Consider the following 52,127-nt stretch of genomic DNA (forward strand, 5'->3'; position numbering starts at 1 on the left):
CGCGTCGAGATAGGGCGCGTCGGCCGCGGTGCCGACCTTGGTGCCCACGGCGAAGGCGTCGATCGGCGCACCTTCGCGTACGAGTGCGGCGACGCCGTACTCGTCGAGGCCGCCGCTCACGATGATCCGCACATCCTCCCGTCCTGCCGCGTCAAGTGCCGTACGGGCACGGCGGGCCTCCGCGCCCAGCTCGCCGCTGTCGAGCCGGATCGCGCACTCCGGGCCGAGGCCGAGGTCGTTCAGGACGCGTGCCGCCGTCGCGACTCCTCGGGCCGTGTCGTACGTGTCGACGAGGAAGGTCACCGGGCCGGGATGCGTGCGGGCGAAGGCCCGGAACGCGGCCTCCTCAGAGGCGAAGGCCTCGATGTACGAATGGGCCATCGTGCCCGCCGCCGGGATGCCGTAGCGGCGTGCGGCGGCGACGTTGCTGGTGCCGGCGAAGCCCACCAGGGCGCAGAGTCGCGCCGCCTGCATACCGGCCTCCGGCCCGTGCGTCCTGCGCAGCGAGAAGTCCACCAGAGGCCGCCCCGCGGCGGCCAGCATGCACCGCGCCGCCTTCGAGGCCACCGCGGTCTGGTGGCAGAGCAGCATCAGAAGTCCGGTTTCCACGAGCTGGGCCTGGGGGAGGGGCGCCGTCACCTCCAGGAGCGGCTCGCCCGCGAAGACGATCCGCCCCTCGGGTACGGCGCGCACCTGCCCGTCGAAGGACAGGCCCTGCAGCGGCGCCAGGTCCGCGACGGGCCGGTGCAGCACGGCAGCGAACTCCTCCACGTCCGCCTGCCCGACGCGGTAGCGGGAAAGGTGGTCCAGGGCCGGTTCCAGCCCGGCGGCGACGAGGAAACCGCGGCCCGGTGGAAGGTCGCGCACGAACAGACTGAAGGTGGCCGGGCCGCGCATGTCCTCCCGCAGGTACGAGAGGGCCATCGTCACCTCGTACAGGTCGGTCGTCGTCACTTCGGACACACTTCGAGCATGCACGGCCGGCCGGCCACCCGCACGGGGGACGTCGCTGCGCGGCTACCCCCCCGCTTCGCCGGTGAGCTCGCACCGCACGTCCACCACGCCCTCCACGGCCCGTGCCAGTCGGGTGGCGAGCGGGATCAGTGAGGCGTCCCGGACGTGGCCGGCCAGGACGACGACACCGGCTTCGACCCGTACGTCCACGTCCTGGTGGGACAGGGGGAAGACGTGCTCGACGGCATCGCGGCGTACTTCGGACGCGAGCTCCTCGTCGGGGCGGAGGAACACCTTGAGGAGGTCGGATCGGCTGACGATGCCCTGGACGGCGCCGTGCTCGTCGACGACGGGCAGTCGCTTCACGTGGTGGGTGGCCATGGTTCGGGCGGCCTGTGGCAGGGACGCCTCGGAGCGGATGGTCACCGCGGGGGAGGTCATCAGGTCCCGGGCCAGCCGGGAGCCGGCTTTGGCGGTGGCGTCCAGGCGCTTCAGCTGTTCGATGAGGCCGAGGCGGTGGTCCCGCAGTTCCTCCTTGAGCAGGAGGTCCGCTTCGGAGACGACGCCGACGATCCGGCCCTCGCCCTCGACGACCGGGACGGCGGTCACCTTCCCTCGCTCCATGGCGGCGAGGATCTCCTTGAACTCCGCGCCGGGCCGCACCGCCACGACCCTCTCGGTCATCACGTCGGCGACGGTGTACGGGTTGGTCATGGCCTGCTCCTCACCGGGCGGGCGTGGGGGTTCGCCCGGTCCGTCGCGGCGATGCACGAGTGGTCGGCGGGTCCTCCATCCACCCTCGCAGACGCGGGGCCGGGCGGGATGGGCCCGCCGGGTCCCTCCAGGGGACCGACCGGCTCATGCGGGGCAGTGCGTCACGGGGGAGTCTGGTGGTGAGTTCCGTCATCCGGGACCCGGGGGCATCGCAGGAAGGCGTCGTCATGAAGGCACTCGTGTACCAGGGCGCGGGCCACACCGCCTGGCAGGACGTATCGGATCCCGGCATCATCGACGCCGCCGACGCGATCGTCCGCGTCGACACCGTCACCATCTGCGGCACCGACCTGCACATCATCAAGGGCGACGTCCCCGAGGTGGAGCCCGGTCGTGTCCTCGGCCACGAGGCGGTGGGCACCGTCGTCGAGACAGGCGGCGACGTGCGCACCGTCCGGCCGGGAGACCGCGTCCTGATCTCCTGCATCTCCGCCTGCGGCCGCTGCCGCTTCTGCCGCGAGGGCCGCTACGGTCAGTGCCGCGGCGGGGGAGGCTGGGTCCTGGGACACCTCATCGACGGAACGCAGGCCGAATACGTCCGAGTACCGTTCGCCGACCTGTCCGTGCACCCGCTGCCCAGCGCGGTCGACAGCGTCGACGCCGTCCTGCTGGCGGACATCTTCCCCACGTCGTACGAGGTGGGTGTGCTGAACGGCGGCGTGCGACCGGGCGACACCGTGGTCGTGGTCGGCGCCGGCCCCATCGGCCTGGCCGCCATCACCACGGCACAGCTCTACAGCCCGAGCCGGATCATCGCCGTCGATCCGGTGGAATCACGGCTCGCCGCCGCCCGCAAGCTCGGCGCGGACGCCACCGCGACCGCGGGCGAAGGGCCGGAGCAGCTCGTCACGGACCTGACCGACGGTCTCGGCGCGGACGTCGTCATGGAGGCCGTGGGCCTCCCGGAAGCCTTCGAGATGTGCACCCGCATGGTCCGCCCGGGCGGCCGGGTCGCCAACATCGGCGTCCACGGCAGACCTGCGACTCTGCACCTCGAGGACCTGTGGATCAAGGACGTCACCCTCACCACCGGGCTCGTGGACACCACGTCCACGCCCATGCTGCTGCGCATGATGGCCGCCGGCCGGCTGTCGGCGGGGGAACTGGTCACGCATCGTTTCGAGCTCGGGCAGATGGAGGAGGCGTACGAGGTGTTCGGCCGCGCGGCCGAGACCGGTGCGATCAAGGTCGCGCTCGGCGGGCCGCAGCACACGGCCGTGACGGTCGCCGACCCTCCGGCAGCCGACTGAGCATGCGCCGGTCGTCGGCCCGTCATCGTCGCCCCACCACGTTCGCCTGACCTGAGAGCCCGTCACACCCGCACCCGTCACACCCACATGGGGTGACGGGCGTCGGGGGTTCACCGCACGGGGTGCTGAGGGGATGGCTCAGAGGCGGCGAAGCGGGAGACGTCTTCGTCGACGGACAGCCGGTCCACGACGGCGACGACACCGTCCACCTGCTCCGCGAGCCCCACGACCGCCCGGGCCTGGCTGCGCCGTCGGACCCGGCCGTCGAGCGTCACCACGCCGTTCAGGACATGGACGGCGACCAACTCCTCGGCCATGCCCAGCGTCTCCGCGAGGACCCCCTGCTGTACGCGACGTCGTATCTCGGCGTCCGGGCGGAGGAACACGCAGAGCAGGTCACGTCGAGTCACGATCCCCACCGACCGGTCCTCCTCGTCGACGACGGGAAGGCGCTCCACCCCACGGCGGACCATGAGCCGTGCCGCGTCCGCCACCGGTTCCTCCGCGCGTACGGTGACGGCCGGCGTACTCATCAGTTCCCGCGCGGTCAGTCCTCGATGTGCCAGCAGATCGGTCTCCGAGACGACCCCGACGACGTGATCGTCCTCGTCGAGGACGGGAACCCCGGTGATGTCGTGCTCGGCGAGCAGCTTCGCCACGTCCCTGAACCGTGCCGGAGGAGCGACGGAGACCACGTGGTCCGTCATCAGGTCGGCGACCTTCAGGCGCTCCATGCCGCACCTCTTTCATCGAGCGTCGGAGCGGAGGGCTCCCCCGCCTTCTCACCGTCCGCCGTGGGCCGGTGAACTGCGAGGGCCGAACGGTCCCCAGTGCCGGGACCGATCGGGCCGCACCGGCCGGCACGGGCCCCGGACGAGGCGCACCGCCGTCACCGTGACACACCGGAACGCGTGGCGGCTCCGTCCCACACGGCCCGCGGCACCGTGCCCCCGGCCCGGCGATCGCCGTCCGCCGCCGGAGGGTCCGTCAAGAAGCCCCGTTCTCAGCGGCGAGCTCCATCCGCACGTCCACCACGCCCTCCACCGCCTGTGCGGCGCGCGCCAGAAGCGGCACCAGCGACCGGTCCGTCAGCCTGCCGCTCACGGTGGCCACACCCTCTCTCACGGTGACGTCCAGAGCAGCGAGCGCGGTCCCGACCAACACGGACCGACGGATCTCCGCCTCGATCTCATCGTCCTTCCGCAGGAACACCTTCAGCAGATCACTTCGGCTGACCACGCCTTCCAGCATCCCCAGCTCGTTCACCACCGGCAGCCGCTTCACCCTCCGCCGGGCCATGATCTGCGCCGCCTCGGCGAGAGTGGCGCCTGCATGCACGGTCACCGCCGGACTCGACATGAGCTCCCCGGCCCGCACCGCGCCGGCTCTGGCTGCCTCGTCCGACTCGCCGGGGCGCGGCTCCGCACCTCGAAGCTCCTCCTTCACCAGCAGATCCGCCTCCGAGACCACCCCTACGACTCGCCCTTCCCCCTCCAGCACGGGCAGCGCACTCACCTTCCACTGGTCCATGAGGGCGACGATCTCCTTGTAGGGCGCGTCGCGGCCGACCGCTATGGCGGTGTGGGTCATGACGTCACTCACGGTGGAATGCGAAGGCGGCGTGTAGCACATCGGTGGTCTCCTGCCAGGCGTCCACTTCCGGCTTGACCTGCGCGGGTGTACGGGGGAGGGCCGTCGTTGCGACCGTCGCCCGGCCGGCCCGCGCCGGCGCGCACGGGCGGGTGCCTACCGGCCGCTGCCATGCGGGGCGTACAGGTCAAGGAGCCGTACGCGGGCGGCGACGAGGCGATGGGCGAGCATCTGCCCGACGAAGTGCCCCAGGGCGGAGCCGAAGCTCGGATCGGCGTCCATCAGCCGGCGCACGGTCGCGGCTTCGAACTCGTACGCCCGCACACGTGTCATGGCCTCCGCGCCGAAGTGCCAGAGGTACGGGGGGAACAGCCACGACCAGCCGAGAAGTTCCCCGGCGTCCACGCTGTCGATCACGGCCGGCCGCCTGCCGGGCACCGGAACGTCCAGGGTGACCGTACCGGTGCGGACGATCCAGAAACGGTCGGCGTATCCACTCTCCTCGAACAGCCGCGTGCCTTCGGGGAAGTCCGCCGGGCTGGCGCAGTTCATCAGCCGGTCGCGGTGATCCGCGGACAGTGCCGCCGTGAGTCGCGGGGCAGCGAGAGCACTCATGGGAGGACCTCCTGATCGGGCGGATGCTTCCAGTCTCTGCGCGCGGCGGGGACCGAGGGAGGGCCGGATGGTCCTCATACGCAAGTCTCTCGCGGAATCAGATAGATCGGGCAGATCCGGCAGATCGGGCGGTGAAGTGCGAGGCGTGAGGTGTCCGACGTGCGGCGGGTCGATTCGGACGTCCGCATCTCGGTGATGATCGCGGCCCCGTCCGGTGGGTAGGGGCTCGGTATGAACCACCACGGGGCGCAGCGGCCCGAGACCGAGGATCTGCTGGCAGGACTGAGCGTGGACGACCAGCGGCCGGAGCAGCCGGTACTGCTGGATTCGACCGGAGCTCCCCTCAAGACATGGCAGGAGAACTATCCGTACGACCACAAGATCCGGCGGCGCGAGTACGAGCGGACCAAGCGGATCCTCCAGATCGAGCTGCTGAAGCTCCAGCGCTGGGTGAAGGAGACGGGGGCTCGGCTGGTCGTGATCTGCGAGGGCCGGGACGCGGCCGGCAAGGGCGGCACGATCCAGCGGTTCACGGAGCGGCTCAACCCACGCGGTGCCCGCATCGTCGCGTTGTCCAAGCCGTCCGAGCAGGAGGCCGGGCAGTGGTACTTCCAGCGCTACGTCGCCCACCTCCCGACCGCCGGGGAGATCGTCTTCTTCGACCGTTCCTGGTACAACCGCGCCGGTGTCGAACGGGTCATGGGCTTCTGCTCCCCGGAGGACTACGAACTCTTCCTGAGGCAATGCCCGAAATTCGAGGACATGCTGATCGCCGACGGGATCCTGCTCGTGAAGTTCTGGTTCTCCGTCTCGCGTGCCGAGCAGCGGACCCGTTTCGCGATCCGGCAGGTGGATCCCGTGCGGCAGTGGAAGCTGTCGCCCACCGACCTCGCGTCCCTGGACCTGTGGGACGCCTACACCACCGCCAAGGTCGACATGTTCCGGGCCACCGACACGGAACGTGCGCCCTGGACGGTGGTCAAGAGCAACGACAAGCGCCGCGGGCGTCTGGAGGCGATGCGCAGCCTCCTGCAGCGCGTCGACTACGAGCAGAAGGACGGCACGGCGGTGGGGCGACCCGACCCTCTGATCGTCGGCGCCGCCGACACACTCCTGGAACCCGGCGAAGAACCCACCGATCTCTCGCCCACCCCGCTGTCCGGCTCCCACCGGGGCCCCGGCCTGCATCCCCGCCCGGAGAGCGCCGGCGAGCCCCGCGGCGCCGAACCGAAGACGCCGGACTCGCCTTGGACGTGAGGTGCTGAAACCGCCGCGCAGACGGAAAACGCGCAGACGGAAAAGCGGGAAAAGAGGCGCGGTATTTCTGCCCGGCCACGGCTACGGGACAGCCCTTAGGCCGGGCGGAATGTGGATGTGGTGCAGAAAGCGGCGGACAAGCGAGAAAGCCCACCGGCCTCGGGGCCGGTGGGCTGATTTTCTCGGGCGACTTCTACCAGCGGTACCAGCGGCTCTTGCGGCCGCCGTGCCCGGCGGGGCGTACGACGAATCCCAGTAGCCATACCACCAGGACGACGACGGCGACCCACCACAGGGCCTTGAGTGCGAAACCGGCGCCGAAGAGTATCAGCGCGAGAAGCAGGACGAGAATCAGGGGAACCATTTATATCAACCTCCGATCGCCCTTGTGCCCCGCTCTGCATCTGCTATTCCACTGGAAATCAGGTGTGTTTCTCCGTGACTTCCGGGAAGAAGGCCCGGTTGGATCGGTGCACCGCGTCCGCCGCCGGACGCAGGGCGGGGGCGGCGGCAGGCGGCGCCATCGAGCAGGCACCCCCGTGGGAAAGCGGCACGCGCCGGCGTTCCGCATCAGGGCTGTTCGGGCGCAGTCGACGCCGTACACGCGACCGGCGGCGCGGCGCCGGGTAGGCGTCGGGCATGAACAACACACATGCCCTGGATGCCTTCGCGACGGACGGACCCGGGCCGGTGCTCGACACCGCGTCCTCCTGGTGGCTCACGATGCTGGACCGTCTGGAGCGGACGACCGTGGCGGATCCCGCGATCCGTGCCCTTCAACGCAGGATCCGCGGCCTCCCTCTGGGGAGGGCGCGCGAGGTGCTGCGGGGCAGGCCGCTGGGCCACCCGGTCCATCCCGTGCTGGTGCAGGTGCCGATCGGCTGCTGGTTCTCGGCTGCCGTCCTCGACACGACCGTGCCGGGAGCCCGTGGCGCGGCGACGACGCTGACCGCGGTCGGTCTGGCGGGGGCGGGCCCGGCCGCGATCGCGGGCTGGGTCGACTGGGCGGACCTGCGACCCGAGCAGGCACGGGTGGGCCTCGCCCATGCGCTCGCGAACGTGGCCACGGTCGCGTGCTACGCGGTGTCCTTGACGGCGCGGCTCGGGGGCCGCCCGGCGAAGGGCGTCCTGTGGTCCTTGGGCGGCTTGGCCGGGGTCGCCGTGACCGGTGCGCTGGGCGGGCACGTGGCGTACCGGCGGGCGCTCGCGGCAGACGCCGTGGCGTAGGGCGCTACGGCGCGTCTCTGAAGAGGGCGGCGGCCCCCGTGATGTCGAGGAGACGGGTCACCGGCCGGCCGGCCGCCGCGATGGTCAGGTGGCGATGCTCGCCGAGTGCCCAGAGGCGTGCGCGCAGCAGTGCGTTCAGACCTGTGGCGTCGCAGAAGCTGACATCCGACAGGTCCAGGACGACGCGGTCGCCGTCGCAGGTCACCGTGGCGTGCAGCAGGGTGGCCTTCAGGGGGCCGGCGGTGTCGAAGTCGATCTCTCCGCGGACCCTGACGAGGACGCCGCCCGCGGTCGGCGTCACGGCAACGGCGAGCCGGTCGGTCCCGCCCTGATGCGCCTGATGCGCCTGTTGTGGCCGGTGGGAGTCGAAGAGCGGAGTCATGGTGACCACCTCCGGCAGGTCACGTGCCGCGCTTGCTGTTGGTGCCCTGGCGGAGCTGGTCGGTATGCCGGGTCACGGCGTCGACCCGTGCGGCGAGCTGCGCGTCCTCGGGGCGCAGGTGACGCCTGGTGTCCGTGAGCGGCTGGACGAGAAGGGCGGCGTCGTCGTCGGCGAGGGCCAGGTTCAACTCCCCGACGGCGCCCAGGGCGCCTTCGGGGAGGCCGGTGAGGGCGGTGATCTGTCCGGCGAGCCGGCGTAGGTCGGCCGCGTTGTCGCGGGCCCAGGAGGTGACGCTGCGCTCGGCCGCGCGGGAGTCGCGCGTGGCCTGGACACGCTGCTCGCCGGTGCTTCCGGCGGCGCCGGGGCGCAGCCGGAGGTAGCGACGCTCGGCGGCCTGGCGGCTGGCGACCCCGAGGGGTTCCGCCAGCTCGGCCCAGCTCGCACCCCGGTCGCGGGCGGTCTCGATCAGGACGGATTCCCAGCCGGCGAGCTGCTCACGTACTTCGCGCAGCATCACCAGTGCGGCCAGCGCCGGGTCCGGCCCCGAGTCGGGGGCGGGCGCCGACGGGAGCGCCGGCGCCGGTCCCGCTGTGGGTGGCTGCGCGTCCCTGACGGCTCGGTCGATGGTCTCCAGCGCCGCGGCGGCGGCAAGGAAGGGGACCCGGGCGGCGGGGTGAACTGCCTCGTCCATGACTCTCTCTCCGTGTGCGTCATCCTCCTGATGACACTGCAACTTGTCATCGTTTCGATGACATGTTACAACGGGATCAGTTGAAGCGCATTGGCAGTTACTGCCTGGATCAACTGGAGGTGTTGAACGATGTTGATGCGCACCGACCCGTTCCGCGAGATGGACCGGATCGTCCAGCAGCTTTCCGGCGCGTCGGGTACCTGGTCGAAGCCGTCCGTGATGCCGATGGACGCGTATCGCGACGGCGACGAGTACGTGATCGTGTTCGATCTCCCCGGCGTCAGCCCCGAGGCGATCGACATCGACGTCGAACGGAACATGCTGACGGTCAAGGCGGAACGCCGCCCGGGCGCCAGGGGCGAGGCCGTGCAGATGGAGCTCTCCGAGCGCCCCCTCGGTGTCTTCTCCCGCCAGATCATGCTGGCCGACACCCTCGACACCGAGCACATCGAGGCCGCCTGCGAAGCCGGTGTCCTGACCCTGCGGATTCCGATCGCCGAGCGTGCCAAGCCCCGCAAGATCGCCGTCGGCGGCGCTTCGGGCCGTCAGCAGATCGCCGGCTGAACCGGCCCGAAACGGTCGCGGAGGACGGGGAGGCGATCCCCTTCCGCACCCGTCCTCCGCGATTCACCCCTTCACCCCGCTCCGGAGGTGACGTGATGCCCGTACAGCGAGCGGTGTTCCTGGACCAGATCCAGGAACGCGGCGAGTACCGGACCCGGGCGGAAGCCGAACGGGTGGCCCGCGTCGTTCTGGCTCTGCTGGGCGCCCACCTGGCCGGCAGCGTGCGAGCCGAGCTCGCCGCCCGCCTTCCCGAGGCCTACGCCCTGGTCCTTCTCGCTCCGTTGCAGGCGGCCGAGCCGCTCTCGCCCGAACGCTTCGTCCGAGCGACCGCGGCCTGGATCGAAGGCGCCACCGAGAGAACGGCCCTGTGGGACATCGGCGCGGTCCTCAGCGCCGTGGCCGCCGCGGCCGGAGAGACGCTCACCCGCGAGGTCCTGCTCCAGCTCCCACCCGGCTACGACCTTCTCTTCGGGCGCCTCCCCGCCACCTGACCGTCCCCACCGGCCGGAGACCGAGCCATCGGCCCGACATCGAACCGTCGAAACGAAGGAACCGCACCATCATGTACGACCAGCCGCGACCCCGCACCGTCCCGACCGCGACGACGTTCGACGAGATGCTGGAACGCGTGCGCTACGAGGGTGCCTACCCCACCCGTGAACGTGCCGAGGAAGTCGTCGGCCGCGTCCTCGCGGCCCTCGGTCGCCAGGTGGTCGGAGACGAGCGCGTCGATCTCGCACGCTGCCTGCCCGTCGAGGCGGCACTCACCCTCACCGCCCAGATCCCCGACACCGGACAACTCACCGGCTGGGGCTTCGTCAAGGACCTGGCTGCCCGCACCGGCGGCGCTCCGGCGGCCGCCCGCTGGGACGTCGGTGCCGTCCTGGCGGTCGTCGCCCGCCTTGCCGGGCCCGAGCTCGTCGCGCGCATCCTGCGCCGGCTCCCACCCGGCTACGCCCTTCTCTTCGGCCAGGCGGAACTCCTCCAGGCACAGCCCGCGGCCTGACCGGCCGACCGGCCCGTCCGGCCGCGTCTCGGCGCGGCCGGACGGGCGACTCCGCGAACGGTTCGATCCGCGCTGCCGGCAGTTGCCGCGTCGGGGGCATCGGCCGCATCGATCCGGACCATGCTTCTCCTGAGGAGCCAGGAACGAGCAGGGGAGACCTGAGCGATGAGTGTGACCCACACAGCCGGAGCCCGACCGTGACCCCGGAGGACGAGGCCACCGCCCACCTGCTCGTCGCGGCGGCCTTCCACGACGCCGCCGCCAAGGCCGAGGAGAAGGGCGACCGCTCCGTCGGCGACTTCTCCCGCGCGGTGCTCCGCCGGTTCGAGGAGCAGCAGCACCTGGAAGGGGCGCTGTACGACGTGGTCGTGACGTACGCCCGGGAGCACGCCGCGCCGGAGGACGTGGCCGCGCTGCGCCGCTGGATCGACGAGGTGCGGTCGTGAGCGGGTGACCCGAGGCGCCTTCGCGCGGGGCGTCCCGCCCGAATGCCGGGCCACGAACCGGGTAGTCGCGATTCACGGAGCGGCGCCAGGTCACGTTCCGCTGCGCGACGCGAGACCGCGTCACGAGACACAGCCACCGCACTTGCGGTGGTCCCGTTCGTCCGACGTACCCCGGAGGCACACATGAAGGCATCGAAGATCGCCTACAAACCCGTGGGCCTGGCCCTGGGAGCCGCAGGTGGTGCCCTCGCCGCCACAGCCTTCAAACAGGCGTGGAAGACGCTCGGGCACGACGACGACGCTCCGGACGCAACTGACGAGGATCGGACGTGGCGGGAGATCCTGCTGGCCGCCGCACTGCAGGGGGCCATCTTCGCCGCCGTCAAGGCCGCCGTCGACCGTGCGGGTGCCACTGCGACGAGGCGCCTGACGGGCAAGTGGCCCGGCTGACCGCGGGTTGGCTCCACGCCGGCGGTGGGTGCGGAAGATAGAGGCTGCTGCGAAGTTTGGATGGGCGCGAACGGTGAAGATGCGAAATTGACAGCGGTTTCAAGCCATGATGAGGAGGCACATCATGGGCATCATCGCCTGGATTCTCATCGGGCTGCTCGCCGGACTCATCGCGAAGGCCCTGATGCCGGGCAAGGACCCGGGCGGCATCATCGTCACCACACTGATCGGAATCGCCGGCGGGCTGCTCGGCGGCTGGCTGGGAAAGGTGATCTTCGGCGTCGACTCGATCGACGGCTTCTTCGACCTTTCGACCTGGATCGCCGCGATCATCGGCTCCGTCATCCTCCTGGCCCTCTACCGACTCGTCACCCGCAACCGTCTCTCCCACCGACACGCCTGAGCGCCGCGTCCGGGCGCCCCTGGAACGGCTCTCCCCGCTCGCGGGGGAGAGCCGTTCCCCTGTCTGCGGAGTCGGCAGTCGTCGGACGCGACGGCGATGGTGTGCGTGCGAGGCGTTCGGCCGGGACGCCGGCGAAGAGCCTCAAGTCGTCTCACGGCCACGGGCGTTCGTCCTCGTGCCGACCAGGGACGGATCCGCCGGGCGCCTGGAGACGCTGGTCCGCCGGAACTGACTCACCGCCGCCCGGCCCTGCACTGACGTTCGGTAAGATCCGCAGTTCTTCGTACCGGGGGAGGCATCATGGCCGAGGGCCGCAGCACCGAAGGCATCCACAGCGCCGAGGCCGTCGACGACGTGGCGGACGACCGGACCACCGTCCAGCTGGTGTACCGGCCGCAGTCCGCCGACGCGCTGGCCGCCCTGCGGGTCCGCGAGCGGATCAAGCGGACCGGGCTGGTGCTGCGGGGCGTGTTCCTCGCACTGTGGGTGGGCCAATGGCTCCTCGCGGCCATGGCCCGCGGGACCGTCGACATGATCTCGACGGTCCTGGTGCTGATCGTCGTCCTGGTGGTGTGGGGTTACCCGCGGCTCCAGGCCGCCCACGTGCAGCGGACCGTCGGATGGCAGGGCGAGTACCACGCCACCGTGTCCGCGGCCGGAATCACCTGCCGTACCGACCACAGCACGATGGTCCAGAAGTGGTCGGCCTTCCAGGGCTATCGCGAGACGGCAGGTCACTTCGTTCTGCTCAGCCGGGACCCGAACATCACGTGCCTCGGAGTCCTGCCCAAGCGGGGCGTGCACGAGGCCGCGGGTGTCGACCGGCTGCGGGCCGTCCTGGACCAGCACCTCACTCGCGCGTAGCGGCCGGGTCGTGCTCCCGCGGGGGTGCGGCCCGGCCGGATCGACGGCGTACCACCGGACGGCCGCGGGCACACCGCTTCCCGCCGTCCGCGGAATGGCCGGCCGGACGTGCGGGTGTCAGACGCGAGGTGGCACATCCAGATCGGCCCATACGGTCTTTCCGGTGCCTTCGAGCCGGGAGCCCCAGCGCTGGGCGATGTGATCGACGATGAAGATGCCGTGCCCGCCCACGGTGTCCGGCCGATGCGGGCCGAGGTGCGGGACGGACGGGCTCGGGTCGGCTACGGCGATCCGGAAGCTGTCCCGGTCGTGCCGCAGCGTCAGACGCAGGACGCCGCCTCCGTGTCTCACCGCATTGGTGAGAAGTTCCGCGGCCACGAGCAGCGCGTCGCCGTCATCGACGAAGTGCCAGTCGGCCAGTGCCTGACGGGCCCAGGTGATTCCCGCGTTGCATGCCTCGGGGCCGCTCGCGTCGAAGACGAGATCGCGGCGCTGGGAAGCAGACGGCCGGGGATGATCCATACCGGTCCCTACAGGGCGAGTGGGCTTTCCGTGGCTCCGCGCCTGCCCAGCTCCATGGCCGCTATGCACCGGCCGGCGACCCCATGGCGGTTGCCCGCGGGCCGGGCGGAGACACCCACGGGCCCGGGGTAGCCCCTCGGCCGCGCATGCCGGCCGTGGCGACGGTACCCGCGGCGGTGCCGCCGGCTGGTCAGGCGTTCCGCTTGACCTTGACACCGTGACAAGGCCTTCACTGGGGCCGAGGAGGTGGTCCCCATGACCAGGACGAAAGAGGCCACGTATGCGATGCGTGTGCTCCAGGGGCTGGAGCACGACAGCTCGTCGGTCCGGATGCAGGCGGCGCTGGCGATCGGCACGAACCCGGACCCCGGGTCCATCGGCAAGCTCGTCGAGCGATGCGCGATAGAGCCCGACTTCTCCGTGCGCGAGACACTGACGTGGGCACTCACCCGGCACGCGGCGTCGCTGACGGTCCCGGCGCTCCTCGAGGAGGTCCGCTCGGAGTGTGCGCAGGCACGGAGCCAGGCGTTGCACACCCTGTCCAAGATCGGGGACCGGCGGGCGTGGCCGGCGATCACGCCGGCGCTGCTGTCCGACGCCGACGACGAGGTGGCCCGGAGCGCCTGGCGGGCGGCGGTGGCGCTCGTGCCCGACGATGAGCAGCGGGCGTTGGCCGTACTGTTGGCGAGGCAGCTCGGGCGCGGTGGACGCGAGACGCGGCGGAGCCTCAGCCGGGCGCTGATCGCGCTCGGGGAGGTGATGTTGCCGATCCTGGGCGCAGCGGCCAACGATGTCGACCCCGGCGTGCGCACACACGCGAGGGCCACGGAACGGCTGTGGCGCGATCCGGAAGCCGGATTCGAGTTCGCCGTCGAGGAGTCGAAGCGCGTCGTGGCCCTCGGCGGTTCCGGTCCGGAGGAGCGGTAGGCAGTGTTGATCGGTGAGGTCGCGCGACGGTCCGGTGTCAGCGCCCGCATGCTCAGGCACTACGAATCGCTCGGCCTGGTGCAGCCGTCGGACCGTACCGGTTCCGGCTATCGGGAGTACTCCGGCGAGGACATCCGGCGCATCTTCCACATCGAGAGCCTGCGGTCGCTGGGGTTGTCGCTGCGCGACATCGGGCGCGCGCTCGACGACCCCGGCTTCGCGCCCGCGGAGCTCGTCGACGACCTGACCCGTCGGACGCGGGACCGCATCGCGGCGGAGACGGAGCTGCTCACGCGGCTCCGGCGGATCGGAGCAGCGGAACCCGCCGGCTGGGAGGACGTCCTCCAGGTCGTCGCGCTCCTCCACGCCCTGGGGTCGACGAGCCCGGGGGCAAGGCAGCGCGCGGCCCTGTCCGCGGTCGAGGAAGTCCCCATGCCGGTCGAAGCACTGGTCGAAGCCGTGCTGAGCGAGTCCGACCCGAACGTCGCCGGAGCCCTTCGGTGGGCGCTGGCGCAATCCGGCGAGGACGGGCTGGCGTTGTTGACGGAGGGCCTCGACTCACCCGCGCCCGAGGTGCGGAAGCGTGCCGTCCGATCCATCGCCGAGATTCCGAACGGTGCGTCGACCGTGGTGCTGAAGGCCGCCCTCACGAACGCCGACGTCGTGGTCCGCGGGTACGCGGCGCTCGCGCTCGGTGCTCGTGGGGCGGCCGAGGCGGTCCCGACGCTGATCGACATGATCGTCGAGGACAGGAACGACGCCGACGCAGCCGACGCGCTGGGCACGCTGGCCGCTGATCCCGCGGTGGCGGAGCGGATCGCGGCCGGGCTCGTGGACTGCCTCGCCGGCAGCGGCACTCCTGGATCGTCCGCACGCCGACGGCTGGCGCAGGCGCTCGCGGACATCCCGGGCGTCACGGCAGCGCGTGCCCTCGCGGATCTGGTGCACGACGAGGACCGGGCAGTCGCGCTGACCGCGGCATACGTTCTCGAGCTGCGCGACCGACGGTAGGCACAATCCCTCGTGCGGCCTGTCACCGCCTGCGCGAGACGCGTCGGGCGGCCTGCCGCACCTCGGTCCGGTCACCCTCGGGATCGGTGGTCCGGCCGAACCGGGTGAACACCGGGGATGTCCTGCACTGCCTCCGCCAGGTCCACCCCTCGGCGCGCAGTCGCGCGCGCATGGCGTCCAGGTCGCCGACGTCGAAGCGGACCGTGCTCATGAGCCGGACACGGTCCCCGGCGGGTTCTGGTCGTCCAGCTCGTTGTCGGCCCGCCCGACGGAGAGACTGGCTCGGTCGCCCGACGGAGAGACTGGCTCGGTCGCCCGACGGAGACCGGGCCCGACCGCCGGATCGGCCTGAGCGGCGGGACGACTTCACCGGCGGCACCTCAACGGTCAGAGGTGGTGGGGCCCGACCGGGCGAAGTGGCGGGTCGTGGGCACCAGAGCCGCCGCCGCCGGTACGAGGAGGCAGGCGGCGGCGCAGCCGGCGAGGACGGCGGTGGTTCCGAACGCGTCGATGGCGGGGGCGATCAGGGCGAGGCCGACCGGTGCCAGTCCGTAGGAGACGAGGAAGTCCAGCGAGGAGACGCGGGCGAGTTTGTCGGGCGCGACCTCGCGCTGGGTGGCGGTGAACCAGGGCACGTTGAACAGTTCGATGCCGATTCCGGCGACGGCGTACGCGGCGACGACCACGGCGGGGTGGACGGGCAGGAGGAGGCTCAGCGGGGCGACGCCGTAGGCGGCGAGGCCGGCGAAGGCGGCCCAGCCCTGGGAGCGGGGCCGCCAACGGGAGATGAGCAGGGCTCCGCCGAGGGCGCCCACCGTGTAGGCCGTCATGGCTGCCGCCAGGACCCATGCGGTGCCGTAGCGGTCCCGGCTGATCAGAGGCAGGGCGACGCTGGTCGCGGAGTACCCGAGGGTGATGACGGCGGCGAGGGCGGCGAGCCCGGCGAGGAACCAGGGGTGGCGGCGCGCCTCGCGTATCCCTTCCATGAACTCGGCGCGGCATCCGGCGCGTGGCGCCACCGCGGCGACCGGCTCCGCCGTTGTGGGGGCGGTCCGTCGGGCGGGCGCGAGTGCCGCGATCAGCCAGAGCAGGCCGATGCCGAGGAGGAGGGCCTGGGTGTCGAGGAGGGTGGCGAGCAGTGCGGTCAGGGCGGGACCGGCGAGGGTGGAGCCCCGCACCGCCATCGTCGCCGCGGCGTTGGCCTGTTGGCGGTGTTCGGGTGCCACGGTCTCGGCGGTGAGTGCCTGGAACGCAGGTCGGCAGGCTCCTTGGCCGGCGCCCGCGAGGGCGGCGGCGGCCGTCATGAGCACGAGCGAGCGGCCGAGGCCGGCCGCGAGGAGGGGCGCGGCGGCGGCAGCGGCGAGGGCCGACCAGAGGACCACGGCGCGGCGCGAGTGCCGGTCCGCGAGTACGCCGCCGACGGCGACGGCGGCGAGGAAGCCGGCGGTGCGTGCGGCGAGTACCAGGCCGAGACCGGCGGCACCGAGGTCGCGATGGAGTACGGCGAGCCCGAGTGTGAAGGGCAGGGCCCAGGTCGCGAGCCCGGAGGCGGTGGTGCCCGCCCACAGACGCAGGAACGCGGTGTCCCGCAGGACCGAACGCGGGGGAGGGGGCGTGGATGTGGCCGTTGCGGGCGCGGGTGTGGTCGCCACGGTGTGGTTGCTCCTCGGGAGGTGAGGGCGGTTCAGGGAACCACCCTTCCGACGTTAATGAAAATGAATACCATTACAGTACTCTCTCGGTGCGGCACTCCCGCCCCGTGCACGACCACACCCATGCCTGCCCTCGCAGACCGGAGAACCCATGCGCCACCCCGTCCATCCCGCCCGCCTCGGCATCGCGCTGACCCTCGCTCTCGCCGCCACGGGATGCTCCACAACGGCCGGCGACGGCTCCCGGGCGGACACGAAGCCCACCGCTCGGGCCTCCGCCACGGCGGCCTCGATCACCAGCTGCGGCCGCCGGCTGTCCTTCGCCGAGCCGCCGAAGCGGACCGTCGCTCTCGACCAGACCTCGACGGAGACCCTGCTCGAACTCGGCCTCCAGGACCGGATGGCGGGTACGGCCAACCTCAAGACGAAGATCCCCGCGCGGTACGCGGCCGCGTACGCCGAAGTCCCGGTCATCGCCCCGAAGATCGCGACGGGTGAACAACTGCGCTCCAGCGCAACGGACTTCGCGGTCGCCGGCTCCACGGACCTGTTCACCGCGGACCGGGCCGGCACCCGTGAGGAACTGGCCGCCCTCCAAGTCCCCACCTTCGTCAGCGCCGTGGACTGTCCGCAGCACAGCCCGGCCGGCACGACTCCCTTCGAACTCCTCTTCTCCGACTACGAGAACCTGGGAAAGGTCTTCGGCGCCCGGGAGCGGGCCGGCAAGCTCGCCGCCGACCAGCGGGCCGCCGTCACCAAGGCCGGCGAGAACGCCGCCGAGCTCCCCGAGGGAGCCGACCGGCCCACCGTCGTCTACCTCTACTCCGTCTTCAACGGCATGCCGTACGTGGCGGGCAGGACCGGCCTGCCCAGCGAGATGAGCCGGATCGTCGGTGCCGAGAACGCCTTCGACGACGTCGACGAGGACTGGCCGGAGGTCTCCTGGGAGGAGATCGCCGAGCGCGACCCCGACGTCATCGTGATCGGCGACCTCTCCGAGCGCGGGCGGCCGGGCGACAGCGCCGCCGAGAAGCGCGCCACGATGAACGCACACCCGGTGATCTCCCGGCTGCCCGCGGTCCGCGACGACAGGATCCTCGAAGTGCCGGGCATCGAACTGGACCCCTCGGTCCGCTCCGTGCACGCTCTCGGACTGCTGGCCCAGGGGATGAAGGACCTCGGATATGTCCGCTGACCCGGACACCCGCGGCGGACCGGCGGACCTCCTGCCCACGGACCTCCTGCCCACGGACCTCCTGGCCACGGACCTGCCCCCGCCGGTCGATCTGCCCCCGCCGGTCGACCTGCTTCTGCCGACGGCCCGCGAGCGGGACGGGGCGGCGGAATCCGACACCCCCCGCCCCGCGACGGCTCGTCCGGCCGGGTCGGCGGGGCGGCCCGGCCCGTCCGCCGCGATGCGGGTGGTCCGCATCCTTCTCGCGGCCGGCGCCCTGGCCGGCTCCGTGGCGGCCGCCGTACGCCTCGGCACCGCCGACGTCGGCTGGGGGGATCTCGGACGCGTCCTCGGTGCCCGACTCGGCCTGCCCGTCGCACCGTTGCCCCCGCTGGTGGACTCCCTCGTATGGGACCTGCGACTGCCGCGCGTCCTGATGGCCGCCCTCGTCGGCGCGTCGCTCGCCGTGTGCGGCGCGGTGCTCCAGGCCGTGACCCGCAACGCGCTCGCCGACCCCTACCTCCTCGGCGTCTCCTCGGGCGCCTCCGCGGGCGCCGTCACCGTCGTCGTCCTCGGGGTCGGCGCGAGCACCCTCGGCGTCACCGGCGGGGCCCTCGCCGGCGCGCTCCTCTCCTTCGCGCTGCTCCTCCTGCTGCTGCGCAGCGGGCCGGACTCGGTCCGCATCGTCCTGACCGGCGTGGTCGTCGGCCAGCTCTTCACCGCCCTGACCTCGCTCGTCCTGATGGCCTCCGCCGACGCGGACACCACGCGGGCCGTCACCCACTGGCTCCTCGGCTCGATGGCACCGGCACGCTGGGACACCGTCGTGGTCTGCGCGATCGTCACGCCGCTGGGACTGGGCGCCGCGTGGCTGTGTGCGAACGCCCTCGACGGACTCGCGTTCGGCACCGACACGGCCGCGTCCCTCGGGATCGCCGTAGGCCGCACGCGGATGCTGCTTCTGGTCGTCACGGCCGCGTTGACCGCGGTCGCGGTGGCCACGGTCGGCGCCATCGGCTTCGTCGGTCTGATCGTCCCCCACGGGGTGCGGTTCCTCGTCGGGCCGCGGCACCGGGTACTCCTGCCGTACGCGGCGATCGCGGGCGCGGTGTTCCTGGTGTGGACGGACACCCTCGCACGGATCGCCTTCGCACCCCGCGAGGTTCCCGTCGGCGTGATCACCGCGCTGCTCGGTGTGCCGCTCTTCCTCCTCGTCCTGCGCAAGCGGGGTGAGCTGTGAGGATCACCGCCGAAGACCTGAGCTGGTCGGTGTCGGGCACACCGGTCGTACGAGGCGTCAGCGCGGACATCGCCCCCGGCGAGACGGTCGGGCTGCTGGGCCCCAACGGCTCGGGCAAGTCCTCGCTGCTGCGCTGCCTGGCCGGCCTCCGGGCTCCCGACACCGGCACGGTCCGCTACGACGGCGCCGACGTACGGGACTGGTCCGCGCGCCGGATCGCCCGCCATGTCGCCTTCGTCGAGCAGGACTCGGGCGCGGAAAGCGATCTGCGGGTCGCCGACGTCGTGGGTCTGGGGCGGACCCCGTTCCGGGACCGCTGGCGCGGACCGGGCACCGCCGACCGGGCGGTGGTCGCCGCCGCGCTGGAGCGAGTCGGACTCACCGCGCTCGCCGGCCGCACCTTCAAGGCGCTCTCGGGCGGCGAACGCCAACGCGCCCACCTCGCCCGGGCACTGGCCCAGCAACCGTACGGCCTGCTGCTCGACGAACCCACCAACCACCTCGACGTCCGACACCAACTGGACCTCATGCGGCTGCTGGCCGACAGCGATCAGACGGTCCTGGTCGCGCTGCACGACCTGTCGCTCGCCGCCCGCTACTGCGACCGGCTGCTGCTGCTCCACCACGGCCGCCTGATCGCCTCCGGCCCCCCGGGCGCCGTTCTGACCGCCGAGCGGCTCGCCGAGGTCTTCGAGGTCGACGCCGCCCTCACCACCGATGCCCTGGGACACCCCACGGTCACCTACCGCGGCCCACTCGCCGACCCGCGCCCGGCTCCACCCCCGACCCCGGCAGCCCAACTCGCCCCGTGAACGCGAGACCCGTGAACGCGAACCCCGTGAACTCCAGAACCCCCTGAGCACGAACAGGAATCCCATGAGCAGGAACCCCATGAGCACGAACCCCATGAGCACGAACCCCATGAGCGCGAACCCCATGAACCGGACAACCCCCGCGCCCTCCACCGCCCCGACCGTCGAGACGCTCATCGAGGAGGTCCTGGCCGGAGGCCACGGCCCGCTCCCGTCCGAACGCGTCGCGACCAGCGTGTTCTGGATCCACCACGGCACCCGACTGGCCGGCGGTGACACCACCTACCTCAACCAGTACGTCCTGGTCCGCCTCGGCTCCTCCTTCGGTGGCTGCGCCTTCGAGGCCGGCCAGGTCGAACCCTCGGTCTGCCGCGACGCCTCCGGCACCCGCCTAGACGTGCTGCTGCGCGAGGCGCCACAGCCGCTGCGGATCGCGGCCCTCGACGCCTACCTCTCCGACCGCCGCCCCCACCGCGCGGCAGCCGCGGCGGGCGACGCCGAGCCCGTCATCCTTCCCGGCGGCACTCCAGAGGCACGAGCGAACGCCCGCGACGCGGCCATCGCCGGCCTGCTGGACATCGAGAAGGGCGCCGAAGTCGGCCTCATCGGCGTCGTCAACCCACTCGTCGCGGCGATCCGCGAACGCGGCGGCGAACCACTGCCCTGCGACTTCAACCTCCGGACGACCCGGTGGGGCGACCCCGTCACCGACGACATGCACCAGGTCCTGGACCGCGCCGACGCCGTCGTCGCCACCGGAATGACCCTCGGCAACGGCTCCTTCGACATCATCCTGGACCGCTGCCGCTCCCGCGGCGTCCCGCTGATCGTCTACGCCCAGAGCGGCAGCGCCGTCGCCCGCGCCTTCCTCGGCTCGGGCGTCACCGCCCTGTCCGCGGAACCGTTCCCCTTCTCGCAGTTCAGCGCCGAGGAGACGGTCCTCTACCGCTACCGGACGGTGGGTGGCGCGTGATCCCCGCCGCCCGCACGTCCGCACCCGGTGCGGAACCCCTTCCCCTCGGAACCGGGCACGCCCCGTGCCATCACGGAGAGATCCTCCAGGGCACCTTCCTCGACGACGCCGGGCGCCGGTGTGCGGGGCTGGTCACCCTGCCCATGGCCGGCCCCGGCAGCAGCGCCGAGTTCCATCCCCGGCCCGGCACCCCGCCCGACGTGCTCACCGTCGTCCCCGCCGACCGCACCAAGGCCGCGAAGGCCGCCGCCCTCGCGGTCGCACAGTGCGCCGAGGAGGCCGGCCGGCCCGCGTGCGGCGGGGAGTTGCGGCTCGTCGGCGACCTGCCGGTGGGCCTGGGCATGGGCAGCTCCACCAGCGACGTGATCGCCGCCGTCCGCGCGGTCGCCGACACGTACGGCCGGCGACTGGCTCCCGCCACCGTCGCCCGGCTGGCCGTGCGGGCCGAGCTGGCCAGCGACCCGCTGATGCTCGACGGCCGCCCGGTGCTCTTCGCCCAGCGCGAGGGCCGGGTCCTGGAGGTCCTCGGGCCGGCCCTGCCGCCGCTGGTCGTGGTGAGCTGCACCCTCGGCGGAGGCGCCCCCGTGGACACCCTCTCCCTCCCCGCACGCCCGCCCGCCGAGACCGACGACGCCGACCTGCGAGCCTTCGAACGACTGCGCACCCTGCTGCGCCGGGCGGTGGCCACCGGCGACGCGCAGCTCCTCGGCGAGGTCGCCACCGCCAGCGCCCACCGCGGCCAACGGATCCTCGGGCACCCCGAGTTCGAGACCCTCACCGCGATCTCCCGGCGCGCCGGTGCGGTGGGCGTCCAGATCGCGCACAGCGGCGCCGTCGCCGGCGTGCTCTTCGACCCGGCCGCGCCCGGCCTGCACCGACGTGTACGCGCCTGCCTGCGCGCCCTCGACGCGCACGGCATCCCCACCACCCGGATCTTCACGACCTTCACCACGACCAAGGAGCTCCTGCATGGACCAGCACATCGCGGAGGCGATCGGCCGGCCGGACCTGATACACCTCGACGAACGGCTCGTCTGCCTGCGCTTTGAGACGATGAAGGTGGTCTCCGCCCTCGCGGCCGTCCGCCATCTGCTCGACACCGGAGCCGTGCGCCGCGGCGACACCCTGCTGGACAGCTCCAGCGGCATCTACGCCTACGCCCTCGCCCTGGCCTGCCACCGCTACGGCATGCGGTGCCACATCGTCGGCTCGACCACCGTCGACCGCACACTGCGCACCCAACTCGCCGTGCTCGGGGCGACACTGGAGCAGATGGAACCGTGCAGCGACCTCAAACTCGACCAGAAGCGGCGCGTCGAGCGCATCCACGAGATCCTCCTCCACCACCCGGAGTACCACTGGATGCGGCAGTACCACGACGACATCCACTACCTCGGCTACCGCACGGTCGCCGACCGGATCCTCCGAGCGGTCGGCACACGGAGCCTCACCGTCGTCGGCGGGGTCGGCTCAGGGGCCTCCACCGGAGCCCTCGCCCGTCACCTGCGAACGGCCGGACCCGGCGCCGACGACGTCGAACTCGTCGGCGTCCAGCCCTACGGCAGCGTCACCTTCGGCGCCGAACACGTCACCGACCCCGAGATCATCATCGCCGGGATCGGCAGCTCCATCCCCTTCGGCAACGTCACTCACGAGCTGTACGACACCCTCCACTGGGTCTCCTTCGACGCGGCCCTCGCCGGCAGCGTCGACCTGCTGCGACGCCACGCGGTCTTCGCCGGCCTGTCGACCGGCGCCGCGTACCTCGCAGCCCGTCACGAACGGGCCCGCTCACCCGAGCGAACCGTCCTCTTCGTCGCCGCCGACACCGGTCACCGCTACGCCGACACCGTCCACGCCCGCCACGAGGAGGCCGCGGACATCACCGGCCTCGCCCCGCAGGAGGTGTCCGACCTGAGCGAGCTCGCCCTGCCCTGGTCCCGGATGCACTGGAACCGAGCTCCCGCACCGGCGCCCGCGCCGCGGGCCTGACCGGCCCCACCCACACGCCCTGTGCCCCGGCTTCGCTCCCTCGGCGGACTGCCGGGCGGCCGCAGGACGACCGGGCGCCGGACACCGTGCGAGGGGCACACCCGCGCCTGGGGTGTCAGTCCCCTTCGTGTCCGGTGACGGCCGGCCCCGGGGCTTGCCTCGGCCGCCCGGTCAGGCAGCCGAGGCGGTCGGCGGTCACCGGGGCGCCCTCCGCCACGTTCCGGTCGTAGGTGACCTTGCGGACCGTCACCTGCCGTGATCCGACGGTCACTTCGAAGTGGCCGTGGCCGGGGACGACCTGCCTGCGGGCGCCGGGGAGCGCCGCCGCCAGCGTGGCGGCGTCCGTCTCTCGTCCCGCCGGGTAGCGGATCACCGCCGGACCGTCGGGACGGACCAGTGGTGCGGTGGCCGAGACGTCGGTGACCACGAACCCTCCGGCCTTCAGCGCCGATGCCGCCGCGGCCTCGTCCACCCGCACCCTGATTCCGGCGGGGTTGCTGGACACCGGAGTCCTGGGGACGGGCTGGATACGCCGGTCGCCCGTGATCGGCCGGTCCTGGGCCAGGGCCTTCCACAAGGCCCGCGAGCGGGCCTCGTGCCAGACCAGCGTCGACCCGACTCCCGGCACGCGGTGGTCGAACAGCCGGATCGGGACGGTGGCGAACTCCGTCCGCCCGGGACCGAGGCGCGCGAGTGCCATGCCGATGCGGGCGAGGTCGAAGGCGTCGGTGTGCCCGTCGGTCCGTACCGACTTCAGCAGGGTGGCCGCGGTCCCGGCCGCCGCCACCGGATCGGCCAGCGCCCCCTCGGCGGTCAGCCGCGTCAGCAGGTCGGAGACGGCGCGCTGCTGGCGCCGCACACGGCCGAGATCGCCCGGCCGCTCGACGTGCCGGGCCCGGACGTAACGGAGTGCGCCGTTGCCGTCCGCGTGGTGCATGCCCGGTGCGAGGTCGAGTCCGGAGTTCTCGTCCCTCAGGTGCTTGTCGGTGCACAGGGTCGCGCCGCCCAGCCCGTCGACGGTCTTCTCGAAGCCGGTGAACCCGGTCTCCAGGTAGTGGTCCACGTGCAGCCCGGTGACCTTCTCGACCGTCCTCACGGCCAGTGTCCCGCCACCGCGGGCGTACGCGCCGTTGATCTTGCCGCGGACACCGCTGCCGTCGGCGTACTCGACGTAGGAGTCCCGGGGCAGGGACACCACGCTCATGCGCCGACGGTCTTCCGACAGGTGCACGAGCATCATCACGTCCGTGCAGTTGCACCCCTTGCCCCCGACGTGCAGGCGGTTCTTCTCGGCCCTCGACAGCCCGGTGCGGCTGTCGACGCCGACGACGAGAATGTTCGTCCCGTGTCCCGGAGCGGCTCGGCCGGCCGGCGAACCGGCCCAGGCCGCTCCTGAGACCAGCGCGGTCAGCACGGCGACGGTGGTGGCGGTACGCAGCAACGCGACCTCCCTGAGGCGGGGGACCGGCGCGTGGGCGTGTCGCCGTCGACGGTCGGCGGATCGGAGGCCCGACGCTAGCGACCCCCCGCCGCCCCGCCCCGGCTACACGCCGGGGACTGCTCCTGCCGGAGCACCCTTCGCACCGTAATGGAGCGCCACGGTGTCCACCGCGGGGCGTGCGCGCCCCACCGGGCGGAGGGCGAACTCCCGCAGCACATTTCCTGTCACCGTGCGCGTGAACGCCCCGGCCCGTCCGTCCAGCCCGTGGTTCACCCCACCCCCGCCCGGACCGTACGCCTCCAGGGATTCCACCCAGCGCATCGTCCCCGCGGCGAACAGACCGGCGCCGGACGGCAGGGAGGCGTACACGGTGTCCGCGTACGACGGACGCCCCTTGCACACCACCGGCGAGTGGGCCAGGACCTCCATCGGTCGCGGCGTCGGATAACGGAGGTCCACCCGGTCGTACTCCACCCCCACCAGGTGCGCGAAGGAGTCGCCCGCGGCCACCCCGGTGCCCGCCAGGAGCCAGTGGTCCGGCCGGGCCACCACGTAGGGCGCGTCGACCGGATACCCGTCGTACATCACGCCCAGCAGACCGCTCTCGGGCTCCGGAGCCGGCCGGCGCCGGAAGTCGTTCGTCGGTGGCAGCCCGCGGCGGTACCCCGGATCCCGCGCGTAGTCGTCCTTGTAGCAGACCACGGTCCGGTCGGCACCGGCCGTGGAGGCCTCGAACCGGATGCGCCGGTAACAGCAGTTCGCTCCGAACACCGCGAGGTTCATGCCGGCGTCCCGGGCCTCGGTGACGTGACGCCGCTGTTCCGGGCTCCAGTACTCGTCGTGCCCCGGCGACAGCAACGCCACCGCCCCGGACAGCAGGGACCTCTCGCGCGCCACGTCGATTCCGGTGGCGTACGCGAGGGGGAGGCCCATCCGCTCCGCCAGCGCAAGGAGCGGTGCCTCGTACGTCAGGAACAGACCGGCACCGTGCGCATTGCGGTAAGGCCGGTCGAAGCTCACCGCCAGCGACCGCGAACCCTTCTTGCCCGTCGTCCCCTTGTACAGGTCGGCTCCGCCCCAGCGGTTGTACGCCTGCCAGGTGGCGACCGCGTTGACGAACACCGTGCGCCCCGCGGTCGACGCGGACCGCACGGTCACCGGGACGTACCGCTGCGCCCGCGTGCCGCCGACCGTGTCCAGCCGCAGCAGGTAGCAGCCCTCCGGCCAGCCGGCGGTGTCGATCCGCGCGCTCTCCTGCCACCCGGCCCACGCCATCCGGATGGCGGCGTCGACCCGTGCCGCCGGCTGGAGGAGCCCGGGAAGCGCGGCGGAACGCCACACGAGCCGGGCCCGGGTTCCGCCGTACCAGCCCATGCGATACGCGGAGACGGTGTAGGACGGCGCGGTCGTCGACACCCGCAGCGCGAACGTCTCGCCGGGCAGGACCGAACCGCGGTCGGCGAAGCCCTCGATGGCGCGGGAGGACCCGGCGTGGGTGATCCGCCAGTCCGCGGCGCCGGGAAGCAGGTTCTCGGCCCGCACGTCGAACCAGCCGGCCCCGCTCTCCGCCGCGGAGGCGGCACCCGTCGGCACGGACGACACGGCGACCGCCGCCGCGAGTCCGAGCACCTGTCGTCGCGTGGGCCCGGGACCGCGCCCTCGATCCGGCCGCCCGCCGTTGCCGTCCTGTCCCACCGCGACTCCTCCCATGCCCACTCCGTGCAGCACCCGGCTCGGCCCGCCACCGTACGTCCGCCGACCGGTCGGGGGCGCACGACAGCCCGGAGCGGTCGCCCGCTCCGTCCGCGGTCACCGGTTCGGACGACCGGAACGACGTCGACCCGCCCGGCCGGCCCCGGGCGCGAGTCGACGTCCGGGCTCGCGGCACTCGGCCGTCATGGTCTTCTCGCCGGGGACTCCGCCGACCCGTGGCCGCCCGTGTCAGGTGACGAGCTCGACGATGCTCCGGGCCGTCAGCCACAGACCGAGGACCATGGAGAGCGTGACGACCAGCTGTTCCTGACGCTGCTCCAGCTGATTTCGCAGGGCGTTCAGCCGAGCGTTCGCGACCCCGGGGGCCCGGACCGTGTACGTCTCCATGACGACGAGACTGAGCGTGGCCAGCAGGCAGTAGCCGGTCAGGGCCAGCCAGTCGGCGAGGGTGGAGAGGTTCGCGTCCACGGCGGTCGCGGCGCCGGCGCCGACGAGTGCCCAGGGCTGCAGCAGCCAGGCCAGGCCGGCCGACGTCGACAGCGAGGCGTCGTCGATCCGGGCGGTCCACCGTGGCGGGCCGTGCGGGCGGGGCGGCCGACGCCGCCGGTGAAAGCCGTACAGCAGCAGTGCCAGACCGATCGCGAGCTTGACGGCGATCACGGCGGTCGACGGCGCGCTGTGGCGGGCCGGGGGCTGACCGCCGGTCAGCAGCAACACGCAGGCGATCACCGCGACCAGGTCGGCCAGCCATGACAACAGGAAGGCCAGACCCTTGCGCGTCCCGCGCCGCGAGGAGAGCAGCAGAATGAAGGCGGTGTTGTGCAAAGGCCCCAGGGTGATGGCCGTGCCGATCACGATCAGATCGAGGACCATCGGACGAGGCGCTCCTGGGTGTCGGTGCCGTCTGAACCGGGGCCGGGCGAACCGGTCGGCGGAGTCGGGCGGCTCCCGGTGCCGCCTCCCGACTCTGCTGGCGGCCGTCCGGTCGGTCAAGCAGGCCACGCCCGCGTTCTGCCATCCCGTGCTCGGGCGGCGCAAGGACAGCGCCGAGGGTTCCGTCCCCCGTTCCGGTCCGGCCTCGGCACGGAACGGGACAGTCGGGATGCCGCGTCTGCGGGTTCACCCGTGGCCGCATGGCGTGGAGGCCGACGTTCCCTGCCCGCCACACCGCGCAGAGGCCCGGGCGGTCAGGAATGCAGCCCCTGGAGGCCGTCGTAGGCGGCCATGACCAGATCGAGTCCGCGGGTCTCCTCGGCGGGTTCGCGGACCTGGTTGGTGACGTAGGCGACGGTCATGCGGGCCTGGGGGTCGATCATGAGGAGGGAGCCGCCCCAGCCGCCCCAGCCGTAGGTGGTGCCGAACAGCCCGTAGCCCAGCCCCCAGCGCATCGGCATGCCCAGCACCCGGTCGTCGCCTTCGAACTGTTCGGTACGGGCGAGGTCGGCGCTCTCCCGCGAAAGCAGGCGAACCCCGCCGAGGCTTCCCCCGCAGGCCATGACCGACTGGACGAGGGCGACGGAGCGGGCGTTCCCGAAACCGCCGGCGGCGGGGATCTGAGCGCGCCGCCAAGCGGTGGTGTTGCCGTCCCGGACGGTGACGCCGGTCCCGGAGGCGGGCTCGGCGTCGGGCCCGGAAGCACTCGCGGCGTAGCCCTCGTCCTGGCCCGGCGGGGGCACCGCCGGGGCGACGCGGTGGTCGTGCTCGGCCGGCAGGCCGATGTGAAAGTCCGCCCCCAGCGGGCCGGCCACCTCCTGGGCGAAGAACTCGCCCACGGTGCGCCCGGTGACGCGTCGCAGGACCTCGCCGAGGATGAAGCCCTGGGTCAGGGAGTGGTACCCGCCGTCGGCGCCCGGCTGCCAGCGCAGGCTCTGTTCGGCGAGCAGGCCGGTGGCCCTGGACCAGTCGCAGAAGTCGGCGAGGGCGACGGGCACATCCCATTCGGGCAGGCCCGCCGTGTGCGACAGGACGTGACGCACCAGTACCCCGTCCTTGCCCGCGGCCGCGAACTCAGGCCAGTAGCGGGCCACGGGGGCGTCCAGGTCGAGTCGGCCGCGGTCGACCAGGACCAGCGCACACAGAGCCGTCATGGTCTTCGTGACGGACCACACGCCCGTGATCGTGTCCCGCTCCCACGGCGTCGTCCGCTCGGCGTCCGCGAAACCGCCCCAGACGTCGACCAGCGGTTCCCCGTCCACGAAGACGGCCACGGACCCGCCCGCATCACCGGCCTCCAGCAGCTCCGCAAGCTTGTTGGGCACGGCCGTGAAGAGGGGGTCGTAAGTGCCTTGAATGCCAGTCATGCCCCTATTCAGCCGCACGTCGTGCGGGCGGTCAATCGAGTATCGGAAGGCCTCTCGCCGGTCCGCTCATGGGGCCGCGCGCGTCATGCACCGGCGTTCGCGGGCGGGTGGATGGGGGGCGGGTGAGGGCCCGCGGGGCGTGGGTGTCTCAGGGGGCGCCGTGGAGGCTCTTGGCGGTGGGGGAGGTCCGGACCGTGGCCGGGTCGGGGTAGGTGCCCAGGAGGCGGTCCGCGCTGGCGGTCGTGGTGACGGTGAACCAGTAGTGCTCGTTCTTGTAGTGGTGGAGGCGGTGGTTGCGCCAGACGGCCTTGTACGTCGTGCTTCGGGGCCGGTAGTCGCTGTGTATCAGGTAGTGGGTCCACTCGTAGACGAGGCCCGTCGTCGCCACCGTCACCATGAACGTCAGGGCCTGGCCGACCCGCGGGAAGGCGAGGAGGGCCGCGGTGTTGTAGCCGACGATGACCCAGACGAGTGTCTTCCAGGGGATGAAGACCAGGGGGACGTCACGGGGATCCGCGTGGTGCTCGCGGTGCTTCCTCGCCAGCAGGGTGTCGAGGACGACGCCGCCGACCTTCCGGGGGCGCCAGTGCAGCACGAAGACGTGGATCAGCCATTCCAGTACGGGGAACGACGCGAGCAGGACCAGCGGTGCCCAGGCGTCGCTCGCGCGCCAGTCCCCCCAGGCGATGCGGCAGGCCAGCAGAGCGATCAGTACACCGCTGATCATCCAAGGCGACGGGTAGCGCCAGAAGGCCCGGAACACCGCGATCAGAGACGTGTCGGTCCGGCGAGATGCCGTCAGGGCGGTCTCGTCCGCCTGGACGCGCACCCGGGCGTCCATGGCGGCGGCGTCCTTCATGCCCCGCCGTCGCTCGATCGCCTTACGTAGGTTCATGGCTCTCCTCGAGTTGGTCGATGATGCCGATCAGGGCTTCGGTCGCCGGGCGCAGCAGATCCTCGCCACAGCTGCGGGCGCGGCCCGCGTCGCCCGCGGCGATCGCGGCGACCAGGGCGTCGTACGCGTCGGTCCGGTCCACCTCGACGGCCATGACATGGGCCAGGGCGTCGAGGGCCGGCTCGTAGGCGGCTCGGAGGCCGTTGAACATCAGCCGGAAGGTCACGGACTCGGCGGCATCCGTGACCAGCTCCCAGAAGGTCAGCGCGTGCCGTTGTCGGGCGACGGGGCCGGTGTCCTCCTTCAGCGCCCGGACAGCTTCCTGGAGCCGCGCGGACGACGCCGGCCCCCCGCGCCGTGCGGCGAGCTCGGCGATCTTCGGACCCACGTGCAGCCGGGCTTCGAGGATGCTGCGGGCGACGGCCAGGTCGATCTCCCCTCCGGCGAACAGCAGCCGGGGCAGCAGGTCGAGGCCACCCGCTCTGCGAATGTCCCGCACCGTGGTGGCGTCCCCCTGGCGGACCTCCACCAGCCCCGCGTGCGCGAGCCGCTGCAGCGCCTCGCGGACCGCGGGGCGCGAGACGCCGAGCACCTCCGCGAGGCGACGCTCACTGGGCAGGCTCTCGCCCGGGGCGAGGCCGCCGCTGACGAGCTCCCCGAAGAGCTGATCGAACACTTCGTCAGGAACCGAACGTCTGTTGACTGGTTGGAAAGGCACGGTGAGACCATACGAGTCAGAGGACAGGTGGTCTAGTGGTCAGACCAGTAAAATCCGCTCACTGTAGGGGCGTTGGGGGAGCGGGTCGGCCCCGGTAGGTCACGTGCGCGGGTCGGTCCCGGCAGGTCACGTGTGCGGGTCGCGGTCACCGGCCGGGGCGGTGCGGTACGTGCCCGCCCCGGGGCGCGTCATTCGCCCGTGGCCTCCTCGACCTCCCAGCGCAGCAGGTCGCCCGGCTGGCATTCGAGCACCTCGCAGAGCGCGGCGAGCGTGGCGAAGCGCACCGCCTTGGCGCGGCCGTTCTTGAGCACCGCGAGGTTGGCGGGCGTGATCCCCACGCGGTCCGCCAGTTCGCCCACGGACATCTTCCGCCGGGCCAGCATCACGTCGATGTCGACGGCGATCGGCATCAGATCACCTCGTCCAGTTCGGCCTGCATCTGCGCCGCCTCGCCGTCACGCGCGACGGCCTGGGCGAGCAGCATCCGCAGGACGAGCACGATGAGTGCGACCCCCAGGATGGCCACGCCGACCCCGCCCATGATGACGGTGACGCCCGGGTCCTCCCGCTGGCCCGGCGCATTGATGGCCGTGACCGCGAACCACATGAGGGCCGCCGCCACGATCGCGCCGATCACGCCGTCCACGTACCGGAAGGCGGCGTGGGAGAACACGGTTCCGCGTCGCACCATCGTCACCAGCCGCCATACGCAGACCACGGCGACCTGGGCGGCCACCATGCCCAGGATCGTGATCACGCGCAGCGGGGTCAGCGGGAGCGACCCGTCCTCCGGGTCGTTCCCGCTGACCAGAACCCACATCATCAATGCCTGTACGAACACGGTGCCGGCGAGCACCACCGCGAGCACGGCACGCAGCGCACGCACTGTCAGCTTTCCCATAGCCCATCCTTCCATCGCGTTGCGATGGAAATCTATCGAGATTCGATAGGTGAAGCAAGGGTGGAGACGCAGGGAGGTGACCTTTGGCCCACCGACGAGGGCGGGGGAGGGCGAGGGTGAGGCGGACGACAGCCCTGAGGGCTTGAGTACGATCACCTACGCCGGCCCGAGTACCCGAGCGGTGGACCGCCGGTCGGGGATTCCGGAAGGGTGGACGCATGCGCCGACTGCTGCTGCTCGTACCGCTGTTGCTGTTCACCGCCGCCTGTGGGGTGGTCCAGTCCTCCGAGGGCAGGGCGACGGACGACGCACGGGAGGCCGCCAGGAAGGCGGGGGAGAGGCTCTACGGTCAGCGTCCGCGCACGGCGGAGGAGGTCGGGCGCTCCGCCTCCGGCATCGACGGGGTGGAGGTGCTGCGGGTGACGGGCGCCTCGACGCACGACGGGGACGGCGTCGACGTGGTCGTCCGCACGTCCGGCTCGGCGTACAACGAGTGGCTCGACGTCGAGGAGGTCGTCGTGCGGCGCTGCTTCACGGTGCGGGTGTCGCCGAAAGCGGAGTGGGGTGAGGATCCCCGTGGCGTGGACTGCCCGGACGGTCCTGTACTGACGTTCGCTCCGCCACCCGAACCGCCCCGGCTGCCGTACGAGGAACTCCGCGCGAAACTTCCCCGGGTACCGGAGGGCGGCCGGGTGGGCGAGGCCGAGGTGCGCCGTTCGCTCGCCGCTCTGGATCTGCCTCCGGCGATCCGTACCGAGGTGAAGGCGGACGGCGGCCGGGTCGGCGTCCTGCTGTCGCTGAAGGGCAACGGCTTCGACGCGCAGGACTGCGTTCTCGCGAGCGTGACCCCCGGCGCCACCGAGGTGTGGGTGCCGTCCCGGATCCAGCGGATGCCCGGAGAGGGCGGCTGCACCATCGGCAACGCTCTGGACCGGCAACCCCCGCCGCACTGAACGGGACGCCGGGCGCCGGCGAACGGTCGTCCGCACCGTCCCCGCCGCCTCCGCGACCGGTGTGCGCGAGCCCCCGGCGCGGGCGGCGGAGGGCCGCACCGCGCCGTTCCCGGCCCGGGCGCCGGGGTCCGGGGAGCTGCTTCGGCGAGGTCAGGCGGCCGTGTCGAAGGTGTAGTGGCGGGTGTGGTCCAGCATGTCCGCCGGGGTGACGTCGTTCCACGGGCGCATGGTGTCGCCGAGGTCGACGACGTCGGGGGTGCCCGCGGCCGGGAGATAGGTCGACCTGGGATGGCGGGCCTGCCAGTCGGCCCACAGCTTGTCGATGAAGGCGTGGTGGAGCCAGAACACGGGGTCGTTGGGCGAGACCCCGGTACCCATCTGGCCGCCGACCCAGACGTGGACGCGGTTGTGGAGGTTCACACCGCGCCAGCCCTCCAGATGGTTGCGGAACCCGTCCGAGGAGCTGTTCCAGGGGGCCGTGTCGTAGGTCTCCATGGCGAGGACGGAGTCCACCTCGGCGCGGGTGGGCAGCTGGCGCCCGCCCGCACCGAGGTCGCGCCGGAGGAAGTCCCGGCCGTCGACGCGGACGTTGATCGTCCAGCGGTTGCCGGCGCGGGCGAACGCGCCGTCCGTCACCCGGCCGTCGCGGGCCCGGCCGGTGCCGCCGAGGAAGTCGGGAGCCCAGAGGGAGGAGCGGGAGGTGCGGTCGGCCGTCCAGTCCCAGTAGGGGAGAGCGACGGCCGCGTCGACGGACTGCAGCGCCTGCTCGAACTCTATGAGGAAGCGACGGTGCCAGGGCAGGAACGACGGCGACCGGTGCCCGACGCGGTCGCCGCTGTCGGTGTCGCTCATGATGAAGGCGTTGTGCGTGGTGACGAAGGTGTCGTAGCGCCCTGAGCGCTTGAGCTCCAGGAGGGCGTCGACGAAGCGGCGCTTCTCGTCGGCGGTGAGGGTGGCCTGGTTCTTGCGTACGGTCATGGTGGTGTGGCTCCTGGATCGGATCAGGCGAGGGTGAGCTGCACGAGCGGCGCGCCCTGGAGTTCGCGGACGGCCGCGCGGGCGAGTGCCTTGGGCGTGGCGACGGGCTCGTAGTGGTTGATCACGCTGATCCAGGTGCCGTCGGCGTTCTGCATGACGTGCAGTTCCTCGCCGTCGATCGTCACGGAGTAGCCGCCTCCGTGGTGTCCCCCGTGGTGTCCGCCGCCGTGCGAGGCGCCGCCCTTGATGCGGCGGCCCTGGTAGACCTCGTCGAAGGAGGCAGGGGCCGGGCCGGCCGTCGGCGCGGCCCCGGGAGCGGCGGCGGCGGAGCCGGCCAGGGCGATGCCCGAGGCGGCGGCTCCGACGGCGACGCCGAGGACCCGGCGGCGGGTGATGCTGGACATGGAATACCCCCAGATGGTCTGTGCGACCGGGGGATTGGTCATATGCCCCCGGCAGGGCCCATCACTATCCGGGGGTGTCGGCGCGGCGGAAATCGCCGGAGGGCGGTTGGCCGCGAAGTGGACAACTTAGCGTGAATAGTGCAGTCCTGAACGAAGTTGATCTTGTTGTGCGGATGCACGGGAGGGCGGGGGAGCGAAAATCCTGCGGCGAAGGCGATCTTCTCGTGAAGGATCTTTCGTGCTGCGGCCCGGCGTGTGGCAGAGCCCACGCCCCCAGACTGTCCGGATCCCGACGCGTTCTCGGGAACCCTGTGTCCTGCCCGGAGTCGCGTGCCGGCCGCGGTGGGCGGTGCCGGTCCGGGTCATTGCGTACCGGGCGCCCGGTACTGGACTCGTCCGGCTTTCCGCAGGGCGTCGATGGTCTCGTCGATGCTCAGGAGGACCGTCGTCTCGAACGTACTGAGTGCGCCGCCTCCACTGATCGCCAGCGCGACCGCGGCCATGGACACGTTGTCGGGTGCTTCCCACAGGTTGTAGCCGTCGTGCGTGCCGAAGGCGTACCAGAAGCCGTGGAGCTTCCCGCCGACGGACTCGATGTACGCCTGAGCGGCCGCCGCGCGGTCCTCGGGTTGGGCGATCAGCCTCGCCCACGTCTCCGGTGTGTAGCTGAACTTCGACAGGTAGAGCGGCATCATGTCTCCCTTTCGTTGCACCAAGGGATGCCCCGGAGGAGCGGGGAACGTGCTGGATATGGACCGCGTGTCCCCCGGACGGCCCGGACTCCGCGCACCCGTCATCGGCCCACGAGGGCTTGCTCGTGGGCCGCTGGACGACGATCCGATCCGGAATCGCGCCGACAGGCGATCAGGCCCGGTCCGGGTCGGCCTGCCGGGCCTTGGGCCACACCGGGTCCGGCAGGTTCATCAGCGCGAGTTCGGCCGGGTCGACCACGGCGGTGAGCTCGGTGATGCGGCCGTCGGCGACGGTGAAGGTCAGAAGGGAGAGCGGGTTGCCGTCCTGGTCCCAGGAGATGACGCCAGGGCGGCCGTTGACGGTCGCCCCGTGTCCTCGCGCCGCGCTGCCGGCCACCCGCGCACGGGTCGCGACTTCGGTGGCCCCGAGTGTGACGAACGTGCCGCTCGCGGTGTGGACGGTGAACCTCACTTCGGGGTGGAGAACCCGCAGCAGCTGCTCGAACCGGCCGTCGCGGGCCGCGGCCAGGAAGGCCTGGACCACCTCGCGTTGTTCCCGTCCGGCGCTCGCCGGCTGCTGGGCGGCCTGTACCTTCCTGCGGGCGCGACTGGCGAGCATTTCGGTCGCGTCGGCGGATCTGCCGAGAATGGTGCTGATCTCGACGAAGGGCACGGCGAACACGTCGTGCAGCACGAACGCCAGCCGTTCGTCGGGGCGCAGCGAGTCGAGGACCGTGAGAAGCGCGAGGCCGACGGAGTCCCCGAGTGCCACGAGGTCCTCCGGAGGAGGGGCGTCGTCGAGCGTCACGGTGAATGCGGGGAGCTGGTCGTCGAGGGATACCTCTGGGCGCGTCCGGCCCGACCGCAGGACATCGAGGCTGATGCGGCCGACGACGGTGGTCAGCCAGCCGCCGAGGTTGTCGATGGTGTCGGCGTCCTGGCGGGAGAGACGCAGCCACGCCTCCTGGACCACGTCTTCCGCGTCGGCGTGTGAGCCGAGCATGCGGTGGGCGACGGCGCGGAGCCGGTCACGGTGGGACTCGAAGGCTTCGGCGATCGAGTCCGCACGAGGGGTGCCGGTCATGTTGTTACCTCCCTGGCAGCTGCTCCGTCATAGGGATGACGCGCACAGGCGCCGGAACGTAACCCGATGAAGGAGAGCCCTCCCGCATGGAGAACCGACTCAAGAACAAGAACACGAACAGCCCTGATGTGTGGACGGCGATCCAGCACCTCCAGAAGGCGATCGCCGCCGGGGGTGTCGACCCGAAGCTGCTCGCTCTGGTCCACCTGCGCGCCAGCCAGATCAACGGCTGCTCGGCGTGCGTCCACGCCAGTGTCGCCGGCGGGAAGAAGGCCGGTGAGACCGACGAGCGGCTGCACAACGTGGCGGCGTGGCGCGAGGCGCCCTTCTACACCGATGCTGAGCGCGCGGCACTGGCGCTGGCCGAGGCCGCCACCCGCTTGCAGGACGGCGCCCAGGGCGTCACCGACGAGATCTGGGAGGAGGTCAACGCCCACTTCAGCGAGGAGCAGATCGGCGCGATCAACCTGGAGATCGCGCTGACCAACTTCTTCAACCGGATCAACCGCACCATCAAGGAGCCGGCAGGCAGGACCTGGGGCTGAACCGGGCGCTCCTGGGCCCACTGGGGCAGCCGCTCGGGCACACGGGCAGCCGGGATGCGTGCACGTGGCCGAGCACCAGGTCCAGCCACTCCACGCACGGTGACTGGGTGTCGGGCTTCTCCTAGGGAACGATGTCCGCCCACAACGCGGCGGCGTCGGGTGAGAGCGGTGCGATCGCCTGGCCTGGCGCGTCCCTTTCGTCCCCGCTCCACCAAAGGCCCTGGCCGGAGGTCAGGGCCCCCTCGTCGGTGCCTGTCTGCCAGCGGCCGCGCAGCACGTACAGCACGCCCGCATGTCCCACGGGCGGCACCACCGGGCCGGTGACCCGGCCCACCTGCGCCGTCCGCCGGCCGCGCCGCACCATGATGTTGAGCACCCGGCAGGCTCCGCCCGGCAGTTCGGCGGTCAGCGCGTGGTCGCCGGAGAACTCGAACGGCTCGCCCGGGCGTGTCAGCAGGCGGTCGAACATCCCGGGGCAGGCCAGTCGCACGCCCTCGCCCGCGAGCAGGGTGAGCGTCCGGTCGATGCCCGGGAACGCCGAGAACGGCCCGTCCCGCTCGATGTCGGCGACGCTGGCGCGCCACCCGAACTCCTCGGCGCCCGCCGGCCAGGAGGCGATCTCCCTGGTCGCGCCTCCGCCGTTGCGCCAGGGGCCCGCCGTCAGCGTCTCGACGTCGAAGCGGTGCATGGCCAAGCCCCCTGCTGAGTGCGGTACGGGTGCGGAACACACCTGCGCGGCGACCCCGCCGCAGGCGACGACCGCGTACCGGATCGGTCGTCCACGTCGGTGCGCTCGCCGACGAAGTGTATGCGGACCCTCATGACCGGCGATCGACGCGTGCCGGCCGGCCATGAGGGGTCGGTCGAGCAGGCCGGCGTCCCACCGCGGCCATCCGCGTCGGGGGCGCGGTCCGGGTCGGGGCGTGGGGCCGTACGTCAGGGTCCGGCCACCGGACCGTGCGTCGGGCCGCGTGGCGCGCCCGGGCTGCGGCCGCCCGACGTCCGGCCGGAGAGCTCGCGCGACGCAGGGTCGTCACGCGGAAGCCAGCACCTCCCCGGCCATGACCTGAGGCGGGTTGGGGAGCAGTGACGCGAGGTTGTCGCGTACGAAGTCCGCCGCTCTCGTGATCGATTCCTCGGCACCGGCCTGGTTCTGGAAGACGCTGGTCGAGACCATCACTCCGTCCCCGGCGTCGAACCAGTAGTACGCCACGAAACCGGAGACCTGGCGCATGAGCGGCACGAAGCCCTCGTTCACGAGGCGTCCCGCCTCGGCGGGATCGATCACCCCTTCGTACCGCCGGACTGCTGCGTACATGGCCGAGCTCCTCACGGGGGATCAGGGTTCTTCTCGAGGGGACGTCGTACCCCGCTCGACAGCGGTCCGGCGCATGAGGCGTGGGTAATCACCTGAAGGGCCGTTCTCCGGTGATCCGAACGGCGGCTCCCGATCCGGACACTCGCCCGTGCGCCCGCCGGTCGCGGTCGCATCGGGCGCAGCCCCCTGGGCGCCCGCCGAGGCGGACCTGGCCGCGTTCGTCGACGACTCCGCGCGGACCGGGGAGCCGAACGATTCCGGCACCGTCGTCCGGGCCCCGCTTCGGGATCTTGCATGATGGCCGCCATGAACACGGAAACATGCGACCCGGCCGAGCTGGCCATCCTCCGCGAGATCTTCGCGTCGCACCCCGAGGCGGTGCCGCCGGCCGGCTGGGAGACGGTGCGGTCCTTCGAAGCGGAGCACGGCATCGTGCTCCCGGAGCCCTATCGCACGTTCGTGGCGGAGATATGCGACGGACTGCGCGCCGGACCGCCCTACTACGGGCTGCTGCCCCTCGCGCACACGCCCCCCGACTGGGGCTCGGACCGCCCCGAACGCCTGCCGGCCGAGCCCTTCCCCCTCACGGCGGCATGGCTGTGGGAAGCGGACGACGACGAGTCGGCGCTGACGGTGGAGGAGTTCGAGGCCCGGACTGGCCCCGTGTTCGACCACGGCTCGCTGCTGCTGGGCACCGACGGCTGCGGCATGTACTGGCATTTGATCGTCACCGGGCCGCAGCGTGGTCACGTCTGGCAGATCGCCGGCGAGGGCGCGATGCCCTTCGGTCCCCAGTCACCCGACGCCCTGATGCCCGGCACCCCTGGCTTCACGGGCTGGGTGACCCACTGGGCCCAGGGGCGTGCCTGGTTCCCGGATGCCTGAGGGGTCGGCTTGACACCCCTCGGTTCAGTGCCGCGCGAACGGCAGATCCCGTTCGCGCACCTGCTCGCGCGGGCCCGCCGCCCGCAGCACCACGTCCAGGACCCGTGCCGGGTCGGCGGCATAGGCGTGGGAGAACCATGCCATGTTGGCCTCCACCACGGCCCACCGGTGGCCCGGGCGGTACGGGTCGAGTAGCTGTCCGACGTCCACGACCACGGCGCTCGGCAGGGTGGGCCCGGCCGCGGCGACCAGGCCGTCGACGAAGTCGGCGATCTCCCCGCTGATGGCCGCACGCCGGTCGAGCGGGCGGGGGTCGAGCCGCCCGTACACCGCGTATCGGCTGCCCGCGGCGATGCGCCCGTCAAGGAGGAACAGCCGGTACTCGGCGGCGAAGGTCACCACCTCGGAGAGCAGCACCGGCGTGGCCGGGTCCAGATCGGCGGGGAACCGGGAGCCATCGGCGTAGACGTCCGCCGGGAAGGACTTGTCCCGTGGCGGTTTGACGAACGTCGGCCGGTCGATCGCCCATGCGTCGGCGACGGTTGCCGCACGGACCTCCCGCCCGGTGAACTCCTCCGGGAGCTTTGCAAGCCAGTCGTCCGAGGGTTCGAGCAACGCGAACCCGAGCCGTCCTGCCAACCGCGCCCCCGCCACCGGCCCGCCGTACCAGTACGCCGGTCCCACCGACGCGCCGGTCTCCTCCGCCGCCAGGACCATCATCCCCCGCCGCGCCGCCTCAGCGGCCAGCAGCTCCATCGTCGACGTCCGCCGCCCCGGCATGACCAGCACCGCAACCCTCCTCACGACACGCGAAACCGCCACGCTAGACCCGCCCCGTCCCAGCCGCACTCGAGTATCCGGCCCCGTGGAAGCACGAGCGGCACGCGGTCGCGCTCGGCACAACCTGCTCGACCTCGAAGACACCCCATGGCGCGCGCCGCGGTGTCCATGGCGCGCCCCGTCATTCGGTGACGCGGACCGCGAGTGCCGGGGGGATGGCCGCCGCGCGGCGCGCGGGCCCGATCGTGGCCAGGAGCGACGCGACGAAGGTGGCCGCGGCCAAGGCCAGGATGCTGGTCCATTCGACCGGGAAACCTCCCATCGACGGGTCGCCATGAGGCCCATCCAGCGGCCTGGGCCGCAGCGGTCCGGCTCGGTGTCCGGCGTCGTGGTCGCCCGGGCGCATCGCCGGGCGACCGTGGCGTTCGGGCCCCCGTCACGGGGACGGCGAGGCCCCGGGGGCCACCCGTTCCGCTCCACGACCGACCGGCCCCCCCTCGGGGGCCGGTCGGCCCTCTGCACGGAGTCCCGGGCAGGGCGGGGTGGGACTCCTTGGCGGGCGCCCGGCAGGCCGTGGCGGAGGACGTTCGGCCCCCCCGTCCGCCCGGAACGGGCCGGGCGGCCGACCCGGCACCCGTCGGCTCCCCCCTCACCCCGTGCCGAACGCCGCCCAACGCGCCAGGCCGAAGCCCTTCCCCTCCCGGCGCACTTCGGCGGCACCGGCCCCGCCGAAGTGCGCGGGCACGACCAGCTCCCTTTCGTCGGCGGCGCGTTCGAGGATCCGCAGGCGGCTGGCCGCCGCCCGGTGCACGTCCAGGCAGAAGCAACTGCCGTGGGAGGGATCGAGGATCTGTACGGGGCTGTGCACGAGGTCCCCGACGAAGACCGCCCTGTCCCCGCCCGACGCGAGTCGCAGGACCGCGGAGCCTGGCGTATGGCCGGGCGCCGACTCCAGGACGAGGTTCTCGTCGATGCGGTGGGACCCGTCCCACAGGTCGATCAGGCCCGCCCGGTGCACGGGCGCGACGCTGTCCTCGTAGACCAGCCGGTCCTCCTCCTGGAGCCCGCCGCCGTACGCGTTCCCCGGGCCGAAGTGGAAGTCGTCGGCCGCCGGGACCAGGTAGCGGGCGTTCGGGAACGTCGGCACCCAGGCGCCGTCCTCCCCGTCCGTACCGTCGGCGGCACGGGTGTTCCAGCCGACGTGGTCGGCGTGCACATGGGTGTTCACGACGACGTCGACCTCCTCGGGACGGACGCCCACCCGCTCGAGGAGGCCCAGGAAGTCCCCCTGCCGCCGGTGGAAGTGCGGCGAGTGGGGCCGTTCACGCCCGTTGCCGACGCCCGTGTCGACCAGGACGGTCCGGCCGCCGCTGCGCAGCACCCAGGTCTGCAGCGCCATGACCGCGCTGTCGGTGTCCGGCGCCCAGTGGTCCGGCGCGAGCCACTCCTCGTTCGCCCTCCACACCTCGGCCCCGGCGTCGGGGACGAGGCCGCGGGCCGGGCCGAACGGCCCCTGCCACTCGACGATCCGGGTGATCTCGACGTTCCCCAGGACGATGCTCGGTGCAATCTCGTTGGTCATGACACCGACCCTAGGGAGGGGTGGTTGAGCCGCTCAATGCTCACAAGGCTCCCCTCGATGCGCGAGACGCTCACCGCCGCGACCGGGGCGGATACGCTACCGCCCATGGACGTGGTCAGCGACGCGATCTTCGCCGTCCGCACCGGGCGGCCCTCCTCCGACCGCGTACGGGTGGGCGGACGCTGGTGCGCGCGGCTCGATCCGTACGACGGCGCCGGGTTCCACATCGTGCTCCAGGGCAGTTGCTGGCTGCTGCCCGACGGCGGCGCGCCGGTCGTGCTCGGCCCCGGGGACGTGGTGCTGCTGCCGCACGGAACGGGGCACGTCCTCGCCGACGCGCCCGCCGACCCGGCGACCGTCGCGCGGGCGGTGCCGTTCGGACCGTGGCGGGACGGCAGTCTGCCGCGCCCGGCCCTGCCCGTCTCCCGAGAGCGAGAGGTGGAGATGCTCTGCGGCAAGTACCGGCTCGACCGCGATCACGTGCACCCGCTCCTCGCGGAGCTGCCCTCCGTCGTCCACCTGCCGAACCGCGCCGGCGCGCACCCCGAACTCCGCGCCGCCGTCGAGCTGCTGGGCGGTGAGCTGGACGAGCTGCGGCCCGGCTCGGGCATCGCGCTGCCCGGCCTGCTCGATCTGCTGCTCGTCTACGCGATCCGCTCCTGGCTGGCCGAGAGCACGGCCGGAGCCTGGCCGGCAGTCCTGGGCGACCCGGTGACCGCCGCCGCGCTGCGCGCATTGCACTCCGACCCGGCAGCCCCGTGGACCACCGACCGGCTCGCGGCCGAGGCGGGCGTCTCCCGGCCCACGCTGGCCCGCCGCTTCACCACGCTGGTCGGCAGGCCCCCGATGGCGTACCTGACGTGGTGGCGGCTGACCCGCGCCGCCGCCCTGCTCCGGGAGACCGAGGCTCCGCTGGCGAGCGTCGCCCGGCGGGTGGGCTACAGCTCGCCGTACGCCCTCTCGCACGCCTTCCGGCGCGAGTTCGGCACGACGCCGGGGCGTTACCGGGCGACGGGCGGGGACCCGGTGGCGGACGGGTCCCGGCGGCATCACCCACGACACGGTCCACGCGGTCGTGACGAGGCCGGGGCGGGTCCCGCAACTCAGGCCCGCCCATGACCTCTTGGGGCGCCGGCCAGGCTCGGCACCCCTACGGCATGAGCAGAAGCCGTGTCTGGGGGACGAGCTTCCGGTTCACGCTGGTGCTCTGCACGAAGATCGTGAAGTCGTCGTTGTGGTCCGGCTTGACGCGCACTTCCGTGTCCGGCAGGCCGAGCAGCGCCCGGGCCTCGGGTCCCGTGTACACCCGGTCGGTCTTCTTCTCCAGTACGGCGATCTGCTTCCGTGCCTGGATCTTCTCCGACTTGCTCAACTGGTAGAACGCCCCACCGGTCCGGTACGTGTGCCCGCTCTCGACGACCCAGTCCCGGATCGCCGCGGCCCGGGCCACCGGGAGCAGCTGGTACGTCGACGGATCCACCGGGGTCAGGCCGGCCGCCTCGATGGCCTCCTTGTTGACCGCCTCCCCGCCCGTGGAGAACACCGCCCGCGATCCCCGGATACCCTGACTACGCCCGACCATGAACTTCTCGGTGGCCTCCTGGATGACCTGGCCGGCCTCCTCCAGCCCCTGCGTGCTCGTCGCGTCCCAGATCGCGATGTTGTCCTTCGGGAACCCGCACTGCGTGGCCTCACGCTTGCCCATCTGATCCGGCACCAGGACGGCCAGCGTCCAGTTGTCGCCCTGCGTCTCGATCATCTCGGCCACGGCCCGGACCAGTACGCGCGGATCCTTGGAGGGCGCGTCCGGAGAGCGGTGGCTCGCGTTCTCCTGTCCGTCGGTCAGCACGAACGTCAGGAAGCTGTGGTCACCGTACAGTTGCGCGGTCTGCGCCAGCTCCCGCTGGGACTTCAGCGCGGCCGCCAGCAGGGCCGTCATCCCACCGGCCCGGTACAGCTGCCCCAACGACGGCATCCGCAGCACGTCCTTGTCGTAGATGGCGCACTCCACCTTGTCGGCGAAGACGTACACCGTGACGCGGGTCTCCTGATCGAGCTCCCTCGAACGACGGGCAAGGTACGCGATCTGCTGGTCGGCGACCTCGACGACCTTGCGGCTCAGGTGCGACATCGACGAACTGGCGTCCAGCACAAGAGCGACGTGATTGATGTAGTTCTGACTTCCGGACATGGAGAACTCCCCCTCGTTTCCGACCGGATGTTCCGACCCGATGCACCTACCGTCTCACCCGGCACTGACAATCGATCATGACCGGCGGCCGCCCCGAGGGACGGTCCCACTCGGTCGGAGCCCGGCCGGCGAGGCTCTGTCCGTCTCCTCGAGGGCCCGGCCGCTCAGAGCCGTTCGGAGTGCCGGTGCGCTCCGCCCGTGGAGGAGCGCACCGCGCGCTCAGGGACATGCACCGGGGCGTGCCGGCCGGGCTGACCAGCGCACCGGCCGGGCCCGGACGAAGGAGGTGAAGCCGCCGCACCCACGGAGGCGGCAAGGCCGGGCCCCGCGGCACGCGAGTACCGGGCCGCGGAGCCTTCCGGCACCGGTCGTGCGTCAGCGCAGTCGGTCGAAGGCCTGGTCGACGTCGGCCACGGCCTCGGGGTGGACGTCGCGGGCGGTACGGCCGTCGGCGATCTTCTGCCAGTTGGCCCGGGCGAGTACCCGTTGAACCGCGAGTACCTGGGCGGCTCGCAAGCGTGCCTGAATGCCTTCGCCGAGGGCGTCCGCCAGTGCCTCCTCGTCCTCGAGCTGGTACCGCGTGAGTCGCCCCGCCAGGCTCGGTGTGGTGAAGACCAGCCGATGGAAGGCCACCACCTCGGGGTGGTCGTTGAGGCCGGTGACCGGATCGTGGCGATCGAGGCCGGCCCGGAAGTGCCGGTGCAGCGCCGCCATCGGCTGGATGCCGGGCCCGCGGTCGCGTACGACGCGCGCCGCCTCGCCCTGGTGGTCCGCGAACCGGTGCAGCACCAGGTCTTCCTTGGTGGGGAAGTACCGGAAGAGGGTCGGTTTGGACACCTCGGCCGCCGCGGCGACGTCGTTGACCGAGACACGGTCGAAGCCGCGCTCCAGGAACAGCGACACGGCCGCGTCGCCGATGGCGTCGCGCGTCCGCTCCTTCTTGCGGGCCCGCAGCCCCGTCGGCTCGCTCATCTGCCCAGCGTAACATTCATGACCGGGTTGCTTTTTTAACCGAGTAACGTTTTTATGGGCGGCATGAACCAGACAGACATCCCTCCCGTGCTCGTGACCGGGGCGACGGGCCGGATCGGCCGCTTCGTCATCGACCAACTCCTCGACGAGGGCGTGCCGGTCCGCGCCCTCACCCATCGATCCGAGGCGGCGGGGACGCTGCCGGCGAACGTCGAGGTCTTCACCGGCGACCTCACCGTGCCCGAGTCTCTCGACCCCGCGCTGAAGGGCGCCGGTGCGGTCTTCCTCGTCTGGACCGCCCCGTCTCCGACCACCGCGGCGGTCGTCGAGCGGCTGGCGGCCCACGTGCGACGGATCGTCTTCCTCTCCTCCCCGCACCGGACGCCGCACCCCTTCTTCCAGCAGCCCAACCCCATGGCGGCGCTGCACGCCGGCATCGAGGAGCTCATCGCGGCCACCGGGGTGGAGTCGGCGATCATCCGGCCGGGCATGCTGGCGTCGAACTCGCTGGCCTGGTGGGCGCCCGCGATCCGGGCCGGCGACGTCGTCCGGTGGCCGTACGCCGCTGCCGAGACGGCACCGGTCGACGACCGTGACGTCGCGGCCGTCGCGGCGCGGACGCTCTACCAGGACGGGCACGTCGGAGGCGACTACGTTCTCACCGGCCCCGAATCGCTGACCCAGGCCGCGCAGGTGAGCGTCATCGGTGACGCCCTGGGCCGCCGGATCGTGTGCGAGGAGATGACGCCGGACGAGTTCCGGAGCCTGTCGAGGGGTACGGCGCCCGACTCGGTCATCGAGATGCTGCTCGCCGCGTGGAGCGCGGCGGTCGGGCAGCCCGCGTACGTCACCACCACGGTGGCCGACATCCTCGGGACAGCGCCGCGAACGCTTCGCCAGTGGGCGACCGACCACGCCACGGCGTTCACGGAGGCGCCGCAGCCTCATCGACCGTGACTCGCCCGCCGGGGGATGCTCCGGACTCCCCGGTGACCGGCCGGGGACGGCGGGTGCGATGGGGCTCGACTCGGGGGTCGCGGGTTCGAGCCCGGTGCCGCGCGACGAACCCGGCGAAGAGTCGTGTCCTACCGGCTCGAGGCGCGGCCAACCGCCCCCGCTACGTCCTACTTCTCCTCCGGCTCCCAGGCGCGGAGCAGGTCGAGCAGCCCTGCGTCTCCGTCAACGTGCAAGGAGTCGGCCTGGATCCGGTCGTACAGGTAGAGGACCAGCTCACTGGCCGTTCCGTGGACGGACGCGCCGGCTGCGTCCGAGTCTTCGCCGGTCGCGGCGGTGGGAGCGGGGATGCGGGTGATGCGTGCGCCGTCGCCGTCGACGGTGAGGCGCCAGGAGCGGCCCTCGGCGGCGTGGAAGTCGAAGGCCGTGGGCTTGTGCGGCCAGGCACTCGGCGTTGCGCAGACGGTGAACAGGAACTCCTCCACACCGTCGAGTGCCAGCTCGACCGGCAGCGGCTGCGGGGAGCCCCCGGCGAGCTGGGCGTCGTAGGTGTGCACCGCGGTCTCCTGGACCCGGTGCCGGGCGGTGCCGCCGGCGGTCTGCGGTGACTGCGACGCGGGCCACCACGTCCAGCAACCGCTCTCCGGTCCCGCCGCGCGCAGGGCACCCAGCAGAAGCTGCGTCGACGCCTCCAGCCAGGCCAGCAGGGCCTCACGCTCCTGCGGCACTTCCAGCGCGGCGCGCGCGGCGACGGCCTCGGCCGGGGGAGCGTCGGCAGACCCCGCGCCGACGATGGCGGCCCAGAAACGGTCTCCCCCACCCAGGTGCTTCACCAGATCGAACAGCGTCCACCCGGGGCAGGTCGGCACCTGCGCGTCGAGACCGGGCGCGGCGGCGACCACGGCGCGGAAGGCGGTCGACCGTTCATCGATCAGTCGCAACAGGTCAGGGAACTCAAGATTCTTTTCCACTCCGGGTGTCTATCACCGTGCTCCGGTGATCGGACAGCGCTTTTCACAGTCCCCGCCGGTCGGCCATTGCAGACGTCCTCGCCCCACCGCTCGGGTGACAAGCTGCGCACTGCTGCGAGGACGCCGGTGGTGGCGGTACGCCAGGCGTCGTGCCTGTGGGTGCTCCGGCCTCGCCGTGCGGCCGGGCACCTCGGCGACGACTCTTCAAGTCCGGAACAACAAAGGCCACTTAGAGTCGACCCATGCGACGAAGGACAGGACTGGCCATCGCCGGGGCTGCGACCCTGGCCTGGGGCGAGTGGTTGAACTGGCGCTGGTCTCGAGCTCTCGTGGGGAGCGGCGGGAGCGCCGGGAGCGGTGCCGAAGCCGTGGTCGTGTTGGGTTACCGGAACCCGCAAGCGGCGGCGAACGTCATCAACCGCTGGCGGGTACGTGCCGGCATCCGTTCCCTCACCACTGACAGTGCGCGTGCCACGCGCGTGATCTTCACCGGCGGTGCGATCGGCAACGGTGCTGCGGAGGCCCAGTTGATGGCCGACTACGCCACGTCGGTGCTCAAGTTCGACGGCACGGTGCTCCTCGAAGACCGAAGCAGGACGACCTGGGAGAACATCACCAACGTGATCCCCCTGCTCGAGGACGTCGATCGCATCAAGATCGTCTCCCAGCCGGCCCACGCGCTCAAGGCCCGCGTGTACCTGCGGAGACAGCGTCCTGATCTTGCTGAGAGCCTCGTGCGCGGGCATGACTACCGCCCTGGCGAGTGGGTGGTGGTCAAACCGCTGCTGGCTCTGTACGGACTGTGGACACTCCGCGGCCTCAAGGCCGAGGCGCGGAAGCCCTCGCGGTAGATGCCGCGACTCCGGCCGAACCGCCCCCACACCCCCGGATCGCCACTCCCGGAGTGATCCGATCACCTCGGAGATCATCTCGTGAGGAGTCCTCGGAGCAGTCACGCGAACGACGGCCACCGGTCGGCAGCCCACTCCCGCCAGCCCCCGGAGGGTGGGCCGGAGGCCGCGCGGCCAGCCAGTTCCGCCGCGTCGGGCTCCTCGAAGTGCGCCCGCCCTCGCAGGATGTCGGTCTCGGTCATCGGGAACGTCTCCCGTGCGGCGGTCGCCCAGCGATGGGCGATCCGGGCGCGCTGGGTCTCCTCGTCCACGGGCAGGTAGATCATGCGGAAGCACGCGTCCTCGGCCTCCACCAACCAACGGATCGCGGAGCGTTCGTCCCGCGACCAACAGCCGAAGTCCACCACGACGTCGGTGCCCAGCTTCACCGCCTCCAAGGCCAGCCAGAGCATGCGCCCCTCCAGCACGTCGCGCTTCCCGTCCGGCTCCGCCTCACCGAACAGGGGAAGCATCCAGTCGTCGGGAGTCAGGCGCAGCGCGCCGTGCTCACCGGCGAGCTGCCGGGCCCTCGTGGTCTTTCCGGCCCCTGGCAGGCCGACCATCAGGAACAACGTGGTCACACCCGGATCGTGTCAGGTGAGCCGGACAAGCGGCCACCCCTTTGTCCGCCCCGAGGACGTCGTCCGTCAGGTGTGCGGCACGACGGCCACAGGACAGTCGGCGTGGTGGATCACCGCGTGGGTGACGGATCCGATGCGTGAGCCCTTTGCCGCCCTGCGCCGCCCGACGACCACGAGACGCGCGTCCGACGCCGTCTCGACGAGGTGCTCGGCCGGCCGGCCCGGAGCGGCCACCTCGTCCACCTCCACCGTCGGGAACCTGTCCCGGAAGGGCGCTACCGCCTCGGAGAGCGCCGAAGCCGTCTCGGCGTCGTCGGCCGCTGCGTGGTGGGGGAGGAACGAGTGGTGCCAGGTGTGCACGATCTGCAGCGGGACGCCGTGCCGCCCGGCGAAGTCGAATGCGAACGCGAGGAGCTCTTCCTTCACATCGCTCACATCGAGTCCGAGGACCACCTTGCGGGGGCCGCTGCCGCCGGCGGCCACGGTGTCGTCGGCTCCGTACCCAGGGCGCACCAGCACGACCGGATTCTTCGCCTCCGCGACGACTTCCTGTCCCACCGAACCGACCATGAAGCCGCGGACACTGCCGAGCCCGTGCGACCCCACCACCAGCAACTCCGCCTCCGAGGCGGCAGCCAGCAGCACGTTGGCGGGAGCGTCCTCGATCTCCTCCGCGGTCATGACGACGTCCGGCCGCCGGGCCCGGACCCGCTGCTCGGTCGCGGCGAGCAGCCCTTCCGCGGCGCCGGCGCGGTCCTCGTGCGACACCTTCATCGCCGCCACCTGATGCGGCGCCCAGCGGGTGGCGTACACGAGCCGCAGGCCGTCACCGCGGAGCGCCGCCTCGTCGGCGGCCCAGGCCACCGCCGCCGCACTACCTTCGGAGCCGTCCACTCCCACAGTGACAGGTCGTGACATGCCGTTCTCCTCGCCTCGGGCTGCAGTCAATTGCCGTCACAAGGAGGCGCCCATGGGCATCCATTTGCGCGAGGACACCTGGTCAAGAAGCTAGCGAGTGGCAGAATCACCGCGGTGCATCGTGTTCGGCGACGCCGCCGAAGTGCCCCGTCTGGCGGACATCACGGGGGCGGTCCGCATGCGCCTACCGTTCGCGGAACGCGCGAGATCGAGCGAGGCAGTGCGTCACCGGCCGACGGAACCGTCGGCCTGCTCACGGAGGATGTCGGCGTGACCGGCATGGCGAGCCGTCTCTTCGACCATGTGCACCAGCACCCACCGCATCGATCGCACGGTGCCCGCTTTGCCTGCCGCCCGGGCACACGGACGGCTCAGGTCGTCGCAGCGCTCGATGATCTCGTTGGACCGTTCGATGGCACTGCGATAGGCAGCGAGGAGACGGTCCGCGCTGTCCCCCTCGGAGAGATCCATGCCGAAGTCCGGATGCTCGACATCGGCACCCTCGAAGGCCCAGGCGAACCAGTAGAGCTCGGCCGCCGTCAGGTGCTTGACCAGGCCCAGAACGCTGGTGCCAGAAGGTACTCCGGGCGTTCGCCCCTGCTCGTCGTCGAGGCCCTGGACCGTGACGGCCACTGCTTCGCGGACGTAGTTCAAGAACGCCAGCAATGTCGACTTCTCGTCGGAGGCACTGTCGGGAGGGCCTATGTCGCGGTGTTGTTGTGTCTCCGTCACCGGATCACACTAGCTCGATCCACTTTCGGAATACTCCCTGAACGGTGTTGCAGGAAGCATCAGCGATCCCCAACCGGACAGACACATCCGATCGCCCGGACAGGAGCTAGCTGACGGGCGGCTTCCTCCCGGTCCTCCTGCGCCGCGTAGGTGCGCAGCTCATCGATGCGATCGTGCCGTATCAACAGGCCGGCCAGCGGGTCACGATTGTTGACCACAGTGCCGTACGCGCGCAGCAGTTCGATCGCCTCGTCCGTACGGCCCTGTCTCTCACGAACCTCCGCCAGCAGAGTTGCTGCGTTGGACGGCTCGGGATTCCGCGCCGCGCACTCCACGCCGCCGCACCGCACGCAGGAACGCCCCGGCGCGATCCGGGCCGCCAGCAGCGCCGCGATCTCCTCGTCCCGGTCCAGCCCGCCACCCACCTCGACCAGAGCCTCGGCAAGGAACCAGTCCGCGAGGTGCGGCACAAGCAGCGCGCAGGCCTCGTCGGCCCGTCCGTGCCGGGCGAGCCGCAGCGCCAGATCGCGCAGCGCGAACCGCTCCCCGGACTGTGCGAAAGGACGGACGAGAGCAAGGGCTTCATCGCCCCGGCCGGCCGCCTCCGGCAGCCGGGCGGTCTCGGCGGCCGCGGTCCACCAGCCCGTCTCGACGTACGGGGACAGCACGCCGAGGGCCTCGTCCAGCTCGCCCTGGTCAGCCAGTCGGCGCGCCCACGCGCGGGCGCAGAACCAGTCACCGTCCTCGGCCACGGCTTGAGCGTGCACGACGGCGGCGTGACCGAGGTCGAGCAGACGGTCGACGAGATCGGGCGGTATGCACTCGTCGCGCATCCGGGTCCGGAGGTCGAGTACGGCGGCGTCCATGGGCGCAATCTAACGGTCGCCCGGCCGAGCGGCGCCCGCCAGGACTGAGCGGCCGGGAACCACACCTGCCGGTACCCGGGAAGGGAGCCGACCGGGGCGGACCGGTCCAGGTCACCGGCGCGGAGCCCGAGCGAGACGACACAGAACGCACAGGCAGTCCAACTCACCGAACCGCTCGTCTGCTCCTGCCCCCGGTGAACCTACCCGGCCACAGCACTGGATCCTTGGAAGCCGGAAGGGGTTGCCCTCTTCCCTCGCGATACGGTGCTGCGATGTCTCGATCAGCCGAAACCGGATCAGTGTCGTCTCCCGTCACCGCGGACGACGTCGACCTTGCCGTGCGGCTCGCCGTGCGCGTCCTTCGGGACGCACCCCCGGAGGGGTGGGACGGTAGGGCCGGTTCGCTTGACTGGGACTGCTGGGAGACCGCCGAGCACCTCGCCAACGACCTTCTCTACTACGCGGTGCAGCTGGGGCCGCAGAGCCCACCGCTGGACACCCATGTGCCCATCGCGTTGAGCCGGAAGAGGCCGGGCGGACCCCCGGTCTTCCTCTTCGCGGACCGTGACGCGGGTCCAGCCGGCCTGCTGCAGGTGCTGGAGGCGTGCGGCGCGCTGCTGGTCGCCATGGTGCGCACCACGTCGCCCCGGGTCCGCGCCCACCACGCCGCCGGGGTGTCGGACCCCGAAGGCTTCGCGGCGCTGGCGCTCCAAGAGACGCTGGTACACATGCACGATCTGGCGGAAGGCCTCGGGCTTGCCTGGACCCCGCCCTCCGCTCTCTGCTCACGGGTGCTCGCCCGGCTGTTTCCCGAGGCTCCGGGCGGCACGGATCCCTGGCTCACCCTGCTGTGGGCGACCGGCCGCGCCGAACTGCCGGGACACCCCCGTCTCGCCCAGTGGCGCTCGGACAGCACACCGCGGTCATAGGAGCGGATCGGCCTCGGCCAGGCCGATGATCGTGCCCCTACCGCGGGAGAGCACACCGGGCCACCCGTCCCGACGGGCGCCCCGGCGCCCCGGCGGACCCATGCGGGCACGGAACCGGGGCGTGTCTGCGAGGGGATGCCTTCACGTCTCGGCGCGGCGGAACTCACGGTTTGTGGGTGACCCAGAGCAGCTCCGCCGGCCAGCGGTGTGCCCAGTCGGGTGGGTCGGTTTCGTTGTAGCCGTTGGGTGTTCCCCGTTCGGGCCGCGGCTCGATGAGGTCGTCGATGACGAGACCCGCGCCGCGCAGGACCTTGACCCAGTCGCCGTAGGTGAGCTGGTAGCTGGTCGCGCCGTCGCCCTCGGCGATGGTGTTCAGCCCGAAGTAGTCCTTCTGCAGCGTCGTGGTCACGCGGCCGGCGGCTTCGTCGTAGCAAGCTTCGAACCATGGGCTGGCGACGTTGAACACCAGGCGCCCGCCTCGGCGCAAGACGCGTGCGGCCTGTGGGACGGCCAGGTGCGGGGGCGCCCAGCTGAGCCCACCGAAGTCGCAGAACACCAGGTCGAAGCTGTCGGCGGCGAAGGGGAGTCGTTCGGCGGCGCCTTGCACCAGCGGGTAGCGGGCCGCTCCCATCGCGTGGCCCGCTGCGGCGAGTTGGGCTTCGGACAGGTCGAGCCCGACCACGGTGGCGCCCTCGGCGGCAAGCGCCCTGGACCACTGCCCGGCGCCGCAGCCGAGTTCGAGGACGCGCTTGCCGGTGACGTCGCCCAGGGCGCCCAGGTGCGCGTCGGGGATGGAGTACATGCCCCACAGCCGGGGCGCGGCGCCGATTTGGGGGTCGTGCTGGTGCTGGTAGGCGCTGCTGATCCGGTTCCAGAGCCGCCGGTTGGCGGGGATGCTGTCCACGTGCCGACTTCAGCACTGCCCGCCGGGGACGGTCAACACGATTCGGGCACCGGCCGGTCCTCGCCCAGGTCCTGTCCGGCCCTCGCCTCGGCCCTCGCCCAGGTCCTGGCTCGGCCCATGATCCGCCGCACCCGTTGCCGGTGAGCTACGTCGACATGGACCACTACCAGGGCGGGCGGCTGGCCGCCGAACACCTCCTGGCCCGCGGCTGCCGGTACCCCGCGGCGATCAGCGCGCCGCAGGATCTTCCGGCCGGCCGTGACAGGCTCGCCGGCTTCCGTGACGCCCTGGCTCGTGCGGGCCGGGGCCCGGCGCCGGTCGTCGAGGGCAGGTTCACCCTCGACAGCGGTGCCGCAGCCATGATCCGTCTGCTTGAGGGGCACCCGGATACCGACGGCGTGTTCGTGGCCAACGACCTGATGGCCCAAGGGGCTTGTCAGATCCTGCGGGAGCAGGGACGACGCGTGCCCGATGACGTGGCCGTGGTCGGTTTCGACGACTCCACCATCGCGGTCACCTGCCGGCCGCCGCTGACCACCGTGCGTCAGCCGGTCGAGAAGATGGCCGCCGCGATGGCGGAATTGCTGGCCGGCCATCTGCAAGGGGCCGGGAGCGGGCCTGCGCGCGTGCTCTTCGACCCTGAACTCGTCGTGCGTGAGTCGGCCTGACGAGACGACGTCACCGGGCAGCGCCCCACGGCGCCTTCATTGTGCCGCCCGTTCCCGGAGCGAGGTCTGCCACGCCGGCGTCGCCTCCTCGATCCTCGGCGGCTCCCGGCGGCCGCCCTTGTCGAAGAAGTCGGCGAGCGGCAGGATCGCCGCCCCGACGGTGACCGCGTCCGGTCCGAGGGCGCCGAGCTCGACGCTCACGTGGGAGGCGGGGTGGGAGAGGGCGTACAGGGTGGCGTAATCCCTGACACTGTCGAGGAACCGGGTACCGAGCTGAAGGCCCGCCCATCCTCCGACGAGGATCCGCTCGGGCTGGAAGAGGTTGATCAGGTCGGCGAAGCCGGCGCCGAGGTACTCGGCGGTCTCCTCCAGGACGGCGAGCGCGGTCCCGTCGACCTCCGCCCCGGGGCCCGGCGGGTAGGCGGAGGCGAGCAGCGCGGTCAGGGCCGTCTCCTCATCCGCGTCGGCCGGAGGGAGGCCGCCTGCTTCCCGCCAGCGCTCCAGGAGCGCTTCCGCTCCGGCGTAGGCCTCCAGGCAGCCCTGGGCGCCGCAGCGGCAACGGCGCCCCCGGACCCGGACTTTCAGA

The 52,127-nt window shown here is 72.0% G+C and carries 62 protein-coding genes and 1 pseudogene (2 of these 63 cut by a window edge); 26 read left to right on the top strand and 37 right to left on the bottom strand.

Annotated features, from left to right (window positions below; all coding sequences use genetic code 11):
• Both ACE1OA_RS33850 and ACE1OA_RS33855 read right to left on the bottom strand, forming a co-directional pair.
• On the bottom strand, nt 1-963 hold the 5' portion of the coding sequence (locus tag ACE1OA_RS33850; protein WP_356607910.1) for a nicotinate phosphoribosyltransferase. The gene continues 384 nt to the left of window position 1, outside the view; 963 of the gene's 1,347 nt are visible here — the first part of the coding sequence; its start codon is at nt 961-963; its stop codon lies beyond the left edge, outside the window.
• Nucleotides 964-1,017: 54 nt separating this feature from the next.
• Nucleotides 1,018-1,668 (bottom strand): CBS domain-containing protein, encoded by a 651-nt coding sequence (locus ACE1OA_RS33855; RefSeq protein WP_432753916.1) that lies wholly within the window; start codon nt 1,666-1,668, stop codon nt 1,018-1,020.
• A gap of 227 nt (nt 1,669-1,895) precedes the next feature.
• On the opposite strand from ACE1OA_RS33855, the gene ACE1OA_RS33860 reads away from it, so the two are divergent.
• Nucleotides 1,896-2,978: a zinc-dependent alcohol dehydrogenase family protein gene (locus ACE1OA_RS33860; RefSeq protein WP_432753917.1), complete on the top strand. Its 1,083-nt coding sequence runs from the start codon at nt 1,896-1,898 to the stop codon at nt 2,976-2,978.
• 110 nt (nt 2,979-3,088) lie between these two features.
• On the opposite strand, the gene ACE1OA_RS33865 is transcribed toward ACE1OA_RS33860, so the two are convergent.
• From ACE1OA_RS33865 to ACE1OA_RS33875, 3 genes are all read right to left on the bottom strand, one after another.
• Nucleotides 3,089-3,712: a CBS domain-containing protein gene (locus ACE1OA_RS33865; protein WP_356607904.1), complete on the bottom strand. Its 624-nt coding sequence runs from the start codon at nt 3,710-3,712 to the stop codon at nt 3,089-3,091.
• Between the two features lie 253 nt (nt 3,713-3,965).
• Nucleotides 3,966-4,568 carry a CBS domain-containing protein gene (locus ACE1OA_RS33870; RefSeq protein ID WP_432753918.1) on the bottom strand — a complete coding sequence of 201 codons (603 nt, stop codon included), beginning with the start codon at nt 4,566-4,568 and terminating at the stop codon, nt 3,966-3,968.
• Between the two features lie 156 nt (nt 4,569-4,724).
• Complete coding sequence (locus ACE1OA_RS33875) at nt 4,725-5,183, bottom strand: Crp/Fnr family transcriptional regulator (RefSeq protein WP_356607900.1); 459 nt, start codon at nt 5,181-5,183, stop codon at nt 4,725-4,727.
• A gap of 231 nt (nt 5,184-5,414) precedes the next feature.
• On the opposite strand from ACE1OA_RS33875, the gene ppk2 reads away from it, so the two are divergent.
• A complete protein-coding gene (gene ppk2 / locus ACE1OA_RS33880) occupies nt 5,415-6,440 on the top strand; it encodes a polyphosphate kinase 2 (protein ID WP_432753919.1) in 1,026 nt (341 codons plus the stop codon).
• Nucleotides 6,441-6,633: 193 nt separating this feature from the next.
• On the opposite strand, the gene ACE1OA_RS33885 is transcribed toward ppk2, so the two are convergent.
• Nucleotides 6,634-6,804, bottom strand: a complete 171-nt coding sequence (locus ACE1OA_RS33885; protein ID WP_356607896.1) for a hydrophobic protein — start codon at nt 6,802-6,804, stop codon at nt 6,634-6,636.
• Nucleotides 6,805-7,079: 275 nt separating this feature from the next.
• Here ACE1OA_RS33885 and ACE1OA_RS33890 point away from each other — a divergent pair, with 275 nt between their 5' ends.
• Nucleotides 7,080-7,667 (top strand): DUF2231 domain-containing protein, encoded by a 588-nt coding sequence (locus ACE1OA_RS33890; protein ID WP_384872416.1) that lies wholly within the window; start codon nt 7,080-7,082, stop codon nt 7,665-7,667.
• A gap of 4 nt (nt 7,668-7,671) precedes the next feature.
• On the opposite strand, the gene ACE1OA_RS33895 is transcribed toward ACE1OA_RS33890, so the two are convergent.
• Nucleotides 7,672-8,049 (bottom strand): STAS domain-containing protein, encoded by a 378-nt coding sequence (locus tag ACE1OA_RS33895; protein WP_386542517.1) that lies wholly within the window; start codon nt 8,047-8,049, stop codon nt 7,672-7,674.
• Nucleotides 8,050-8,068: 19 nt separating this feature from the next.
• Complete coding sequence (locus ACE1OA_RS33900) at nt 8,069-8,740, bottom strand: HSP18 transcriptional regulator (RefSeq protein ID WP_432753920.1); 672 nt, start codon at nt 8,738-8,740, stop codon at nt 8,069-8,071.
• Nucleotides 8,741-8,869: 129 nt separating this feature from the next.
• Here ACE1OA_RS33900 and ACE1OA_RS33905 point away from each other — a divergent pair, with 129 nt between their 5' ends.
• The 7 genes from ACE1OA_RS33905 to ACE1OA_RS33935 all read left to right on the top strand — a co-directional run bounded on the left by ACE1OA_RS33905 (nt 8,870) and on the right by ACE1OA_RS33935 (nt 12,473).
• Entirely contained in the window at nt 8,870-9,304 is a 435-nt protein-coding gene (locus tag ACE1OA_RS33905; protein ID WP_356607888.1) for an Hsp20/alpha crystallin family protein, read from the top strand.
• Between the two features lie 95 nt (nt 9,305-9,399).
• Nucleotides 9,400-9,795, top strand: coding sequence for a DUF2267 domain-containing protein (locus ACE1OA_RS33910; RefSeq protein ID WP_356776855.1), 396 nt, complete (start codon nt 9,400-9,402; stop codon nt 9,793-9,795).
• A gap of 71 nt (nt 9,796-9,866) precedes the next feature.
• Nucleotides 9,867-10,310 (top strand): DUF2267 domain-containing protein, encoded by a 444-nt coding sequence (locus ACE1OA_RS33915; RefSeq protein ID WP_356607884.1) that lies wholly within the window; start codon nt 9,867-9,869, stop codon nt 10,308-10,310.
• 197 nt (nt 10,311-10,507) lie between these two features.
• Nucleotides 10,508-10,756: a hypothetical protein gene (locus ACE1OA_RS33920; RefSeq protein ID WP_356607882.1), complete on the top strand. Its 249-nt coding sequence runs from the start codon at nt 10,508-10,510 to the stop codon at nt 10,754-10,756.
• Between the two features lie 183 nt (nt 10,757-10,939).
• Nucleotides 10,940-11,206, top strand: a complete 267-nt coding sequence (locus tag ACE1OA_RS33925; RefSeq protein WP_356607880.1) for a DUF4235 domain-containing protein — start codon at nt 10,940-10,942, stop codon at nt 11,204-11,206.
• Nucleotides 11,207-11,330: 124 nt separating this feature from the next.
• A complete protein-coding gene (locus ACE1OA_RS33930; protein ID WP_432753921.1) occupies nt 11,331-11,609 on the top strand; it encodes a GlsB/YeaQ/YmgE family stress response membrane protein in 279 nt (92 codons plus the stop codon).
• Between the two features lie 300 nt (nt 11,610-11,909).
• A complete protein-coding gene (locus ACE1OA_RS33935) occupies nt 11,910-12,473 on the top strand; it encodes a YcxB family protein (RefSeq protein ID WP_432753922.1) in 564 nt (187 codons plus the stop codon).
• A 117-nt stretch (nt 12,474-12,590) separates the two neighbouring features.
• On the opposite strand, the gene ACE1OA_RS33940 is transcribed toward ACE1OA_RS33935, so the two are convergent.
• Nucleotides 12,591-12,995, bottom strand: coding sequence for an ATP-binding protein (locus ACE1OA_RS33940; protein WP_356607874.1), 405 nt, complete (start codon nt 12,993-12,995; stop codon nt 12,591-12,593).
• A gap of 255 nt (nt 12,996-13,250) precedes the next feature.
• Between ACE1OA_RS33940 and ACE1OA_RS33945 the strand changes: the two genes are divergently transcribed.
• Nucleotides 13,251-13,922 carry a HEAT repeat domain-containing protein gene (locus tag ACE1OA_RS33945; RefSeq protein ID WP_432753923.1) on the top strand — a complete coding sequence of 224 codons (672 nt, stop codon included), beginning with the start codon at nt 13,251-13,253 and terminating at the stop codon, nt 13,920-13,922.
• A gap of 3 nt (nt 13,923-13,925) precedes the next feature.
• Entirely contained in the window at nt 13,926-14,933 is a 1,008-nt protein-coding gene (locus ACE1OA_RS33950; RefSeq protein ID WP_384872398.1) for a MerR family transcriptional regulator, read from the top strand.
• Between the two features lie 22 nt (nt 14,934-14,955).
• On the opposite strand, the gene ACE1OA_RS33955 is transcribed toward ACE1OA_RS33950, so the two are convergent.
• Nucleotides 14,956-15,144 carry a VOC family protein gene (locus tag ACE1OA_RS33955; RefSeq protein WP_432753924.1) on the bottom strand — a complete coding sequence of 63 codons (189 nt, stop codon included), beginning with the start codon at nt 15,142-15,144 and terminating at the stop codon, nt 14,956-14,958.
• A 169-nt stretch (nt 15,145-15,313) separates the two neighbouring features.
• Nucleotides 15,314-16,585, bottom strand: a complete 1,272-nt coding sequence (locus tag ACE1OA_RS33960; protein WP_432753925.1) for an MFS transporter — start codon at nt 16,583-16,585, stop codon at nt 15,314-15,316.
• 151 nt (nt 16,586-16,736) lie between these two features.
• Between ACE1OA_RS33960 and ACE1OA_RS33965 the strand changes: the two genes are divergently transcribed.
• The 6 genes from ACE1OA_RS33965 to ACE1OA_RS33990 all read left to right on the top strand — a co-directional run bounded on the left by ACE1OA_RS33965 (nt 16,737) and on the right by ACE1OA_RS33990 (nt 22,776).
• Entirely contained in the window at nt 16,737-17,780 is a 1,044-nt protein-coding gene (locus ACE1OA_RS33965; RefSeq protein WP_432753926.1) for an ABC transporter substrate-binding protein, read from the top strand.
• A 220-nt stretch (nt 17,781-18,000) separates the two neighbouring features.
• Nucleotides 18,001-18,999 carry a FecCD family ABC transporter permease gene (locus tag ACE1OA_RS33970; protein ID WP_356607966.1) on the top strand — a complete coding sequence of 333 codons (999 nt, stop codon included), beginning with the start codon at nt 18,001-18,003 and terminating at the stop codon, nt 18,997-18,999.
• Nucleotides 18,996-19,811, top strand: coding sequence for an ABC transporter ATP-binding protein (locus ACE1OA_RS33975; RefSeq protein ID WP_432753927.1), 816 nt, complete (start codon nt 18,996-18,998; stop codon nt 19,809-19,811). The genes ACE1OA_RS33970 and ACE1OA_RS33975 overlap by 4 nt, the downstream gene beginning before the upstream one ends.
• Nucleotides 19,812-19,935: 124 nt before the next feature.
• Nucleotides 19,936-20,784: a Rossmann-like domain-containing protein gene (locus ACE1OA_RS33980; protein WP_432754124.1), complete on the top strand. Its 849-nt coding sequence runs from the start codon at nt 19,936-19,938 to the stop codon at nt 20,782-20,784.
• The gene (locus ACE1OA_RS33985; protein WP_432753928.1) at nt 20,781-21,833 is read left to right on the top strand and encodes a GHMP kinase; all 1,053 of its coding nucleotides are present in this window, start codon (nt 20,781-20,783) and stop codon (nt 21,831-21,833) included. Before ACE1OA_RS33980 ends, ACE1OA_RS33985 begins: the two co-directional genes overlap by 4 nt.
• Nucleotides 21,754-22,776, top strand: coding sequence for a pyridoxal-phosphate dependent enzyme (locus ACE1OA_RS33990; protein ID WP_356607860.1), 1,023 nt, complete (start codon nt 21,754-21,756; stop codon nt 22,774-22,776). The genes ACE1OA_RS33985 and ACE1OA_RS33990 overlap by 80 nt, the downstream gene beginning before the upstream one ends.
• A 115-nt stretch (nt 22,777-22,891) precedes the next feature.
• On the opposite strand, the gene ACE1OA_RS33995 is transcribed toward ACE1OA_RS33990, so the two are convergent.
• From ACE1OA_RS33995 to ACE1OA_RS34030, 8 genes are all read right to left on the bottom strand, one after another.
• Entirely contained in the window at nt 22,892-24,217 is a 1,326-nt protein-coding gene (locus ACE1OA_RS33995) for an LCP family protein (RefSeq protein WP_386544186.1), read from the bottom strand.
• A 102-nt stretch (nt 24,218-24,319) separates the two neighbouring features.
• Complete coding sequence (locus ACE1OA_RS34000; protein WP_432753929.1) at nt 24,320-25,927, bottom strand: N,N-dimethylformamidase beta subunit family domain-containing protein; 1,608 nt, start codon at nt 25,925-25,927, stop codon at nt 24,320-24,322.
• A 231-nt stretch (nt 25,928-26,158) separates the two neighbouring features.
• On the bottom strand, nt 26,159-26,803 hold the full coding sequence (locus ACE1OA_RS34005; protein WP_432753930.1) for a GAP family protein: 645 nt from the start codon (nt 26,801-26,803) through the stop codon (nt 26,159-26,161).
• A gap of 314 nt (nt 26,804-27,117) precedes the next feature.
• The gene (locus tag ACE1OA_RS34010; protein ID WP_432753931.1) at nt 27,118-28,230 is read right to left on the bottom strand and encodes a serine hydrolase domain-containing protein; all 1,113 of its coding nucleotides are present in this window, start codon (nt 28,228-28,230) and stop codon (nt 27,118-27,120) included.
• Between the two features lie 148 nt (nt 28,231-28,378).
• Entirely contained in the window at nt 28,379-29,125 is a 747-nt protein-coding gene (locus ACE1OA_RS34015) for a sterol desaturase family protein (protein WP_356607850.1), read from the bottom strand.
• Complete coding sequence (locus ACE1OA_RS34020; protein ID WP_356607848.1) at nt 29,112-29,801, bottom strand: FadR/GntR family transcriptional regulator; 690 nt, start codon at nt 29,799-29,801, stop codon at nt 29,112-29,114. Before ACE1OA_RS34020 ends, ACE1OA_RS34015 begins: the two co-directional genes overlap by 14 nt.
• Nucleotides 29,802-30,031: 230 nt before the next feature.
• Nucleotides 30,032-30,253, bottom strand: a complete 222-nt coding sequence (locus ACE1OA_RS34025) for a helix-turn-helix domain-containing protein (RefSeq protein ID WP_356607846.1) — start codon at nt 30,251-30,253, stop codon at nt 30,032-30,034.
• Nucleotides 30,253-30,744: a DUF2975 domain-containing protein gene (locus ACE1OA_RS34030; RefSeq protein WP_356607844.1), complete on the bottom strand. Its 492-nt coding sequence runs from the start codon at nt 30,742-30,744 to the stop codon at nt 30,253-30,255. Before ACE1OA_RS34030 ends, ACE1OA_RS34025 begins: the two co-directional genes overlap by 1 nt.
• Nucleotides 30,745-30,962: 218 nt before the next feature.
• Here ACE1OA_RS34030 and ACE1OA_RS34035 point away from each other — a divergent pair, with 218 nt between their 5' ends.
• Nucleotides 30,963-31,697: a translation initiation factor IF-2 gene (locus ACE1OA_RS34035; RefSeq protein ID WP_432753932.1), complete on the top strand. Its 735-nt coding sequence runs from the start codon at nt 30,963-30,965 to the stop codon at nt 31,695-31,697.
• Nucleotides 31,698-31,847: 150 nt separating this feature from the next.
• Here the strand turns inward: ACE1OA_RS34035 and melC2 are convergent, their stop codons facing one another.
• The 4 genes from melC2 to ACE1OA_RS34055 all read right to left on the bottom strand — a co-directional run bounded on the left by melC2 (nt 31,848) and on the right by ACE1OA_RS34055 (nt 34,855).
• The gene (gene melC2 / locus ACE1OA_RS34040; RefSeq protein ID WP_356607840.1) at nt 31,848-32,675 is read right to left on the bottom strand and encodes a tyrosinase MelC2; all 828 of its coding nucleotides are present in this window, start codon (nt 32,673-32,675) and stop codon (nt 31,848-31,850) included.
• Nucleotides 32,676-32,698: 23 nt separating this feature from the next.
• Complete coding sequence (gene melC1 / locus ACE1OA_RS34045; protein WP_356776817.1) at nt 32,699-33,079, bottom strand: apotyrosinase chaperone MelC1; 381 nt, start codon at nt 33,077-33,079, stop codon at nt 32,699-32,701.
• Between the two features lie 362 nt (nt 33,080-33,441).
• The gene (locus ACE1OA_RS34050) at nt 33,442-33,771 is read right to left on the bottom strand and encodes a GYD domain-containing protein (protein ID WP_432754125.1); all 330 of its coding nucleotides are present in this window, start codon (nt 33,769-33,771) and stop codon (nt 33,442-33,444) included.
• Nucleotides 33,772-33,943: 172 nt separating this feature from the next.
• The gene (locus ACE1OA_RS34055; RefSeq protein ID WP_432753933.1) at nt 33,944-34,855 is read right to left on the bottom strand and encodes a sigma-70 family RNA polymerase sigma factor; all 912 of its coding nucleotides are present in this window, start codon (nt 34,853-34,855) and stop codon (nt 33,944-33,946) included.
• An 86-nt stretch (nt 34,856-34,941) separates the two neighbouring features.
• Here ACE1OA_RS34055 and ACE1OA_RS34060 point away from each other — a divergent pair, with 86 nt between their 5' ends.
• Nucleotides 34,942-35,400, top strand: a complete 459-nt coding sequence (locus ACE1OA_RS34060) for a carboxymuconolactone decarboxylase family protein (RefSeq protein ID WP_384872357.1) — start codon at nt 34,942-34,944, stop codon at nt 35,398-35,400.
• A gap of 121 nt (nt 35,401-35,521) precedes the next feature.
• On the opposite strand, the gene ACE1OA_RS34065 is transcribed toward ACE1OA_RS34060, so the two are convergent.
• Nucleotides 35,522-36,088, bottom strand: coding sequence for a HutD/Ves family protein (locus ACE1OA_RS34065; RefSeq protein WP_432753934.1), 567 nt, complete (start codon nt 36,086-36,088; stop codon nt 35,522-35,524).
• 345 nt (nt 36,089-36,433) lie between these two features.
• On the bottom strand, nt 36,434-36,718 hold the full coding sequence (locus ACE1OA_RS34070) for a hypothetical protein (RefSeq protein WP_432753935.1): 285 nt from the start codon (nt 36,716-36,718) through the stop codon (nt 36,434-36,436).
• A gap of 294 nt (nt 36,719-37,012) precedes the next feature.
• Between ACE1OA_RS34070 and ACE1OA_RS34075 the strand changes: the two genes are divergently transcribed.
• The gene (locus ACE1OA_RS34075; protein ID WP_384872351.1) at nt 37,013-37,603 is read left to right on the top strand and encodes an SMI1/KNR4 family protein; all 591 of its coding nucleotides are present in this window, start codon (nt 37,013-37,015) and stop codon (nt 37,601-37,603) included.
• A gap of 24 nt (nt 37,604-37,627) precedes the next feature.
• Here ACE1OA_RS34075 and ACE1OA_RS34080 read toward each other — a convergent pair whose 3' ends face one another.
• The 3 genes from ACE1OA_RS34080 to ACE1OA_RS34090 all read right to left on the bottom strand — a co-directional run bounded on the left by ACE1OA_RS34080 (nt 37,628) and on the right by ACE1OA_RS34090 (nt 39,965).
• Complete coding sequence (locus ACE1OA_RS34080) at nt 37,628-38,359, bottom strand: ATP-grasp domain-containing protein (RefSeq protein WP_432754126.1); 732 nt, start codon at nt 38,357-38,359, stop codon at nt 37,628-37,630.
• 205 nt (nt 38,360-38,564) lie between these two features.
• Nucleotides 38,565-38,705 (bottom strand): hypothetical protein, encoded by a 141-nt coding sequence (locus tag ACE1OA_RS34085; protein ID WP_384872348.1) that lies wholly within the window; start codon nt 38,703-38,705, stop codon nt 38,565-38,567.
• Nucleotides 38,706-39,032: 327 nt separating this feature from the next.
• Nucleotides 39,033-39,965 carry an MBL fold metallo-hydrolase gene (locus tag ACE1OA_RS34090; protein WP_356776809.1) on the bottom strand — a complete coding sequence of 311 codons (933 nt, stop codon included), beginning with the start codon at nt 39,963-39,965 and terminating at the stop codon, nt 39,033-39,035.
• A gap of 105 nt (nt 39,966-40,070) precedes the next feature.
• Between ACE1OA_RS34090 and ACE1OA_RS34095 the strand changes: the two genes are divergently transcribed.
• Complete coding sequence (locus tag ACE1OA_RS34095) at nt 40,071-41,084, top strand: AraC family transcriptional regulator (protein WP_384872344.1); 1,014 nt, start codon at nt 40,071-40,073, stop codon at nt 41,082-41,084.
• Between the two features lie 31 nt (nt 41,085-41,115).
• On the opposite strand, the gene ACE1OA_RS34100 is transcribed toward ACE1OA_RS34095, so the two are convergent.
• Nucleotides 41,116-42,156 (bottom strand): vWA domain-containing protein, encoded by a 1,041-nt coding sequence (locus ACE1OA_RS34100; protein ID WP_356607818.1) that lies wholly within the window; start codon nt 42,154-42,156, stop codon nt 41,116-41,118.
• Nucleotides 42,157-42,531: 375 nt separating this feature from the next.
• The gene (locus tag ACE1OA_RS34105) at nt 42,532-43,128 is read right to left on the bottom strand and encodes a TetR/AcrR family transcriptional regulator (protein ID WP_384872341.1); all 597 of its coding nucleotides are present in this window, start codon (nt 43,126-43,128) and stop codon (nt 42,532-42,534) included.
• 63 nt (nt 43,129-43,191) lie between these two features.
• Between ACE1OA_RS34105 and ACE1OA_RS34110 the strand changes: the two genes are divergently transcribed.
• On the top strand, nt 43,192-44,085 hold the full coding sequence (locus ACE1OA_RS34110) for an NAD(P)H-binding protein (protein ID WP_432753936.1): 894 nt from the start codon (nt 43,192-43,194) through the stop codon (nt 44,083-44,085).
• 167 nt (nt 44,086-44,252) lie between these two features.
• On the opposite strand, the gene ACE1OA_RS34115 is transcribed toward ACE1OA_RS34110, so the two are convergent.
• Nucleotides 44,253-45,053: a maleylpyruvate isomerase family mycothiol-dependent enzyme gene (locus ACE1OA_RS34115; protein WP_384872335.1), complete on the bottom strand. Its 801-nt coding sequence runs from the start codon at nt 45,051-45,053 to the stop codon at nt 44,253-44,255.
• 242 nt (nt 45,054-45,295) lie between these two features.
• Here ACE1OA_RS34115 and ACE1OA_RS34120 point away from each other — a divergent pair, with 242 nt between their 5' ends.
• Entirely contained in the window at nt 45,296-45,904 is a 609-nt protein-coding gene (locus ACE1OA_RS34120; RefSeq protein ID WP_432753937.1) for a YdcF family protein, read from the top strand.
• 101 nt (nt 45,905-46,005) lie between these two features.
• Here ACE1OA_RS34120 and ACE1OA_RS34125 read toward each other — a convergent pair whose 3' ends face one another.
• The 4 genes from ACE1OA_RS34125 to ACE1OA_RS34140 all read right to left on the bottom strand — a co-directional run bounded on the left by ACE1OA_RS34125 (nt 46,006) and on the right by ACE1OA_RS34140 (nt 49,040).
• Nucleotides 46,006-46,524 carry an AAA family ATPase gene (locus ACE1OA_RS34125; protein ID WP_356607808.1) on the bottom strand — a complete coding sequence of 173 codons (519 nt, stop codon included), beginning with the start codon at nt 46,522-46,524 and terminating at the stop codon, nt 46,006-46,008.
• 66 nt (nt 46,525-46,590) lie between these two features.
• Nucleotides 46,591-47,442 carry a universal stress protein gene (locus tag ACE1OA_RS34130; RefSeq protein WP_432753938.1) on the bottom strand — a complete coding sequence of 284 codons (852 nt, stop codon included), beginning with the start codon at nt 47,440-47,442 and terminating at the stop codon, nt 46,591-46,593.
• A gap of 225 nt (nt 47,443-47,667) precedes the next feature.
• Entirely contained in the window at nt 47,668-48,174 is a 507-nt protein-coding gene (locus ACE1OA_RS34135) for a DinB family protein (RefSeq protein WP_432753939.1), read from the bottom strand.
• Between the two features lie 59 nt (nt 48,175-48,233).
• Complete coding sequence (locus ACE1OA_RS34140; protein WP_432753940.1) at nt 48,234-49,040, bottom strand: hypothetical protein; 807 nt, start codon at nt 49,038-49,040, stop codon at nt 48,234-48,236.
• Nucleotides 49,041-49,312: 272 nt separating this feature from the next.
• On the opposite strand from ACE1OA_RS34140, the gene ACE1OA_RS34145 reads away from it, so the two are divergent.
• Nucleotides 49,313-49,969 (top strand): hypothetical protein, encoded by a 657-nt coding sequence (locus tag ACE1OA_RS34145; RefSeq protein ID WP_432753941.1) that lies wholly within the window; start codon nt 49,313-49,315, stop codon nt 49,967-49,969.
• Between the two features lie 163 nt (nt 49,970-50,132).
• Here ACE1OA_RS34145 and ACE1OA_RS34150 read toward each other — a convergent pair whose 3' ends face one another.
• Nucleotides 50,133-50,873, bottom strand: a complete 741-nt coding sequence (locus ACE1OA_RS34150) for a class I SAM-dependent methyltransferase (RefSeq protein ID WP_432753942.1) — start codon at nt 50,871-50,873, stop codon at nt 50,133-50,135.
• 122 nt (nt 50,874-50,995) lie between these two features.
• Here ACE1OA_RS34150 and ACE1OA_RS34155 point away from each other — a divergent pair.
• Nucleotides 50,996-51,541, top strand: a pseudogene (locus ACE1OA_RS34155) (LacI family DNA-binding transcriptional regulator); the annotation flags it as partial.
• A 36-nt stretch (nt 51,542-51,577) separates the two neighbouring features.
• On the opposite strand, the gene ACE1OA_RS34160 reads toward ACE1OA_RS34155, so the two are convergent.
• Nucleotides 51,578-52,127: the final stretch of an ROK family protein gene (locus ACE1OA_RS34160; protein WP_432753943.1), read on the bottom strand. It continues 761 nt past the right edge of the window; only the last 550 of its 1,311 coding nucleotides appear in the window; its start codon lies off the right edge, out of view — the gene reads right to left on this strand; it ends in the stop codon at nt 51,578-51,580.

The organism is Streptomyces sp. JL2001 (assembly GCF_050917515.1).
Classification (GTDB): Bacteria; Actinomycetota; Actinomycetes; order Streptomycetales; family Streptomycetaceae; genus Streptomyces.

What these genes read in the sequence shown, in the direction of transcription:
- ACE1OA_RS34085 (WP_384872348.1), bottom strand. Translation starts at nt 38,705, where the DNA reads ATGGGAGGTTTCCCGGTCGAATGGACCAGCATCCTGGCCTTGGCCGCG.
- ACE1OA_RS34025 (WP_356607846.1), bottom strand. Translation starts at nt 30,253, where the DNA reads ATGCCGATCGCCGTCGACATCGACGTGATGCTGGCCCGGCGGAAGATG.
- ACE1OA_RS33895 (WP_386542517.1), bottom strand. Translation starts at nt 8,049, where the DNA reads ATGACTCCGCTCTTCGACTCCCACCGGCCACAACAGGCGCATCAGGCG.
- ACE1OA_RS33890 (WP_384872416.1), top strand. Translation starts at nt 7,080, where the DNA reads ATGAACAACACACATGCCCTGGATGCCTTCGCGACGGACGGACCCGGG.
- ACE1OA_RS34075 (WP_384872351.1), top strand. Translation starts at nt 37,013, where the DNA reads ATGATGGCCGCCATGAACACGGAAACATGCGACCCGGCCGAGCTGGCC.
- ACE1OA_RS34080 (WP_432754126.1), bottom strand. Translation starts at nt 38,359, where the DNA reads ATGGAGCTGCTGGCCGCTGAGGCGGCGCGGCGGGGGATGATGGTCCTG.
- ACE1OA_RS33980 (WP_432754124.1), top strand. Translation starts at nt 19,936, where the DNA reads ATGAACCGGACAACCCCCGCGCCCTCCACCGCCCCGACCGTCGAGACG.
- ACE1OA_RS34030 (WP_356607844.1), bottom strand. Translation starts at nt 30,744, where the DNA reads ATGGGAAAGCTGACAGTGCGTGCGCTGCGTGCCGTGCTCGCGGTGGTG.
- ACE1OA_RS33870 (WP_432753918.1), bottom strand. Translation starts at nt 4,568, where the DNA reads ATGACCCACACCGCCATAGCGGTCGGCCGCGACGCGCCCTACAAGGAG.
- ACE1OA_RS33935 (WP_432753922.1), top strand. Translation starts at nt 11,910, where the DNA reads ATGGCCGAGGGCCGCAGCACCGAAGGCATCCACAGCGCCGAGGCCGTC.
- melC1 (WP_356776817.1), bottom strand. Translation starts at nt 33,079, where the DNA reads ATGTCCAGCATCACCCGCCGCCGGGTCCTCGGCGTCGCCGTCGGAGCC.
- ACE1OA_RS34110 (WP_432753936.1), top strand. Translation starts at nt 43,192, where the DNA reads ATGAACCAGACAGACATCCCTCCCGTGCTCGTGACCGGGGCGACGGGC.
- ACE1OA_RS33965 (WP_432753926.1), top strand. Translation starts at nt 16,737, where the DNA reads ATGCGCCACCCCGTCCATCCCGCCCGCCTCGGCATCGCGCTGACCCTC.
- ACE1OA_RS33925 (WP_356607880.1), top strand. Translation starts at nt 10,940, where the DNA reads ATGAAGGCATCGAAGATCGCCTACAAACCCGTGGGCCTGGCCCTGGGA.
- ACE1OA_RS34060 (WP_384872357.1), top strand. Translation starts at nt 34,942, where the DNA reads ATGGAGAACCGACTCAAGAACAAGAACACGAACAGCCCTGATGTGTGG.
- ACE1OA_RS34055 (WP_432753933.1), bottom strand. Translation starts at nt 34,855, where the DNA reads ATGACCGGCACCCCTCGTGCGGACTCGATCGCCGAAGCCTTCGAGTCC.
- ACE1OA_RS34095 (WP_384872344.1), top strand. Translation starts at nt 40,071, where the DNA reads ATGGACGTGGTCAGCGACGCGATCTTCGCCGTCCGCACCGGGCGGCCC.
- ACE1OA_RS34050 (WP_432754125.1), bottom strand. Translation starts at nt 33,771, where the DNA reads ATGCCGCTCTACCTGTCGAAGTTCAGCTACACACCGGAGACGTGGGCG.
- ACE1OA_RS33970 (WP_356607966.1), top strand. Translation starts at nt 18,001, where the DNA reads ATGCGGGTGGTCCGCATCCTTCTCGCGGCCGGCGCCCTGGCCGGCTCC.
- ACE1OA_RS33875 (WP_356607900.1), bottom strand. Translation starts at nt 5,183, where the DNA reads ATGAGTGCTCTCGCTGCCCCGCGACTCACGGCGGCACTGTCCGCGGAT.
- ACE1OA_RS33955 (WP_432753924.1), bottom strand. Translation starts at nt 15,144, where the DNA reads ATGAGCACGGTCCGCTTCGACGTCGGCGACCTGGACGCCATGCGCGCG.
- ACE1OA_RS34015 (WP_356607850.1), bottom strand. Translation starts at nt 29,125, where the DNA reads ATGAACCTACGTAAGGCGATCGAGCGACGGCGGGGCATGAAGGACGCC.
- ACE1OA_RS33865 (WP_356607904.1), bottom strand. Translation starts at nt 3,712, where the DNA reads ATGGAGCGCCTGAAGGTCGCCGACCTGATGACGGACCACGTGGTCTCC.
- ACE1OA_RS34035 (WP_432753932.1), top strand. Translation starts at nt 30,963, where the DNA reads ATGCGCCGACTGCTGCTGCTCGTACCGCTGTTGCTGTTCACCGCCGCC.
- ACE1OA_RS34070 (WP_432753935.1), bottom strand. Translation starts at nt 36,718, where the DNA reads ATGTACGCAGCAGTCCGGCGGTACGAAGGGGTGATCGATCCCGCCGAG.
- ACE1OA_RS34065 (WP_432753934.1), bottom strand. Translation starts at nt 36,088, where the DNA reads ATGCACCGCTTCGACGTCGAGACGCTGACGGCGGGCCCCTGGCGCAAC.
- ppk2 (WP_432753919.1), top strand. Translation starts at nt 5,415, where the DNA reads ATGAACCACCACGGGGCGCAGCGGCCCGAGACCGAGGATCTGCTGGCA.
- ACE1OA_RS33930 (WP_432753921.1), top strand. Translation starts at nt 11,331, where the DNA reads ATGGGCATCATCGCCTGGATTCTCATCGGGCTGCTCGCCGGACTCATC.
- ACE1OA_RS33940 (WP_356607874.1), bottom strand. Translation starts at nt 12,995, where the DNA reads ATGGATCATCCCCGGCCGTCTGCTTCCCAGCGCCGCGATCTCGTCTTC.
- ACE1OA_RS34145 (WP_432753941.1), top strand. Translation starts at nt 49,313, where the DNA reads ATGTCTCGATCAGCCGAAACCGGATCAGTGTCGTCTCCCGTCACCGCG.
- ACE1OA_RS33990 (WP_356607860.1), top strand. Translation starts at nt 21,754, where the DNA reads ATGGACCAGCACATCGCGGAGGCGATCGGCCGGCCGGACCTGATACAC.
- ACE1OA_RS33945 (WP_432753923.1), top strand. Translation starts at nt 13,251, where the DNA reads ATGACCAGGACGAAAGAGGCCACGTATGCGATGCGTGTGCTCCAGGGG.
- ACE1OA_RS34005 (WP_432753930.1), bottom strand. Translation starts at nt 26,803, where the DNA reads ATGGTCCTCGATCTGATCGTGATCGGCACGGCCATCACCCTGGGGCCT.
- ACE1OA_RS33860 (WP_432753917.1), top strand. Translation starts at nt 1,896, where the DNA reads ATGAAGGCACTCGTGTACCAGGGCGCGGGCCACACCGCCTGGCAGGAC.
- melC2 (WP_356607840.1), bottom strand. Translation starts at nt 32,675, where the DNA reads ATGACCGTACGCAAGAACCAGGCCACCCTCACCGCCGACGAGAAGCGC.
- ACE1OA_RS34010 (WP_432753931.1), bottom strand. Translation starts at nt 28,230, where the DNA reads ATGACTGGCATTCAAGGCACTTACGACCCCCTCTTCACGGCCGTGCCC.
- ACE1OA_RS34000 (WP_432753929.1), bottom strand. Translation starts at nt 25,927, where the DNA reads ATGGGAGGAGTCGCGGTGGGACAGGACGGCAACGGCGGGCGGCCGGAT.
- ACE1OA_RS34090 (WP_356776809.1), bottom strand. Translation starts at nt 39,965, where the DNA reads ATGACCAACGAGATTGCACCGAGCATCGTCCTGGGGAACGTCGAGATC.
- ACE1OA_RS34120 (WP_432753937.1), top strand. Translation starts at nt 45,296, where the DNA reads ATGCGACGAAGGACAGGACTGGCCATCGCCGGGGCTGCGACCCTGGCC.
- ACE1OA_RS33910 (WP_356776855.1), top strand. Translation starts at nt 9,400, where the DNA reads ATGCCCGTACAGCGAGCGGTGTTCCTGGACCAGATCCAGGAACGCGGC.
- ACE1OA_RS33915 (WP_356607884.1), top strand. Translation starts at nt 9,867, where the DNA reads ATGTACGACCAGCCGCGACCCCGCACCGTCCCGACCGCGACGACGTTC.
- ACE1OA_RS33855 (WP_432753916.1), bottom strand. Translation starts at nt 1,668, where the DNA reads ATGACCAACCCGTACACCGTCGCCGACGTGATGACCGAGAGGGTCGTG.
- ACE1OA_RS34100 (WP_356607818.1), bottom strand. Translation starts at nt 42,156, where the DNA reads ATGTCCGGAAGTCAGAACTACATCAATCACGTCGCTCTTGTGCTGGAC.
- ACE1OA_RS34105 (WP_384872341.1), bottom strand. Translation starts at nt 43,128, where the DNA reads ATGAGCGAGCCGACGGGGCTGCGGGCCCGCAAGAAGGAGCGGACGCGC.
- ACE1OA_RS33905 (WP_356607888.1), top strand. Translation starts at nt 8,870, where the DNA reads ATGTTGATGCGCACCGACCCGTTCCGCGAGATGGACCGGATCGTCCAG.
- ACE1OA_RS33885 (WP_356607896.1), bottom strand. Translation starts at nt 6,804, where the DNA reads ATGGTTCCCCTGATTCTCGTCCTGCTTCTCGCGCTGATACTCTTCGGC.
- ACE1OA_RS33900 (WP_432753920.1), bottom strand. Translation starts at nt 8,740, where the DNA reads ATGGACGAGGCAGTTCACCCCGCCGCCCGGGTCCCCTTCCTTGCCGCC.
- ACE1OA_RS34130 (WP_432753938.1), bottom strand. Translation starts at nt 47,442, where the DNA reads ATGTCACGACCTGTCACTGTGGGAGTGGACGGCTCCGAAGGTAGTGCG.
- ACE1OA_RS34140 (WP_432753940.1), bottom strand. Translation starts at nt 49,040, where the DNA reads ATGGACGCCGCCGTACTCGACCTCCGGACCCGGATGCGCGACGAGTGC.